Here is a 49089-nt window from a genome sequence, read left to right on the forward strand (position 1 = left end):
CTCCATCGGGATACCTCATCCCATCGATCTACCCCAGCCCAAGGCCATCACACAGACCACATCGGACGAACCTGGCCATTCAAGATCTGTAGCGGTGTTGTGCTGGTGCCGGCAGACCGAGGTCACCGATTCGTTGGTCGAGTTGTTCATCGACCTGGTGCGGGTGATCAACACGCGGGCGGAGCGGCGGGTCGAGCGGGAGCAGATCGCCGAGTTCCGCCGGGTCGCGGACAAGGACAACGTGCTGTACCGGCTGGCCGGGGTGTCGGTGGCCCACCCGGACGGGATCGTCCGCGACGTGGTGTACCCGGCGGTCGGTGAGCAGACCCTCAAGGATCTGGTGGCCGAGGCGAAGGCGACCGAGTCGCGGCGACGCCAGCGGGTGCGTACGGTGCTGGCCAGCTCGTACTCGCACCACTACCGCACGATGCTGCCGAAGCTGCTGGACGCGTTGACGTTCCGGTGCAACAACACGGCGTACCGGCCGGTGATGGACGCCCTGGAGGTGCTGCACCGCTACAAGGACCGCGACGGCCGGCTCACCCACTACGACCGGGCCGACCGGGTGCCGCTGGACGGGGTGGTCAAGGCCGACTGGCGGCCCGCGGTCGTCGATGACCGCGGTCGGGTCGAGCGGATTCCGTACGAGCTGTGCGCGTTGCAGGCGCTGCGGGACGCGGTCCGCCGGCGGGAGATCTGGGTGGAGGGCGCCCGTGCCTGGCGTAATCCGGAGACGGACCTGCCGGTCGATTTCGACCTGCACCGCGATGTGCACTACACCGCGATCGCCCAGCCGACCGACCCGACCGAGTTCGTCACCGCGCTGCGGTCGCGGGTGGACACGTCGCTGGCCCGGTGGGCGGACGCGATGCGCGCCGGTACGGCCGGAACGTCGGTCGGCACTCGCAAGGGGCAGGTGTGGATCTCGGTGTCGAAGCAGCCGGCCCAGCCGGTCCCGGCGAACCTGGACGCGGTCAAGGCGGAGGTGACCCGCCGGTGGGGTGTGGTGAGCCTGCTCGACCTGCTCAAGGAAGCCGACTGGCTGACCGATCTGCACACCGAGTTCACGTCGATCGCCACCCGCGAGCACCTGGCCCCGGGCGAGCTGCGTAAGCGGCTGTTGTTGGTGCTGTTCGCGTTGGGCACGAACATCGGCGTGAAGCGGATCGTGCACTCCGGCGACCACGGCGTCACCGAGGCGCAGCTACGCCGCACCCGGCACCTGTTCGTCACCCGCGACGGCCTGCGGCGGGCCATCGCCGCGGTGGTCGGGGCGACGCTGCGCGAGCGTGACCCGCGCTGGTGGGGTGCCGGCACCGCGTGCGCGTCCGACTCGAAGAAGTTCGGGTCGTGGGAGTCGAACTTGATGACCGAGTGGCACGCCCGCTACGGCGGCCCCGGCGTGATGATCTACTGGCACGTCGAACGCAAGAGCGTGTGCGTGTACTCCCAGCTCAAGACCTGCTCGTCATCCGAGGTCGCGGCGATGATGGAGGGCCTGATCCGGCACGCCGCCGACGTCGACTCGCAGATCACCGCGAACTACACCGACACCCACGGCGCGTCCGTGGTCGGGTTCGCGTTCACCCACCTGCTCGGCTACCGGCTGCTGCCCCGGCTCAAGAACATCGGTTCGGCGAGGCTCTACCGGCCACACGACGGCGCCAGCTACCCCGGGTTGGAGCCGGTGCTGACTCGGGCGATCAACTGGGACCTGATCACCCGCGAATACGACCAGATGATCAAGTACGCGCGAGCGTTGCAGCTCGGCACCGCCGAGGCCGAGCAGATCCTGCGCCGGTTCAACACCCGCGGCCCGAAACACCCCACCCTCGCCGCGATCGAGGAACTCGGCCGCGCTGTCCGTACAGCATTCATCGCCGACTACCTCGCCGACCCCGCGCTGCGCCGCGAAATCCACGAAGGGCTCCAGGTCGTCGAACAGTGGAACTCGGCGAACGTGGCCATCCACTACGGCCGCGAGGCCGAGCTGCCCGGCGCCGACCGCGAGGCCCAGGAGATCTCCATGCTCGCCCTGCACCTGCTCCAGTCCGCGCTCGTGCTGGTCAACACCCGCATGGTCGACCGCGTCCTGGCCGAACCGGACTGGGCGGCCCGGCTCACCGAGCACGATCTGCGCGGCCTGACCCCGCTGTTCTGGTCCAACGTGGCCCTGCACGGCACGTTCCAGCTCGACCTCGACCAACGCATCGACTACGAGCGAGGCACCGACGGAGGAACAGCGATGACGCCCACCCCAATCGGTCAGTGAATACGCTCAACTCTCGGTCGTTTGGCCGGGGTCGTCCCGAAGGCGTTGCGCGGCTTGCAGGATCGGCCACCAGGTAGCCTCGTACGCCGCGTCGGCCGCCGCGCGCCAGAGTTCTTGCGTCAGGCCGGCTGGGATGCCGGTCCGTAGCGGGACGTCGTGCGCGATCGCTGCGGCGAGTCCTTCGGCATCGACCTGCGCGGCGGCCCACCGCAGGGTACGCAGGTCCGGCACCCAGTTGTCCTGTTGCTCAGGCGCCGGGTCCATGGGACCACGTTACCAATTGACGTACGCTGGCGGACTCCAGACGCGGATCGAGCCCGTGACGCCCGTGCGGTAGTACCGGGTGCATGCGATGTACCAGCCCTTGTACGGAGAGCCGGACTCGCCGACATCGGGGGTGTACCTGGTCACGGTCTGATTGGAACCGACGGCGAAGCTGGAGTAGTTGGAGCTGCGCACCGGCTGGCAGCCCTGGCTGTTGGTCCAGCCGGATTCCAGACTGCCGGTTGGCTGGGTGCCGCCGCAGTAGTACAGGTAACTCAGGGCGCCGGTGACGGTCATGGTGAAGCCGAGGTCGCAGGAGTATCGAGTCTTGACGATGACACCCCCGGCGCCGCCCGAGTAGTGCGGGTTGTCGAGCCAGGCGCCGCATCCTCCGTCCATGACGGTGAGGCCGCCCGGGTCGGGCCTTGCGCTTGCCGGTGCGGAGGCGGCAAGCAGCCCCGCGGTCGCCAGCAGCACCACGAAGATTCGTCGAAGCGGCGGAAGTTTCATCATCTGGGCCTCTCTCGTTGCCGCTACCTACTTCACGTTGAGTCGACGCGCCACCAGCGCGCCGATCTCCTGACCGAGTCGGGCACCGCTTGTGATGCCGATCGGGAAATGCAAGCCGCCGAACAGGCGGGAAGCCGAAGCGTTCTCGGCAGCCTGGGGCGCCGAGGCGAACCGGGTTCCGGGAATGCCAAGATGGGTCAACGTCTCGTCGGTGAACGGTCGGTTGCCGATCGCGGCGCCCAGCAGCTGTGCGGCACTGTGCGAGACGACTGAGTGGCCTGACGGGTACTCGGGGAAGCTCGGCGTCATGAGCATCGGCCGCCAGTCGGGGTCGATGTGCTGGTTGATGTACGTCTCGGGGCGGATCAGGTTGTGCCGGAACTTGAAGTGCCAGCAGGCGGTGAACGCGTCATGCATCGCGACCGCGAGGCTGGCGCGAATCCTGCAACCGCGCAGCGGGTCGATCCCGTGCTGTAGCTCGATGGAGCACGCGTTGTACAGCCAATGGCCGGCAGGTCCCGGAGTGCCGCCGGGGGCATCGAACCCGGTTTGCGTGGTCGTAGCGTCGGCCCAGAAGAACACGGTGTCCCGCTGCTCGTCGGTGAGTGTCTTGCCGGCGTCGCAGACCCGCTGCGCCTCCTGGGGTGCCCGTAGTCCTAGCGGAAAAATCAACGGATATCGCTGACCAGGGCAAACAGGTGGTCAGTAACGATCTTGCGAGGAGGGGCCAAAAAGTTGATCTGGGTGATCCGGCTTCGGTTCGCGCGAGGCGTCGCTGACTTGTGCTGCTTGGGTAGGTGTCACCAGCCCCAAAGTCGCTGGACGAGTGGACGGAAAGCAGCCGCGATGCTCGCAGGACTGTGGGGTGGGTGTCCGTTCTGTTCAGCCGGCCTCGGTGGGCAGCTTGGACAGGTGCCGGTAGATGGTGGGGCGGGTGACGCCGAACTCAGCGGCGATCTCCTCCACGGTGTGCAGTCGGCGTCCGTCGGGTCCGGTCTCCTCGTACATCTCCCGCGCGATCTTCGCCTGGCGCGGGGTGAGCTTGGGTTTCTGGCCGCCGGTGCGGCCGCGAGCGCGGGCGGCGGCCAGGCCGTCGAGGGTGCGTTCGGACATGAGGGCGTGTTCGAACTCGGCGATGGAGCCGAGGATCTGGAAGAACATCCGGCCCATTGCGGTTGACGTGTCGATCTTCTGGTCGAGCACGACCAGGTCGACGCCGCGCTGCTGCAGCTGGGCGGAAAGTTCGATGAGGTGTTCCAGGGAGCGGCCGAGCCGGTCGAGTTTGGTGACCACGAGCTGATCCCCGGGCCGGTGCGCGACCAGGAGCGCCTTGTCGAGTTCGGGGCGGCGGGCGAGTTTGCCGGACGCCTTGTCGACAAAGATCTGCTCGCAGCCGGCCGCGGTGAGTGCGTCGTGCTGGGCGTTGGGGTTCTGGTCGCGGGTGGAGACCCGTCCGTAGCCGATCCGCATGCCTGTGACTGTATCGCGAACCCCCGAGCGCGTTACGAAGGCGCGGACACGGGTTCCGTTACAGATGCGACCTGGGCGAACATCACCGGAGCCCGGGTGTAAAGCGAACGAACGTTACTGCGACACGGTCGAGACATGTCGCGGTGGGCACAAGGCGATCTTCTTCCAATAGGCGATCATCGCGCGAGCCATATGCGATGACCTGGCTGCCAGTGTGGGCGGCGGTCCGGGATCGAGTTCCCCTGATCGGTCGTGCCACCAGCGCTGTACCTTGCGTCTACTCGTCGGCCGTCGGGGGTGGTCGCAGGAACGCCGCCCCGACGATCAGGGAGGCGGCTGCACCGAGGAGGCCCGGCAGAAACCACAGGCTTCCGTATGACGCTTCCGTGCGCTGGCCCCCGCCAGATGCCGTGAATATGGCCAGCGGGATGGCCAGCGCCGCCGTCGTCAAGGGGACGGCTGTCCACCGAGCGACGATCCCCCACCTTCGGCCGGGTACCGCGCCAATGTCGACGAGCGTGCGCCTGGTCAACGTGTGCGCGACGACCAACGCGACGCCGCCCAGCAGCAGGATCAACGCTGCTGTGGTCGCGCCGAGGAAGCTGGCGGTGTTGGCGACGGAGCGCAGCCGGTCGTAGGCCGTCGGGTCGGTTCCGCTGGCCAACTGCGCGCTCGGGGCGAGACGAATGGCCGCCGCTCGGACGAGGAACTGGTCGCGTGGCGACAATCGGGCGAAGTCCGGAAGAAGCACCTCGCTGGTCCCGTTCGCGGTGAGCCCGAACTTCTTAGCCACGGCGCTGTCCGGAGCGACCACCAGGCCGGGCAGGTTGCCGCCAAGCTGCGAGTCGGCTTCCGCCCGGGTGTCGGCGAGCGAAGTTGCCGTCCCGTCCCCGCTGGCGAACAGCAGCAGCCCGACCTTGCCGTTGTCCAGCAAGTGCGGATCGGCTCGTGGCGCCGACCCCGGTTCTCCGAGCATGACCCGGTTGAGCGGCGCCGCCGACTCCCGGGGAAAGCAGTCGGTCACCTCGGTGGGATTGAGAGTGCGCTGGCTGGACATGCACGTAAGGACCTTCGGCGCCGTCACCCGCAGCTGAGCCTTCGACTCGTCGGGGATCGCATACCGCACAACCTGCCGCCCACCGTGCGATCGGTAGAACGCCGCCAACGCCTCAATCGAGTTGTCCGGCATCTCGCTCACGACGAAGGAACCAGCCGGTTCGAGCGGGCTCGACAGGGCTTCGCCGACGTTGGCGTCGTAGGTGTTCTGCGCCGACCAGTACCCGCTGAGCACCATGACGACCGCGCCGGTGGCCGCAACCGGCCGCAAACCCGCAAGCAGGTGCCGCATGAGCGTCCTGGTAGCCGTGGGCAGTCCCCAGCAGAGGATCGGTGCGACGACTGACGGCAGTGCGAACGCGACGACAGCGGCCGCCAACGGCACGAGCGCGGCCGCGTGGCTTCCGTGCGGCCCCAGAGACAGCCGGGTCAGGAGCACCAACGCGGCAAGGCCGAGACCCACGGCCAGTGCTCCCGCCAGGGTCGCCCAGCGACCCTGCGAGGGCCGCGGGATGCGGCGTTCCGCCCAGCGTGCGGCGAGGCGGGTCAACGGCACGGCCGACAGCGCGAACAGAATGGTAAGACCCAGAAGGGCCACGGGCTCCTGCCACGGGATCGCGATCCCCACCCATTGCTGCCCCACCCACGCGGACACTGGGTCGCGCGAGAGAAGCAGGACCGTGGACGCGGCGCAGCCGCCGAGGACCTCGCCGGCCAGCACCGTCGCGCAGACGACTGACAGCATCCTGCGCCATGCCAGGGCGGGCGGCATCCCCGCTGCGATCAGCGCGTCGGCGTCGAGCCGCCACCGACGGGACAGCACCACACCCGCCGCGACGAGCAGGATGCCCATCAGCAGGCCACAGCCGGCCGGGACGAACCGCATGGCGCTGAGGAACTGGGGGCGGTTCTGCGCGGATGCCTCGAGAACGGTGTCGACGGACTGGTAGGTCGCCGTGCGCTGATCGAGGACAGGCCGCAGCGCCGCCACGGTGTAGAAGTCAGTGTCACTGAGCCAGATGGTGGGCCGGAACTGCGCCGACTCCGCCACGAGCTGCACCAAGGTGCTCGTCGTCCGGTTGGCCGGATCCACTGACAGGCCCACGACCCGGCCCGGCCGCTGGCCGTCCCCGGTTCGCACCCGAACGGTGTCGCCGATCGCGATCCCCAGGGCCTGCGCGGTCGACTCCGACAGTAGGAGCTCGCCCGCATCCCGGGGTCGGGTGCCCCGGATGACGATTCCCAGCTGCAACGACGGCTTGGTGTAGGCGCGGACCAGTACGGGTGCGGAGAGGTCACCTGCGAGCACGTCACCCGTCTGATCTTGCACTGGCATGGCGTCCGGTACGGTCGCGATGGCTTTGCTCGCAGCGGAATCACCGGTCTGGAGCGCGTAGCGGTTTCCCCCGATGTCGGCGCGAACCGAGTCCTGGATCGCCTGCTCGGCGCTGCTGCGCGCCACGGCCAGGCCGATAACGGTGCCGCCCAGCATGAAGCCCAGCAGCGTGAGCACAGCCACCTGCGCCATCCGGTGGCGCACGAAGGCCACGGTCAGCGCCGTGCCACCGACGCGAGAGCTCATGCCAACTGCACCAGCTTGCCCCGGGACAGCTCGAAGCGACGGTCCAGTCGCCGCGCCACATCCGGGTCGTGGGTCGCGACCACGACTACCAGTCGTTCCCGGTGTCCAAGATCGACGAGGATGTCCGTGATCCGCTCGGTGTTGTCCACGTCCAACGCCCCGGTCGGCTCGTCCGCGAGGATGACCGAGGTTCCCGCCATCAGGGCACGGGCGATCGCCACCCGCTGTTGCTGCCCCCCTGACAACTTTGCCGGCAGGCGCTCTCGCATCGGCATGGGCAGCGCTACGCGGCCGAGCATCGAGCCGACGTCCGCCCGCGAGCGGCTGACACCCCTCAGCTCAGCTGCCAGCAACATGTTCTGCTCGACCGTCAGAAACGGCACCAACCGGTAGTCCTGGTGGATAAAGGACACTCGGGCATCGCCCGCTGAACGCCACGACGCCGTGACCACGGCGGTGCCGTCGATGCGGACCTCGCCGGATGTGGGCGCTTGTATTCCAGCGATGAGGCGCAACAGCGTGCTCTTGCCACTGCCGCTCGGACCCATAATCGCGGTTGTACCGGGTGCCAAGGTGAGGTCGAGGCCATCGAGCGGCGTGACATCCGGATATTTGACGGTCACCTGCTCAAGCACGAGCATGGCACTCCCTAGCGGACTCGTGTGATGGGCCGGAAGTGCTGGCCCACCACGCGATCCTGCCATGAATCAGACGTGCGTGATCTCATACGCCCCTTCGCATCCGGAGTAGCAGGTGTACCAGTCGGTGTACCGCCACACGTTGAGCGCCGTGAAGTAAGCACCGGTGTAGTCCGGCCCCAGGTCCCGGACGAGCTTGGGCCGAGCCCTCGAATCGGCCTGCAACGACGAGCAGAGCGCGCCGCCTCGGTTGTTCAACCCGCTCGTCTCCTTTTTCGCGGTGCAGTCGCCGCCAACCGCGAGAGCGGGCGCCGGACCCATGATCATCGTGGTCGACAGAGCGCATGTCGTCAGAACGCCCGCGATTACGCTCTTTCGGAATCCTTTACTCATCGATTCACCTCCCCAGGGTTTCGAATGTGAATTTGTGTACGGAACCCGTCCCGCACCTACTCGATACTGCTGATGCGAGTAGGCCGCTGTCAATGACCGCCGTTCATGATTCTTTGCTGGTCTGACGCCTGTCGATGGCAGCAGGGTCATGGATCTTCTCGGTGGCGCCGGCGGCGGCTCCAGCAAGTGGACGGGTCTTGTACTGAGGGAAGTCGTGGGCAGCTATTCCCAGGCGGTGCCTGTGCGGTTGACGTGCAGGATCGCGTCGACGAGTTCTCGCAGTTCGTGCCCAGGCTTACGGATGTCCAGGCCGCCCTGCGCGGGCCCGCCACTCGGTCATCATCGGCTTGATCAACACCCCATCGGCAGGCACCTGGCAGGCGGGTCAGACGCTCGGCTACTGGCCGCCGGGGCCGAACCCCCGCAGCGGGCGCACGCCGCGCTCGTCGAGTTTGGCCAACTCCGCCTCAATGTCGACGGTGATGGTGCCGAAGAAGTTGATGTTCTCGCTGTGCGCCGGCGAGATGTGCGCCAGCAGCTCGTCCGGGATGTCACGCCCGGCGGCGCGCAGCCGATCGACGGCCATGGCGTAGTACTCGGTGGTCCAGGTGATCACGGCGTTGGTCAGCACGGTCAGGCACCACGCCTGTTCGGTCTGCTGCTCCAGGTGCCGGCGGCGGATGCTGCCCTGGTTGGCGTAGTGCAGGTCGCGGCGCAGCGCGTGCAGCGACTCGCCCTTGTTGAGCTGCCGGCCGATCTTGCGCCGGTAGACCGGATCCGACAGGTACTTCGCCGAATGGATGGTGCGCCGCAGCGTCCCCCACTCCTTGAGCGCGATGGCCAGGGTGTTCTGCCGGGAAGCCGCCGACCACTTCCCGACGATCAGCGACGCGGTAGCCTGCCCGAACTTCAACGACCCCGCCATCCGCAGCAGATCCGGCCACATGTCCACGATCAAGTCCTGATCGAGGCGGTCGGTCAACAGCGGCCCGGCGTGCGGATAGCAGGCATTGACCACCGTCGGGGTGTCGTCGCGGCACAGGGTGACTTTGCCCAGGTCCCGGATCCGCGGGGTCAGCGCCTTGCCGACCAGGTCGAACAACGCGAAGTTGATCAACGTGACGCCGTGGGTGTCCGTGGCGTGCTCGGCGATCGGCAGATCGGTGGCGTTACCGAGGAAGTCGTCCAGGACGTAGTGGGCCTCGCGGGTGGTCGGCACGATCACCTTCGTGCCGTACGTGGAGTGCTGATCTGAGACGTGGGTGTAGGTCGACAGGCCCTCGTCGGCGAAGAACGTGTTCATCGCCCGCGCAGTCAGCGACTTCCCCCGGGTCGGGAACCGCTGCCCGTCCGACGACGACATCGTGCCCCCGCCGAACACCTTGGCGAACGCCAGGCCGTGGTGATGGTTGACGATCACCGTGTTCGCCTCCCGCAGGGTCTCCTCCCGCACGTACCACTCCTGCGTCCAGGCGAGAACGTCGTAGGGCACGCCGCACGCCTCGGCCATCTTCACCAGCCCGAGGTTGGTGGCGTTCGCGATCAGCACCGCGAGGATGTTGCGTTTGAGGTCACCCGACATGGCCTGCTTACGGCCGCCAGCGTGGGTGAAGCATGACAGGAATCCGGTGCGGTGGTCCAGCTCGATCAGCAGCGACGCGATCGGCGCGAACGGCAGCATCCCGGCCAGTTCCTCCTTGATCGTGGTGGCCTCGGCCGGCACGTCCTCGGCCGACAACGGAGGGATGACCAGGTTGCCCTGCTCATCCAGGCGCACCGACCCCACCTCGTCCGGGCCCGTATCCGCCAAGACCCGCTCCAGGTCACCCAGCGTGGTGTGCAGCTCCTCAAGGCCCTGCTCCAGTCCGACCCGACCGTCGGCGGGCTTGCCGACCAGCGCGCAGAACTCGTCGCGCCGCGTCGCCCACACCGGTTCGGTGAACAGGTACGAACTGGGATCGGCATATCGGCGGCTGCCGGGCACGAACACGTCACCGGAGCGCAGCCCGTCACGCACCCCGAGCAGCACACACAGCTCCCAGTAATGCCGGTAGGACACGTCATCGTTCTGCCGCTGCGCGCGGGTCAAGTAGTCGCGGAAGCGGGCCGGGACGAACCCGTCGGGCACCCCCGCCGGGACCTTGCGGGTACCGGTCCGCGACAGTTCGGCCAGCATGGCGAGGGCCTGCATCAGCTCGTCAGCACCGGGCCCGCCGCGAAAGTCGATCGCGGCAAGCACCTGCGGCACGAACTGCCGCAGGTAGTTGTAGGAGGCGTTCATCTCCGCCAGCTGGCCGTTGTCGCGCGGCAACGCTGGCCAGCCCATCGCCGCGGCCTCCCGGATCCGGCCCATCCCGATCTGCCCGCGCAGCAGCCCACCGACCTGCTCGTCGGGGATGCCCGGGTCGGCCAGCACCGGCAGGATCATGTCCAGCAGCGCCTGCCGGGACTCGCCGCTCTTACCCCGCTCCGCCAGGGCCTTCTCGGTACGGCCCTTCGCCCGCGCCTCCCGCGCGGAGACCGCCTGGTCGAACAAACCCACCACCTCGTCGAGCAGATCGACCGCGGACTGCGCGACCAGGGTCAGCAGGATCGGGTACCGGCGCTCGTCGTCACGCCGTTCCAGGGCCTGCCCGGTCGAGCGGCGGCCGATCGTGGCCAGGAACCGGCGCCGCTCGGCGGCCAGCATCGACAGGTCGATCAGGTGCCCGTCCATGGCCCGCACCCAGGTCAGCTTCTCGATCGATGTCTTGATCGAGGTGGCCGTAGCGTCCACCGCCGGTTTGGTCAGCCACGCCAGCCGGGTCATCCCCAACCCGGCGTCCACCCTTGGCAACAGGTCCAGATCGGCGGTCATCTGCCCGGTCAGCAACGGCGCGAGCAGATCATGAGTCACCGTCCTGGCCGTCGTCCTGGCCGTGGCCACCATCTCCAGCAGGCGGACCACCCCGGGCCGCACCGTCCGGTTCGCAATCAGATACTCACAGGCAAGGTTGAACAGCGTCGTCGGCGAGTCATGCTCCAACGCCCGCCCCAGCAGGAACTCCTCCAGCTCCTTCAACTCGATGCCGCCGGTCGGCGCGGACTTCCATCGCAGGTAGTCACAGACCAGGCGTAGATGATCCGTGCGCGTCTGCGGACGCTCGCCGTAACGCTCCAGGGCCTGCGGGTCGACGCCGAGCCGGCCCGCGAGCCGGGCCACCACCGCCGGCGGCGCGTACCGCACCTCATCCGGCACGAACCCGAGCCACGGCAACGTGCACAGCTGCACTGCGAGGCCGAGCCGGTCGGTCGGACCGCGTCCACGGCCCGGGCTGACGAACGCCGCGTCCGCCGCGGTGAGCGTGAAGAACCGGATCAACTCGTCCGTGCCGATGTCCGGGTACGACTTCAGCCGCTCCATCTGATCATCGGGGAACAACCGCGTCGCCATCGCACACTCCCTACGCCACCGGACAAAACCGCCGTGAACGTAGTGGAAACCATCACTGCGACGATCATCGACCCGCGTTGTCACAGGTCAGCCAAATCCGTTGGTTTTTCCGCGATTACTAGAACCGCAGGTCACAGGGCTACAGACACCTGGCGAACCCCTGGTCTGGGCCCTTCAGGGATCCGCCCACCTCCTGCCACGTCCCAACACGTTTGCCCTGGTCAGCGATATCCGTTGATTTTTCCGCCAGGACTACGGGCACCCCCTCCTGGTACAACGCGCTGGTGGGATGGATCGAGAACGGTGGTGGCGGGGCGAGGCCAACCTCGTCGACGGAGGCGAGAGCGAAGGTACGGACGGTTCCCGCGTACGGGTCCGTGGGCGGGCTGAACAGCGGCGGGGTCGGCACCCAAGCGCCGAGCTCAGCCGCGGCGCTGTGCCGCCGACTGAACGCCTCCGCTCGTCCGTCGGTCCGCGCCCACCGGAGGATCGCGTCACTGACGTCCGCGGCGTAGTTGACCGAGCGAGTGATGGCGCCCTGGGCGACGCCGGCGCGGAGCCGCTCGTTGAGGTCGCGGTTCAGCAGAAGTTGGATCCGTTCCTCCGGATGCGTGCCGGGCAGCAGCCCTTTGGTCATCCGCGCGTAGGTCGCCGCCACTGCGGCGGCCAGGTCGAGACCCGCAGGCGCGGCCGGCAGCGGAGGAGCGTCGTTCAGCTTGGCGGCGATGCCGTCCGAGCCTCGTGCGGCGTCCCCACCTGCCGCGATCCGGCGCCACACTTCGTACTCGGCGAGGGTGGCATAGGCGTAGATGCGCGCGCCACCGGGCGGGCTGGATCCGGCAAGTCCGGTCAACTCACCCAGCAGCCTCGTCCAACGGTGCGCTACCAGTCGGGCCGCAGCGTCCGGCGGCAGGACTCGCGTGGCCGGGGAATGAGGAATATCGGCCGCCAGGATCGGCACCGACGCGGCGGTCGCCGCGGCGAGAAGCATCGTTCGCCTGCTGAGGCCTGCGACCATAGCGAGCCTCCCGCCAATAGATCGAGACAATTCGATTTATCTACGTTACGTTGCGTCAATAGATAACCGCGAAGAGTGCTCAGCGTGCTGTGCTGGCCTACGTCAAGGTTCGAGGAGGATCATCGTTAGCGCCGATCGCCGCACCGACCCTTCCTCAGCCCCCGGAGACGCTCACCACCCCGCGCAGAAGCACGGCTGCGGCTCCGCCACGCGGTCTCTGCCAGTAGGGCGGGCCCGCCGCCCCACCACTCTCCGCTGCCGACACGAAACGTGAAGGAGCAACGCAGAAAGCGTTGAGACGCGGCAGTGCCGGCGCGAACCAGCAATGAGGCTTGTGTCAGCCGCGGCGCGGCGGAGCGACGTCGAGCAGCTCGGTCACCTCGGCGACGGCCTCACCACCAGGGCGCACGTAGCGCATCGCGGTGCGCGGGTTGCGCCACCGCCCCTTCGCCATGATCAGTTGAAGGCCCGCGTTGGCTTCGCCGAGGTGGGTGGCTGCGGAGTGCCGCAGCTGGTGCAGGTCCCAACCGGGGCTGGTGTCGGTGCGGGTGTGCTGGTCGAGCAGGATCCGGGCGCGGTCGTAGCCGAGGCGGGCACGGCCGGTGTGCGGGCACAGGTCCTTGGCCGGTGGGCGGCGGGCCGGGCCGGGGCGACGCTCGGACAGGAACACCGGGCCGCGGTCGCGGCCTCGGATGAGCCGGGGCAGCAGGTGCGCGGTGCCGGACGTCCAGTACACGTACTCGGTGGCGCCGCCCTTGGAGGTGACCCGGGCGCGACGGGCGTCCAGCTCCAGGTCCTCGATGCTCAAGGCGAGGATCTCGCCGGCACGGGCGGCGGTCTCGTAGAGCATCCGCCACAGCGTCTTCTCCCGCAGCGGCACGTCCCGGCGCGTCAGCAGCCGCTCAATCGCGGCACGGTCAATCGCGCGGGTCTCGTCGCGCCGCTCGGGTTGGCGTTCGATGCCGGCCGGCAGCACCGGTGCCGGATACCCGTTCTTGGTGCACCAGGCGAGAAAGGAGCCGGTCGCGGCGCGGCGCTGGTTCCACGTCGACGGGGCTGCCTGACCCCACAGGGTCATGAGCGCGGCACCGACCTCGTCGTCGGTGATCTGAGCGAGCGGCCGGTCGCCGCCGACGTGGCCGGCAATCCGGTCAAGAGCGTCGCTGTAAGTGCGGCGGGTCGACGGGTTGCGGCACCTGGCCGAGGACAGGAACCGGTCCACCGACGTCCAGAGCGTGACGACCGACTTGTCGACGCTCACGACCGGCCCGCAGTGATGTACCGGATAACATGCGCGAGTCGCGCACCGCGGTCGGATGCGGCGCCGCTGGTCATGATGGCCGCGCAGGAGGTCATGTACGAGATAATAGGCTGTTATCCGAATCAGAGTGCCTCGGCGGTCACCTAACCTCAACGGCCACAGGGACGCCTCATCGGTTGATCCTGATGGTGAAGGCCCGCTCGGGAGTTATTGGACCACGGTCTGCTACCGCGCCGGGTTCCGCCGCCTCGCGTTCGGCTGCGACGATGCGCTGCTTCGCACCTTCGATCCACGCCGTGAGCTCCCGAGCACGCTGCTGGTCGGCTCGCCACTGCGCGACTCGGTCCGCCTGGGTCTCGGCGGCCCGTCGCGCGTAGCGCGGAGCAGTCCACACCCGGCGCAGCACATCGTCGTAGTAGATGACTTGTTCGAACAGAACCCAGCCGACGAACGGTGCCAGGTCCACCTCGGCGGGCAACCACGCGCCATCGAATCGGAACAGCCCGTGTGTCACCCTCCACGCCTGGCCGCGCTCGGCGGGTGGCCGCACGACGACGGACGGCACCTCCTCCGCCCACCGACGGGGCTTCACCCCCACCCAGCAGACCGGCACCCCAGCGCCGTCGAGCCGGCCGCTGCGCTCGGCGATCTCCTCAGCGGTAATCGAGCTGAGTTGGACCTCCCACGCCATCGTGCGACAGCCGTCGGGCGAGACCGCCAGCACGTCGGCGCGCCACTGCGCGCCCGGCCGGGTCGCCTCCAACTCGGCACGCCATCCGGTCGACCGCACCGCGGTGGCCAACTCCAGCTTCAGCAGATGGTGCTCCATCGTCTCGCGCGCCGCCGGGCAGTCCGGGCGGCGCTCCGGGTCGTGCGCGAAGAACCGCAGGCCGCCCGAAGACACCTTGGCGTGCACGGGGTGGTCGCACTGTTGGCAGCACAGACGCACACGCGGCCGCCGTCGGTGGATCTCCGACCACACCCATCCGCACCCGAGGTCATCGAGCGTGGCGTCCACCCGGCCGCGGTCGGCGTGCAGCGCGACGAACGTCACCGGCCCACCTCCACCGTCGCCCCCATAAGCCAAGACCATGGTCCATGTTGGCGGGCGGGACCAGTCATCCAAGCGCCCGACCAAATGAAACCGCATCAAGATCAAGTATTTGTGGTCCTGGGTCAGCTACCCAAGCGTGGGGCCATGAGGCGCATCCTCTGGCGTCGCCGGCCGCGATGCTGCTGAATGCCTTCCTCGACCGCGTCGGTGGCGACCCGCTGTCCGTGCTGGACCAGGCCGTCACGATGCGGCGCGCCGACCCGGCGCTCAACCAGAGGGAGGTGGAGCGGCTCGACGCCGCTGCCGGCCTCATCACCCGCCACCGATAGAGCCGGCCCCGCCTGGCGGCAGAGGCACGCGCATGCCACGACCCGACCTGCCTGCGGTGGCGAGCGGGGGCACGGCACCGTCCCGAGCAGCCGTTGACGCTGGTACTGGCCGAGGTCAGGGGCGCGCTTCTGCCGCAGACAACGCGCTGCTTCCAACCGCCGAACCCGGCCTGGTGAGCGGAGAGGGCGGGGTGTGCCGGGGGTCAGCCGTGGCGGCTGGGCGAGTCGAAGCGGCCGGCGCGGATCTCGCGCAGCGCCTTGCGGCGGGCGTCTCCGCGCAGGGTGTCGACGTAGAGGCGCCCGGCGAGGTGGTCGGTCTCGTGTTGCAGGGCGCGGGCGAGGAAGCCGCTGCCCGAGATGCTCAGCGGCTCGCCGTGCTGGTCGAAGCCGTGGGCGGTGGCGTGCAGGGCGCGCGGGGTCGGGAAGTAGAGCCCGGGGATCGACAGGCAGCCCTCGTCGTCGTCCTGCAGTTCCTGCGACAGCTCCAGCGTCGGGTTGACCAGGTGGCCGCGCTCGCCGTCGGCGTCGTAGACGAACACCTGGGCGTTGACGCCGATCTGGGGGGCAGCGACGCCGGCGCGTCCGGGCGCGCCGAGCAGGGTGTCCATCAGGTCGGTGACCAGGGCGCGCAGTTCGGCGTCGAAGCTGGTGACGGGCTCGCTGGGGGTGCGCAGCACGGGGTCACCGATGATCCTGATGGGGCGCATCGTCATGCCGGCAAGGTTATCGCCCGTCGGTGGTGGTGGCGGGGTCCGGGCGGGTCGCGACGAGGGCCTCGATGCCGTCGAGGATGCGGGCCAGGCCGAACTCGAAGGCACCGTGGGGGTCGGCGGCGGCCTGGTACTCCTGGCCGGCGGCGGTGCCGACGCGCGCGGCGAGGGGGTAGCGGCGCGGGTCGAGGGCCTTCTCCAGATAGGGGGCGTGGGCCTGCCACCACTGCTGTTCGGTCATGCCGGTGTGCGCGGCGGCCTGGGCGGTCTCGACGGCGCTGCGTACGGCGCCGTGGACGTAGCCGGAGACGAGGGTGACGACGGCGTCCATCTCCAGGTCGCTCAGGCCGATGCCGTCGACGGCGCGCAGTTCGTACTCGTAGCGGGCGATGACGTTGGGACCCAGCGGGGGGCGGGTGGTGGCGACCTGCAGCAGCCAGGGGTGGCGCAGGTAGAGCGCCCAGGTCTCGCGGGCGATGTGGGTGAGCCGGCCGCGCCAGCCGCCCGGTACGTCGTCGGGGCGGGCCGTCTCGCCGTAGACGGTGTCGAGCATGACGTCGAGTAGTTCGCCCTTGCCGGGGACGTAGGTGTAGAGGGACATGGTGCCCACGCCGAGCCGCTCGGCGACGCGGCGCATGGACAGGGCGGCGAGGCCCTCGGCGTCGGCCACGTCAATGGCGGCGCGCACGATGTGGTCCACCGACAGGTCGGGCCGGCCCTTGCGGCTGGTGCGCTCGCGGGTGCGCCAGAGCAGGGCGAGGCTGCGCGCCGGGTCGCCGGTGCCGCTGTACTCGGTCATGCCGGCACTTTACCGTGCGTCGTACCGTATGCTGTACGGTACTGCGTACGAGAGCGGAGGGCGCGGATGCGCGACGACGGACCGGCCATCGAGGCCGAGGGGCTGCGCAAGCGCTACGGCGACACCCATGCCCTCGCCGGCCTGGACCTCACGGTGCCCGCCGGCACCGTCTGCGGCCTGCTCGGGCCGAACGGGGCGGGCAAGACCACGGCGGTACGGGTGCTGAGCACCCTGCTGCGGCCCGACGCCGGCACGGCACGGGTGGCCGGCGCGGACGTGCTGCGCCACCCCGAGCGGGTCCGCGCCCGCATCGGCCTGGTCGGTCAGCACGCCGCGCTCGACGAGGTGCTCAGCGCCCGACAGAACCTGGTGCTCTTCGGCCGCCTGCACCACCTCGGCGGCGCGCGCGCCCGCGCCCGGGCCGCCGAGCTGCTCACCCGCTTCGGCCTGAGCGACGCCGCCGACCGGCCCGTCGCCACGTACTCCGGCGGGATGCGCCGACGCCTCGACCTCGCCGCGAGCCTGATCCTCGACCCGCCGGTGCTCTTCCTCGACGAGCCCACCACCGGCCTCGATCCGCGTGCCCGGGCCCAGGTGTGGGACGCGGTGCGCCGGCTCGTCACCGACGGCACCACGGTGCTGTTGACCACGCAGTACCTGCAGGAGGCCGACGAGCTCGCCCACACCGTGCGGGTCGTCGACGCCGGCCGGGTGATCGCCGACGGCACCCCGGAACAGCTGAAGACCGCGCTCGGCGGCGACCGCGTCGAGGTCGTGCTGACGCGCGCCGCCGACCTGGACCGGGCCGTACGCGTCGTCGGCGCCGCGGTGCGCGCCACCCCGCTCGTCGACGCGGCGGGCCTGCGCCTCAGCGTCGGTGTCACCGCCCGGGTGGCCGCGTTGGCCGCCGTGCTGCGGGCGCTCGACGACGCCGGGCTCGCCGCCGCCGACGTCGCGGTACGCCGCCCCACCCTCGACGAGGTGTTCCTGCGGCTCACCGGCGGCGACTCCCCCACCGCCCGCTGCGACGACGAGAAGGTGCGCCCATGAGCGTGACGAGCGCACACCCCGGGCCGCGCCACCTGTGCCGGGCCGTCACCGACAGCGTCACCCTCACCGGCCGGGCGCTGGCGCACTGGCGGCGCCAGCCCGGGCAGTTCGTCGCCGGGCTGCTCTTCCCGGTGCTGATCGTGCTGATGTTCGCCTACCTGTTCGGCGGCGCGTTGAGCGTGCCCGGCGGCGGCGACTACCGGGAGTTCCTGCTGCCCGGCATGCTCGCCATGACGGTCGTCTTCGGCATCGAGTCGACGTACGTGGCCGTGGCCACCGACACCGCGCGCGGCGTCACCGACCGGTTCCGGTCCCTGCCGATGGCGTCCTCGGCGGTGCTCACCGGCCGCGCCGTCGCGGACCTGCTGCACGGCGGGGCCGCCCTGGCCGTCGTGCTCGCCTGTGGTGCCGCCATCGGCTGGCAGTGGCGGTCCGGGGCCCCCGCCGCGCTGGCCGCCGTGGGGCTGCTCCTGCTGCTGCGCTTCGCCCTGATCTGCGTCGGCATCCACCTGGCGCTGGTGCTGGGCAGACCCGAGTCGGTGGTGATGCTGCAGACACTGGTCTGGCCGCTCGGATTCGCCTCCAACGCGTTCGTCTCCCCCGACACCATGCCCGGCTGGCTCGCCGCGATCGCCGCGTGGAACCCGCTGTCGGCGACCGTCGCGGCCTGCCGGGAGCTGTTCGGTAACCCCGGCGGGGGCGGCGGGTCGTTTCCGGCCGAGCACGCCATCGCGCTCGCCGTGGCGTGGCCGCTGCTGCTGATCGCCGTGTTCGGGCCCCTGGCCGTACGCCGCTACCGCGGCCTCGGCCGGTGACGGACGCCCCGAGCCGGTGCGCGGGGCGTCACAGCTGCTGGCCGGTCCTGGGGTCGTAGCTCACCTCCACCGCCACCACCTGGTCGGTGGGCAGCACCTCGATCCACTGGTCGAAGATCTCGTACGGGGCCGCCGGGCGGAAGCCGCCGTCGAGCGGGTCGAACCCGGTCTCGAAGACCTTCTCGGCCACGAGGGTGTTGGCGATCTGCGTGTTTTCCTTCTGCAACTTGAGCGCGAGGATGTTCAGGACCTGCCCGACCGTCTTGTTCCGGTACTCCTCGGGATCGCCCTCCTGGAACGGGTAGGCGAGTCCCAGCGCGGCCTGCCCCTCCACGTCGGCCTGCTTGAGCCACTCGAGCGCCGCCTGTTCGCGCCCGGGTCGTACCGGCAGGACCGCCTTGGCCCACGCGGCGTTGAGGAACTCGTTGCGGCGCGCGTCGCCGTCGGCCTGGATCAACCAGCCCAGTGAGCTGCCCGAGGGAGCGGGCTGGGTCTGCTCGGTGATGAGGTAGTTGACCCGCCACTCGTCGGAGACCGTGCCGTCCGGATTCATCGCTTTCGTCCAGTCGGTGTGGGAATACCAGGTGACCACGGTCCGGTCCGCGAGGACGCTCGGGTCCCGCACCGGGTACTTGCCGAGGCTGGTCTGAGTGGGCGGGGAAGGCACCGGCGGAGTGGTGGGCGGCGGGGTGACCTCGCGGGGCCGCCAGTAGTCCGGTGCCACGAAGTACAGCATCTCGTCGACGTCGAAGATCTGCCGGAGCAGTTCCGAGCCCAGATACAGGTCCGCGAACAAATCGAACGGCTTCAGCTTCTGTATCAGGCTCCCGTAGATCGCCTGGCGTTCCTCGGTGCGCAGGTCCTGCGAGGGCCGTGGACGCATGGCGCTGACCAGACCGAGCCGGTCCCGCACGGCCGAGGCGTACGCCGTGCGTTGCAGCTCCGTCACCTGCGCCTGGTAGGCCTTCGACTCCTCGTTGTACCGCTCGTGGGCGTCGCTGGTCAGCGGTGGGTCCCACGTGACGTCGAAGGTCAGGCTGATCGGGCTGAGGTCGCCCGAATGGAAGAACTTCGCGAAGACCGCGAAGCCGGTCTGCTCCTGGTTGGTGCGGATCAGGTCGGGCACGAACGCGCGACCCGGGGCGACAGCGACGAGTCGCGCGTCCTTCAGCTTGTAGCCCCGCTCGGGCGGCGACGGAGTGAAGTCGATGCGGGCCACCGCGTGGATGGCGTTGTCGTGGTCGGTGATCCCCTCGGCGTCCGGGGCGGTGTGGTGCACGAATTCCATGTCCGCTTCCGGCGGGTCCTGGGTGGCCCGCACCTTCCGGATGGGAAACGTCCCGGTGAACGGGGTCGTCCTGGCCACGAGCGGCGGTGGCGGCTCCGGCTTCCTGAGGGCGGTGAGGTCCGGCGCCGCGACGATGTGCACCAGATCCCCCAGGCCCAGGTTGCGGCCCGGCGCGGGGAGGTACACCTGCCAGCACAGCCGCCCGCCGATGTGCTGCACCTGCACACCGACCTTGCGCATCTTGCGCCGCAGCTCGTAGTTCACCAGCTTGCCCGTGGTGTTCTGCACGAGGTAGCGGCGGCTGGACAGGTCGGTGCTCTCGGTCACCGTCTTGAACGTCGTCTTGTAGTTCCTCTTGATCTCGCTGGTGACCTTCGCGCTCTGCGTACGGGAGTGCTTGTGGGTCTCCTCCGAGGACCGCTTCACGGTGGCGTTCAGGCTGAAGCTGGCGCTGGCGTCGGCGTGGTAGACACCGACGTTGGCGCCGCCGGAGGCGCTGACGCCGAGCTTGGTGTCGTTGGCGTTGTCCTCCTTGACCGCGTTGGCGATGTCCTCCTGCTCCGTCAGGCTCTCCTCGACCTTGCGGGTGGTCTCCTCGAACTGCTCGGCGGTCTTCTCGACCAGGGTGCGTCGCGTGCTGGTCTCGACGAGTTCCACGGTGCCGCCGGGGCTGAGCCACAGGTGCCCGGCGGGCGGACCGAGGAACGTGTCGAACTCGAAGAAGTACTGCCGGAAGAGATTCACCAGCCCGACCGGCGAGAGCACCCCACGGATCGGGGCGTCGAAGTGCTCCGCCAGGGCGGTGAGCGCCGCGTCGTCGAGCGTGCTCGCGGCCTCGGCCCTGGCGAACGACTCGTGGTTGAGGTCCACCAGGGCGCGGTCGGTGGCGCCGTGGGCGACGCGCAGCGCGTTCTGCATGCCGAACCAGCCCGCCAGGGGCTGGTAGATGCCGAACAGTTCGCTGGCGTACGGCAGGGTGCCGGCGAACGCGGTCAGGGGGCGGCCGGTGTGCACCGGCGGGCCGTTGACGGGCGCGGTCAGCACCTGCGCCGGCGCCGACGTGCCGCCGGGGACGGTGGCGAAGGGCAGCGGAGCCGGCGACTGGCCGGTCACCAGCTTGACCAGCAGCGTCTCGGCGGTGGCCTCGACGGCCGGAGCGACGAACGAGATGGTCTGCGTGCCCGCCGAGCTGGTGACCCGGCCGGCGTACTGACGCGACGAGCCGGCCTCGCGGACCAGGAACATGTGGGCCAGCGCGGGGGTGTTCGGGAACTCGCCGGGGTCCCGGACGTCCATGTCGCGTGGCAGACCGAGGGCGATCCGCTGGTTGGCCGGGATCTCCCCGGGCGGGTTGGGCTCGATCGTGTAGGACCAGATCCGGTAGCCGGGGTCGGCCCCGGCGACGGGGGTCTTGCCGCTGAACGTGACAGTGATCGCCATGATGCCCCTTCGACCGATGCGCGGGGGTGACGCCAGGATCGTACGATCTGTGACGGGCTCACATCCTTCCGTAATCGGATGTCCGTCTGTCCTGTTCGCCACGCGGGTCCGCCGCAGGCGGCCTAGGGACGTGTCGCCGTCGCCCGGCCGAGTGTGGTCATCGACAGGGCGTGCGAGAACCCGATCCGGGGGATGGTGTGGTGCGGGTCGAGGAACACCGGCAGTTGCGGTCCCGAACCGCCGTGCACGTACGGGTTCGACACCCGCAGGTCCGTCCAGCGCGCGTTCTGCAGCAGTCGCGCCCAGAACGTGCCCTGTGCCGGTGGCGTCGGACGGTCGAGGTCGAGGCCGCCGCCGCGCAGGTCCTTCCACACCGGATGGGGGTCCGTCAGCGGGTCGGGCGGGCCGGTGTCCCCCGAGTGGTAGCTGCGTACGACCCGGCCCGGGTCGTGGTTGAACCACACCCGCAGCAGGTCGAGGTAGGCGCGCCAACCACCGGTGCCGCTGTGGTGGCCGTCGAGGTCCCACACCTCGCGAAACGCGCGGGCCCACTCCCGCCGGCCGTCGGTGCCGCCACCCATCGGCACGCCCCAGAGAGTGGAGTTGAGCCCCACGGGAAAGGTGAGGTCGGACATGAGGTCCTTCACCGCACCCATGCCCTGGCTGAAGCCGGCGACCGCCACCTGCCCGATGCCGGGCACCGCGCCGAAGTCCCCGGAGTAGAGCGGCGGGAAGATCGTCCGCAGGTTGGGCCCGGCCAACTCGTGCGCGGTGGCGTCGGGCTTGCGCAGCCCGAGGCGGCTGGTGCGGCACTGCCGGTGCAGGAACACCGCGACCTCACGCAGCATCCGCAGCAGCCCCTCGCCGGTCGCGAACGGGCCCCACCGCCCCTGCGGGAACAGCGGCATCACCAGCACCGAGCGGTTGCCCCAGCCCAGCGACTGGAAGGCGAAGAAGGCCTCGTCGAGAAGGTACTTCCTGGCCAGGTTCAGGTACTCCTGCAGTGGCGCCGCCGCGTTGACCAGCCCGTACGGGTACCGGGCGGTGTAGTCGCCGGTGCTGGGGCTGCAGTAGACGACGAAGTCCAGACTCGGCACGGGCTCCGGGTCCGGCAGGTTCGGCGACACCACGGCGACGACGAACTTCGGATCGGACTGCGTCGCCGCGTACTCCAGGAAGTGGAACCGGCTCAACGCCGCGATGTTGACCGTGACCTCACGTTTCTCGCCGAACCGGTCCCAGCCCGCGTCGCTCTCGACGGCGGCCGCGGGCTTCAACAGCTCCCGGTTGGCCTGACGGAACGTCAGCGTGTTGTTGTAGTGCCCCGCGTAGGTGTGGATCTTCGAGTTGTTGGGCCAGCCCACGACCCGTGCGGCCCTCGGGTCGCGCCCCCGGCTGGCCATGATCCGCGTGACGTCGGCGTCGGACAGCGTGACGACCGGCGACGGATCCATCCGCCCGAGCGTCACGGTCATCGTCACGTCGTCGCCGGAGACCGCGCGGCGGGCGAGGGAGTTGTCCCACGTGGCGGAGCGCATGTCTCCGGTGAAGGTCACCCGCTCGGCGACGTACGCGGGATGGCTGACCCGGATCTGCGGCACCGTCGGCTGGTGGGACACGACGGTGCTCCAGCGCCCGGCCCCGTCCGTGGTCCCCTGTCCCCCGTCGAGCACGACGAGCGCGCCGGGCACCGCGCCGAGGTTGGCGTCGACCACGCGGACGGTGAGGGTGATGGCCACCGGCACAGTCTGCGACCGTTGGCCGGCGCACGTCAGGACAAATTGCCGACATCGGGTGCGGAGCCGGCGCGCGGGGCCTGCGGGCGGGTCGGCCGCCGTCGGTGTGGTGCGGCCGGCGGCGGGTCCGGGGAGGGCGGCAGGCCCGCGTCGGCGATGCGTTGGCGCATCGGCCGCCGGCGCAGCGCGGCGAGCACCTCGTGCAGCACGTCGGCCAGTGGCACCGGTAGTTCCGTGTCCAGTTCGCGGATCGCGGCGGTCGTCGCCGCCCACTCCGCCTCGATGAGCGGAAGCAGCTCGCGGGCCCGGGCGCTCAGATGCACGATGCGCTGCCGGGCGTCCGCCCCGGGGGCCAGGTCGACCAGGCCGGCGCGGGCCATCTGCGCGACGGTCTGGCTGGCCGCCGAGTGGGTGACCCCGACGCGGCGGGCCAGGTCGCGGATGGGCAGTGGACCGTCGGTGACCAGCACCCGCAGCGGTGGCGAGAACCGGGGCCGGTAGTCGGCCAGGCCCCGTTCGGCGTAGACCGCGGCGACGTCGCCGTCGAGCACGTCGAGGACGTGGCGCAGCAGCGTCCCCAGGGCCTCGCGTTCCGGTGCGTCATTCACCCCGCTAACGTAACAGCACTGTTGCATTCGACGTGAGAGGGAGGAACGGATCATGGCCGAGCGATATCCCCTGGTCGAGCCGTACGCGCACGGGATGCTCGACGTGGGTGACGGCCAGCTCGTCTACTGGGAGACCTGCGGCAACCCCGACGGCAAGCCCGCCGTCGTGCTGCACGGCGGGCCCGGCTCCGGCTGCACGCCCGGCTGGCGTACCTTCTTCGACCCGGCCCGCTACCGGGTGGTCCTGTTCGACCAGCGGGGCTGCGGTCGCAGCACCCCGCACGCCGCCGACCCGGACGTGGACCTGTCCACCAACACCACCGACCACCTGATCGCCGACATCGCACTGCTGCGCGAACACCTCGGCGTGAAGCGCTGGCTGGTGCTCGGCTCCTCCTGGGGCGCCTCCCTCGCCCTGGCGTACGCGCAGCGGCACCCGCGACAGGTCAGCGAGCTGGTGCTGTTCAGCGTGACCGCCGGCACCCGGCGGGAGATCGGGTGGCTCACCCGCGACATGGGGCGGGTCTTCCCGGCCGAGTGGGCGCGTTTCCGTGACGGGGTGCCGCCGGCCGAGCGCGACGGCGACCTGGCCGACGCGTACGCCCGGCTGCTGGCCGACCCGGACCCGGCGGTGCGCGAGCGGGCGGCGCGGCAGTGGTGCGACTGGGAGGACACCCACGTCGCCACCGCCCCCGGTCACCGGCCCGACCCCCGCTACGACGACCCGGTGTTCCGGATGCTGCAGGCCCGGCTCGTCACCCACTACTGGCGCAACGGGTGCTTCCTGCCGGAGGGGCAACTGCTGCGCGAGGCGGGGCGGCTGGCCGGCATCCCCGGCGTGCTGCTGCACGGCAGGCTCGACATCAGCAGCCCGGCGGAGGTGGCATGGCAGCTGGCCCAGGCCTGGCCCGACGCCCGGCTGGAACTGCTGGAGACCGCCGGACACGGATCCGCCAACGGCATGGCGCAGCGGGTCGTGGCGGCGCTGGACGACTTCGCCGGGCGCCGCTGATTCGCCGGGCGCCGCTGACGAGACCCGCTCCGCCCACCCGCCACGGCACGGCACGGCTCAGCGGACGTGGCGGGTGCGGCGCCCCTCGCACCGGGTGCGGCGCCGGCGGCGCGCATCCGGCCTGCGGCACGTGGTCGGGGCGTCGCCCGACGGCGGCCGTCACGGGCGCGTCGGCGGCGTCCGGGGACCGGCGAGGGCGGCGCGCAGCGGGGCGGCCTTCGCGGCGGCCTCGGCGACCTCGGCGTCGGGATCGCTGCCCCAGGTGATGCCCCCGCCCGCCCACACGTGCACCCGGTCGCCGTCCACGGCGGCCGTGCGGATCGTCAGGCCCAGGTCGATGCGCCCCGGGGCGACCCAGCCGAGCGCGCCCATGCTGGCGCCCCGGCCCACGGGCTCCAGCGCGGCGATGCGGTCCAGGGCGGCGAGCTTCGGGGCGCCGGTGACGGAGCCGCCGGGGCAGACCGCGCGCAGCAGGTCCGCCAGGCCGAGCCCGTCGGCGACGGCCGCGGAGACCGTCGACTCGGCCTGCCACAGGTCGCACCAGCGGCGTACGGCGAACAGCTCGTCGACGCGCACGCTGCCGGTGCGGGCGACGCGGGCCAGGTCGTTGCGTTCCAGGTCGACGATCATCACGTGCTCGGCGCGTTCCTTCACCGAGGCGAGCAGCGCCGCGCGGCCGGCGGCGGTGGCCGGTCGGGTGCCCTTGATCGGCCTGGTGATCAGCCGCCCGTCGGCCAACTCCACCAGGGTCTCCGGGCTGGCGCAGCCGATCGCCCAGCCCGCACCGGTGAGGGTGCCGCCGTAGCGGGCGCCGGGCAGCGCGGCCAACCGACGCAGGGCCGGCAGCGGGTCGCCGCTGTAGCGGGCGGCGGCGTGGCCGACGACGTTGACCTGGTAGACGTCGCCGCGGCCGATCGCCGCGCGGACCGCCGTCACGGCGTCGGCGTGCTGGCGCGGCGTCCAGCTCTCGGCCCAGTCGCCGCGCCACCAGTGCGCGCCGGGTGCCGTGGCGCCCGCCGCGGTCGGGCGGCTCGACGCCACCGCGGCCGGGTCGTGGCCGTAGACGACCACGGCCATCTCCGGCAGGGCGGGCGCGGGGTTGGCGGCGCCCGGGGGCGCGCCGATCAGGGCGGCGCCGGCGGCGGCGGAGACGTAGAGGGCGGCGCCGCACACCCCGGTCGGGTCGTGGCGGGAGGCGGGGCGGGCCAGGTCGTGCAGCGGCAGGCCGTGCGCGGCGAGGAACTCCTCGGCCCGCGCCGCCGGGTCTCCGCCGTTGGCGGGCCGCCACTGCCACCGGGCCCGCTCGACGAGCGTGCGGCGGCAGTCGGCCGGCGCACCCGGCACGTCGACCCCTAGCCCTGGGAGCGTTTCCACGCCGTCCGGCCCATCGACCCTCATCCGTTCAGTGGATTTCGGAAAAACCACGCGCATACCTGCTCGATGCGGGCCGCTTTCGCTTGGTACTGTGCGTCACTGGTCATGTGAACCATGACACAGTGCCCCCACAGTCCGGAGATCCCGATGTGCCAGCACCAACCCACCTGCCCCTCCGCCGAAGCGACCGACCGGGAAGCCGCCCGCGTCCTCGCCTGCTTCCCTGAGCAGGGCTGGAGCCTGCTCTGCAACGGTGTCATCGTCTTCGAGGACACCGGCGAACTCCTCCCCGACGGCAGCAGCATCGCCCCCCACCGCGGCCCGGCCCGACACGCCCTCGTCGCCTGACCCTGTCACGCTGCGTCACGCACCTCGCACGCGCCGATCCAGGCTAGTCCCCCGGTCGGGACAACCCCCGCCCAGGTCGGCACGCCCGCCGGGGCGGCACCACCGCCCCGGCGTCACGCGACGTCAGCCCTCGAACGCCTCCGGCGCCGGGCAGGAACACACCAGGTTCCGGTCGCCGTACGCGCCGTCGATGCGCCGCACCGGCGGCCAGTACTTCCCGGCCCGCTGCACCCTACCCGGATACGCGCCCACCGACCGCGGGTACGGGTGCGCCCACTCGTCACCCGACACCATCGCCGCGGTGTGCGGGGCGTTGGCGAGGGGACTGTCGCCGGCCGGCCACTGCCCCGACCCCACCGCGTCGATCTCCGCCCGGATGGCGATCATCGCGTCGCAGAACCGGTCCAGCTCGGCCAGGTCCTCGCTCTCGGTCGGCTCCACCATCAGCGTGCCCGCCACCGGGAACGACATCGTCGGCGCGTGGAACCCGTAGTCGATCAACCGCTTCGCCACGTCGTCCACGCTCACCCCGGTCGCCTTCGTCAACGGCCGCAGGTCCAGGATGCACTCGTGCGCCACCAGGCCCTTGTTGCCGGCGTACAGCACCGGGAAGTGCCCGCGCAGCCGCGCCGCCACGTAGTTCGCCGCCAGCACCGCCACGCCGGTGGCGCGGGTCAGCCCCGCCGCGCCCATCATCCGCAGGTACGCCCACGGGATCGGCAGGATCCCCGCCGACCCGTAGCGGGCCGCCGAGATCGCCGGCCGGCCGTCCACGTGCGCGCCCAGCGGGTCGCCCGGCAGGAACGGCGCCAGGTGCGCGCGCACCGCCACCGGACCCACCCCCGGGCCGCCGCCGCCGTGTGGGATGCAGAACGTCTTGTGCAGGTTCAGGTGCGACACGTCCGCCCCGAACTTCCCCGGCCTGGCGAACCCGACCAGCGCGTTGAGGTTGGCCCCGTCGACGTACACCTGCCCACCGGCGTCGTGGACCTTCGCGCACAGCGACGCGATGCCCGTCTCGTACACCCCGTGCGTCGACGGATACGTCACCATGATCGCCGCGAGGGCGTCCCGATGCTTGTCGATCTTCGCGTCGAGGTCCACCAGGTCGATGTTGCCGCCGTCGTCGCAGCCCACCACGACGACCCGCATACCGGCCATCACCGCGCTGGCCGCGTTGGTGCCGTGCGCCGACGACGGGATCAGACACACGTCCCGGTGCGCCTCGCCCCGCTGCCGGTGGTAGGCGCGGATCGCCAACAGGCCCGCCAGCTCGCCCTGCGAACCGGCGTTGGGCTGCACGCTGACCGCGTCGTAGCCGGTCACCTCCGCCAGCCACCCCTCCAGCTGGGAGATCATCTCCCGGTAGCCGGACGTCTGCGCGTCCGGCGCCAACGGGTGGATGTGGGCGAACTCCGGCCAGCTCACCGGCTCCATCTCGGTCGTGGCGTTCAGCTTCATCGTGCACGACCCCAGCGGAATCATGCCCCGGTCCAGGGCGTAGTCGAAGTCCGACAGCCGCCGCAGGTAGCGCAGCATCGCCGTCTCCGAGTGGTGGCTGCGGAACACCGCGTGGGTGAGGAACTCCGACGTACGCGCCAGCGCCGCCGGCAACGCCTCCCCGACCGGCGCGTCCACCACACCCACGGCCCGCCCGGCCACCGTGACCCCGAACGCCTCGCACACCGTACGCAGGTGCGCCACGGTGGTCGTCTCGTCGCAGGACACCCCCACGTGGTCGGCGTCGACCAGCCGCAGGTTCACCCCCCGCGCCGCCGCGTCCGCCACGACCGCCGCCGCGTTACCGGGCACCCGCACCACGACGGTGTCGAAGAACGCCTCGTGCACCACCTCGACGCCGTCCACACCCCGCAGCGTCGCCGCCAACCGCAGCGCCATGCCGTGGGTACGCCGGGCGATCTCCCGCAGCCCGTCCGGGCCGTGGTAGACCGCGTACATCCCGGCCATCACCGCCAGCAGCACCTGCGCGGTGCAGATGTTGCTGGTCGCCTTCTCCCGCCGGATGTGCTGCTCGCGGGTCTGCAACGCCAGCCGGTACGCCGGGTTGCCGTCCGCGTCGCGCGACACCCCCACCAGCCGGCCGGGCAGCATCCGCTCCAGCCCCGAACGCACCGCCAGGTAGCCGGCGTGCGGCCCACCGAAGCCCATCGGCACACCGAAACGCTGGGTGGTGCCGGCGGCGATGTCCACGCCGATCTCCCCCGGCGCACGCAGCAGCGTCAACGCCAGCAGGTCCGCCGCCACGGTCACCAACGCCCCCACGGCGTGCGCCGCCTCGACCAGGCCCGCCTGGTCGCGCACCGCCCCCGACGCCCCCGGGTACTGCAGGTGCAGGCCGAAGAACTCCGCCGGCAACTCGTCGCGCCCGGTGTCGACGATCCGCACCTCGATGCCGAGCGGCTCGGCCCGACTGGAGATCACCGCGATGGTCTGCGGCAGGGTGTCGGCGTCGACCACGTACACCGCGCTCCTGCTCTTCGACGCCCGGCGGGCGAGGGTCATCGCCTCCGCCGCCGCGGTGCCCTCGTCGAGCATCGACGCGTTCGCGGTGGCCAGCCCCGTCAGGTCGGTGACCATCGTCTGGAAGTTCAGCAACGCCTCCAGCCGCCCCTGGCTGATCTCCGGCTGGTACGGCGTGTACGCCGTGTACCAGGCCGGGTCCTCCAGCACGTTGCGGCGGATCACCGCCGGGGTGTGCGTGCCGTGGTAGCCCAGACCGATCATCGACACCGCCACGGTGTTACGGGCCGCCAGGGCCCGCAACTCGGCCAGGGCGTCGTGCTCGCTGGCCGGCTCCGGCAGGTCCAGGGTGCCGTGCCACCGGATCACCTCGGGGATCGCCGCGTCCATCAGCTCGTCGATCGAGCCGTAGCCGACGGTCTCCAGCATCCGACGCTCGTCGTCGGGATCAGGGCCGATGTGGCGGGCGGCGAACTGCTCTGCGGTCATGGGCGGCGCTCCCCGGGGGCAAGGTCGACAGGTCGGCCTCCCCCTCTGTCGCGCCCGCGAGGCGCTCCACAGTGCCTGCCCACGAGGTCCTTTTGCCTGAGAGGTTCCGGGGAGGATTTGCCCCTTCGGCGCCGCCCCGAACGCTGCTGGGCGGTCTCTCCCACGTGGGTGCTACCGGCATGGTCAACGCTACCAGCGCCCGATGGTCCGCTGGGGGGTCCCACCCCCGCGCCGGGCGGGCCGCTACCCGCCGACGCCCGTCAGACCCGCCGGCGCCACACCGCCGGTCGCCCGGTCGGCCAACGCCGGCAGCAGCCGGCCCAACGGGGCGTCGACGGTCACCGTCGCATACCCGTCACCCCGCGTCGGCCCCTGGTTGACGATCACCACCGCAACGCCCAGCTTCGCCGCGCGCAGCACGAACCGGCGACCCGACATCACCGTCAACGACGACCCCAGCACCAGCAGCAACCGCGCCCGCGCCACCAGGTCGAAACAGCGGGCCACCCGCGCCGCCGGCACCGTCTCACCGAAGAACACCACGTCCGGCTTCAACATGCCGCCCCGACAGAACGTGCAGTCGACCGTGCGGAACCCGGCCACCTCGTCGTCGGCGAGATCCACGTCACCGTCCGGGTTGACGGCCGCCACCCGCGCGTCGAAACCCGGATTGGCCTCCCGCAACCGCCGGTCCAACTCCTCCCGCGACGTCTGGTTGCCGCAGCCCAGGCACACCACCTCGTCGAGGCGGCCGTGCAGCTCCACCACCCCCGTGCTGCCCGCCGCCGAGTGCAGCCCGTCCACGTTCTGCGTGATGATCCCGTCGACCAGCCCGGCGCTTTGCAGCCGCGCCACCGCCCGGTGCCCCTCGTTCGGCACCGCCCGCGCGATCACCCGCCACCCCAGATGACTACGCGCCCAGTACCGCCGCCGCGCCTGCGCGTCGCGCGTGAACACCTGGTACGTCATCGGGGTGTGCCGCCGCGCCGCGCCACTGGGCCCCCGGTAGTCCGGGATACCCGACTCCGTGGACAGGCCCGCCCCGCTCAACACCACGACACCACCGCCGGCCACCAGGGCGGCCAGCGCGTCGACCGTCTCCGTCACCCGTCCATGCTGCCTCAGGCATCCGCCCACGGCGAACCGCCCGCGCCCGCGTCCCCGCGACGGTCCCCGCGGACCGGCCGCGCCGCACCCGCACGGCGGCTAGGTTGGCAGGTATGCGCGTCGTCATCGCCGGAGGACACGGCAAGATCGCCCAACTGGCCCACCGCGAACTCGCCGGCCGCGGCGACACCGCCCTGGGTCTGATCCGCAACCCCGGGCACGCCGCCGCGCTGCGCGCCGCCGGCGCCCACCCCGTCGTCGCCGACCTCGAACACGTCGGCGTCGACGAACTCGCCGGGCACCTGCGCGGCGCCGACGCCGTCGTCTTCGCCGCCGGGGCCGGCCCCGGCAGCGGCGCCGACCGCAAGGACACCGTCGACCGGGCCGCCGCCGTCCTGCTCGCCGACGCCGCGCAACGCGCCGACGTCCGCCGCTACCTGCTGGTGTCGTCCATGGGCGTCGAGAACGAACCACCCGCCGGCACCGACGAGGTGTTCGCCGCGTACCTGCGGGCGAAGAAGGCCGCCGAGGACGACCTCACCGGCCGCGACCTCGACTGGACGATCCTGCGTCCCGGCCGCCTCACCGACGACCCACCCACCGGGCGGATCACCCTCGGCCGGCACGCACCGGCCGGCCCCGTGACCCGCACCGACGTCGCCCGGGTGCTGGTCGCCCTGCTCTACCACCCCGACAGCGCCGGCACGATCCTGGAAGTCATCGGCGGCGACACCCCCATCGCCGACGCCGTCGCCGCCGTCGACCGCCACTGACCCCACCGCCCCGCCGACCGCGCCCGGCCTCGACCCGCGAAGCCCCGGTGACCGACCGACGCCGCGGACGCACCCGGGCACCGCACGGCACGCGCTGCGCCCCTACGGCACGGAGCTACTCGCCCAGCACACCACGCAGTTGCGCGCCGAGCGCCCCCGCCGCCGCCGCGTCGGTGCGCAACTGCTCCGACTGCTCCGCCAGGTACGCCTGCCACCGGCCCAGGTGCTGCTGCGTCGCCGCCACCGCCGCCACCAACGCCGCGTGCCGCTCCTCCAACCCCCGCACCTGCTCACCCGACGCCCCCGGCACGCCGGCAACGCCCCCGGCCACCTCCTGCGCCTGCGCGATGATCTCGTGGGCCTGCCGCCGCGCGTCGGCGATGATCTCCGCGCCCTCCGCGCTGGCCTCACCGATCGTCCGGTTCGCCTCGTCCTGCGCCCGCATCGCCAACTCGATCACCATCGGGTCCGGGCCCTGCACGGCGGTGCTGGGCAACGCGCCGTGGCGCAGCATCTCCACCTGCAGCACCAGGGCCTCGTTCTCCCGCCGCAGCCGCTGCACCTCACCACCCAGCAACGCCACCCGCTCGTCGGCCGAACGGGCCAGGGCGGCCACCTCGTCGGCGGACAACCACCGGCTGCCCCGGAACCGGCGCGCCTCCAGCCCACCCACCGCCCGGGTCAGCTCACCCTGCGGATCGGCGACCACCCGGCCGCCCTGATCGATGCTCATCGCGCACCCGTCCCACCGAAGTCGTCCCCTACGGCGGCAGCCGCGCCCGCCAACGGGGGATAGAGCGAATGGTCGTAACCCTCCACCAGGATCCGCTGCGGCGGCACCCCCGACGCCGTCAACGCCGCCACCGTGGCCCGGACCATCTCCGGGCTGCCACACACCAGCACCTCGGTGTCCGGCCACGGCCCCCACCGCACCGCCGTCTCGGCGGCCGTACCCACCGCCCCCTGCCACTGCCAGCCCGACTCCACCGTCGGCACGTACCGCAGCCACGGCTGCGCCGACGCGGCCGAGGCCAACTCCCGCAGCGCCGCGTCGTCATACAGGTCGTCCGGGGTCCTCGCCCCCACCACCAGCGTCGTCGACCGCTGCGAGCCCTGCCGCAACGACTCCACCACCGCCCGCAGCGGCGCCACCCCCGTGCCCCCCGCCACCAGCAGCAACGACAAACCCGGCGACCGGTCGTACGACGACAACGCCGTCCCCACCGGCGCACCCAGCAGCACCCGGTCACCCTCACGCAGCCTGCGCACCAGGTGCGTGGAGAAACGCCCCGTCGCCCGCACGTGGAACTCGATCGTCCCGTCCGCACGCGGCGCGTTCGCCGGCGACAGATAGCGCCACGCGCGCAGCTGCGGCACCTGCACCGGCAACGACTGCCCCGGCAGGTACTCGCACAGATAGTTCGGTCGCACCGTGAACACACACACGTCCGCCCGCCGCCGCTGCGCCGTGAGGACCTGCGCCTCCCAGTACGGCGGCGACGTCCGCTCCGCCTCCGCCGCCCCGGCGAGCATCAACCGCGCCACCAACTCGTACGCCGCGGCCCACTCCGCACGCAGCTGGGGCGTCCACCGTGGACCGAGGAACCGCTCCAACGTCGCCAGCAACGCCTGCCCGACCCGGATGTAGTGCCCCTCCGACAACGGCACCGGCCGACCCTGACGGTCCTCGCCCTCGAACCGCCGATGATCGGCACCCAGCCGCTGGGCGAACGCCGTCACCTCCCGCTCGTCGTCGACGTGCGTGACGATGTGCCCCAACGCCGCCAGCAACTTGTCCTGCTGGTATTGCATGTTCGTCGGGAACATCGCCCGCGTCTCCGGGGCGATCAGGAACAACGTCGCGTAGAAGTACCTCGCCGCCTCCGGCCCCGCCACACGGAGCTGGGCCCAACTCTGACGCAACGCCACGACATCCACGCCTCAGCCCCCTCCCCCTCGACGGGCCACGTCGTGCCACCCCCGTGGCGGTGACGCCACGGGAGTAGCACGATTGGTCTGCCACAGCTCCGACACCCGCGCCCGCACCGGCGCGACGGACGCGTGCGCCACGGGGCAGCCCCGACAGGCACGACGACGCAGACAGGATTGCCATGATCGGCAAGAGTGTCAACAAGGCGACAGTCTGCGGTGTGGCATACACCACACACCGCCGCTGAGCCCGGCGCTCGACAGGCGACCGGAGCCCACCCGGACCCGCCCCACGAGGACGACCCGACGGATCAACCAGCCCGGCGACGCGCCCGACGTGCCGCCAACTCGTCACCCACCGGATCCGCCGCCACCGGCGGCTCCACCGACGTCGCCGGCTCCGACGGCAGATGCGACAGGGACCCCTGGATCTCCTTGAACGCGCCACCGATCGCGATGCCGAACACGCCCTGGCCACCCTGCAACAGATCGACCACCTCCTCCGGCGACCGGCACTCGTACACGGTCGTGCCATCGGAGATCAACGTGATGCCCGCCAGATCCTCCACCCCGCGGGAGCGCAGCGCCTCGATCGCCTTACGGATGTTCTGCAACGACACCCCGGCGTCCAGCAGCCGCTTCACCACCTTCAGGACCACCAGGTCCCGGAACGAATACAACCGCTGCGTGCCCGAACCCGACGCGTCGCGCACACTCGGCACCACCAACCCCGTACGGGCCCAGTAGTCCAACTGGCGATAGCTGATCCCCACCGCGTGGCAGGCCGTCACGCCCCGGTACCCCACGGCACCGTCACCCTCGGTCGCCCAACCCGGCGGCGCCACACCCGGCTCGTCCAGCTTCGTACCCGGATCGGGATCTCGCGGCTCGTGCATCCGGACAACCTCCCCCGCCAGTGCGGTGACACGTCGCTCCCGGGACATGTGCACCCCTCGACACGGCAACCCTATAGCCGCCTTGAAGAATTGCCCCGCAGGAGATGCCGCGACACGCCGCGACACGACAACGAAGATCATCCATCACCGCAGAGCGTCACCCGACGTGACGCCCACCGAAGGCCGAAGTCAGCCGGCGAAGTCCTCCGGACGCACCTGGTCCAGGAACTCGCGGAACTTCTCCACCTCGTCCTCCTGCTCGTCCGGGATCACGATCCCCGCCTCGCTGAGGACCTCCTCCGCACAACGAATCGGCGCACCCACCCGCAACGCCAACGCGATGGAATCACTCGGCCGGGCCGACACCCGCACCCCGTCACCGAGCAACAGATCGGCGTAGAAGACGTTCTCCTTCAACTCGGTGATCTCCACCGCCCGCAACGGCGCCTTCAACGCCGTCAACACGTCCCGCAGAAGATCATGGGTCAGCGGCCGGGCCGGCTTGACCCCCTGCTGCTCATAGGCGATCGCCGTCGCCTCGACCGCACCGATCCAGATCGGCAGGTAACGGTCCCCCTCGACCTCCCTGAGCAGGACGATCGGCTGGTTGCCCGGCAGCTCCACCCGAACTCCGACCACGCTCAGCTCGCGCACCGCCGCCTCCGTGTCGTTGTCACCTACGCCGCACCGCGCCCTTCCCTGCACGGTACACGGACCGCGACACGGCCGTCCCACGCGCTACCTGCACCACGCCCGCGCCAGAAAGGGGTTACCCCGGCAAGCCTACGACACGCTTCCCGGGGAAGATCTTTCCGCACGGCACCCGCCGGATCACCGGCCCAACGCCGACCGCAACCCCACCCGCACCAACGCCGCGTGCAACTGCTGCGACAGCGCCACCAACTCCCGCGCCGTCTCCGCCGCCCGCGCCCGCGCCGCCGGATCACTCTGCCGCGCCAACGGCGCCACCAACTGCGCGAACAGACCGGACTCCCGATCCGCTGCCGTCCGGAACGCCCGCAGATGCCGCGGCTCCAACCCGTACGCCGCCAGACCCGCCACCGCCCGCGCGATGATCAACGCGTCGTCGTCGTACCAGCCCGGCGGATCCGACACCACCACACCGAGACGCTCCAACTCGCCCAGCGTCGACTCGTCGATCCCGCTGTGTGCCACCAGATCCGACCGGCCGAGCCGCACCTGCGGCGACCCGGCCGGCTCCTGCGGCACCCGCCCCGGAACCTCACCGTCCGGACCCACCGCCACCAACGTCGGCCGCTGCCAGCCCGGCGACTCCCCGGACGCGTCCCACTGCGCCAACTGATCCCGGATGACCCGCAAAGGCAGATAATGGTCCCGCTGCGCCGTCAACACGAACCGCAGGCGCGCCACATCGTCCCAGCTGTACTTCCGGTAACCCGCCGCCGTCCGCTGCGGCTCCACCAGGCCCTCGGCCTCGAGGAACCGCAGCTTCGAGATGGTCACGTCCGGAAAATCGACCCGCAACTGACCCAGCACCTCGCCGATGCTCATCAGCGGGCGGGCACGGGCCGCCTCGGGCGGCGTGGAGGCCGCAGGCTCGTTCACCCCCGGCCGGCCCCCTCCTCGGGACGCGGACCGGCGATGAACACCACCCGGAACTTACCGATCTGCACCTCGTCACCATTGCTCAACGTGGCCGCCTCGACCCGCTCCCGGTTCACGTACGTGCCGTTCAGGCTCCCCACGTCCCGCACCGTGAACGTCCCACCGTCCCGGTGGAACTCGGCGTGCCGGCGCGACACCGTCACGTCGTCGAGGAAGATGTCACTGTCCGGGTGACGACCGCTGGTCGTCACATCGTGATCCAACAGGAACCGGGCACCCGCGTTCGGACCCCGGCGAACCACCAGCAGCGCCATACCCGGCGGCAACGAACCGGACATCCGGCTCGGCACCACATCGGTGTCCGGCCCTTCCAGCACTTCGTCGAGCGAACCGAGATTGAGCGTCGAAGTGACGTCGAGTGGGGGGAACTCGTCGTCTGGGCGCGTCATGGGACCACCTCACGGATCTGTTCGGTCGGCGTCGGGTAATGGCGGGTCTGGCCGCCGGGCACTACCACACCCGGCGGCTGGCTCCCCGTGCCCGGAAAGGCAATTCCGCAACGCTGAACTATTGGTTCTCGGTCGACTGGGCGAGCCTAGCCAGCGCCGAAATGCAGGGCAACCGGACGCGCGGAACACCGCGACACCCGGAGGGGACGCACTCAGCTCTCGGTGAGCTCACGATACGCGTCCGCGGACAACAGGCCGTCGACCGCCGCCGGATCGTCCGGGGTGATCTCCAACAACCAACCCGCACCGTACGGATCAGTGTTGATCACCTCAGGGGTGTCGCCGAGCGCCTCGTTGCGCGCCGCGACCGTACCGCTGAGCGGGGCGTAGATCTCCGACACGCTCTTCGTCGACTCGATCTCACCCAACGACTCACCAGCCGCCACCACCGCACCGGCCTCGGGCAGCTGGACATACACGATGTCGCCCAGGGCGTCCTGCGCGAAGTGCGTGATGCCCACCCGGACAGTGCCGCCGTCGACACCCGCCACCCACTCGTGCTCGGCGGTAAACCGCAGATCCTCAGGAATCACCAGACGCGTCCTTCATCCATCGGCGCACCGGAGACCCGGTGCGGCCCGCACCGGTCAGGAGACCGGACGAGCGTGTTCCAGCTTGATCGGCGCGTGCAGCGCCGAAACCTCGGCAGCCTCACGATCCTCGACGATCAACTTACCGCCGTCACCCGTCACCGACGCCACCACCCCGCCGGGAATGTTCAGGGCCGTACGCATCGTCGCCGGATCACCGATCACCGTGATCGTGAACGGACCCGTCAACCGACGCCCGTCCACCACCAACGACCCGCCCTCCCCGTCCAGGAAGAACGTCGACGCGATGATCCGCACCGTCGCCCGGTCACCACCGGAGATCTGCATCGCCTCCGCCCCCGCGCCCCGCAGCTCCTGCACCGCGTCCAACACCCGCGACGCCGAGATCGACTTCTCACCCGCCTCGAACCGCACCGCCAGACCCGGCCCCGTCGCCGGCAACGTCCCCGCCAGGATGCCCAGCTCGTCGGCCCGCCGCGTCGCCTCCTCCAACGCCGCCTGCCGCCCCTGCTGACCCGACCGCAACTGCCGCTGGCTCTCCTCCAACGTCGCGATGTCCTGCCGCAGCCGGACCTCCCGCGAATTCAGGTCGTACAGGATCCGCACCAGATCCTCCTGGCGCGTCGCCGCCACCGTCGGATCCGTCGACGTCGTCTTGAGCTGCACCACCAACGTGAACCCCAACAACGCCAGCAGTGCCGCGATCATCACCCCGGCCGACGTCACCCGCCGCCGCGGCGCCGGCCCGGCAGCCACCGGCCGCTCGCCAGCCCCACCGGCGGCCGCTTCCCCACCGGCGGCGGCCTGGCTCAGATCCACCGTCGCGCCGTCGTCGGGCTCCTGCACGGAAGGCTCCCGCACCGGCGGCCCCACCGGCGGCGCGGACCGCTGCGGCGCCAACGGGCTCAGCTCGTCCGGATCCGGCGCCTCCGGCCGCGGATCAGGCTCCCCCGCCGGCCCCGACGGCCGCCCCGGGCCCGCCGGCTGCGGCCAACCCGTCCCCGTCTCCGTGTGCTCGTCGCTGCTCATCGCCACCCAACCTACGCCCGGAACAGGTGCCGACGGATCGCCGCCACGTTTCCGAAGATCCGCACCCCCAGCACCACCACCACGCCGGTGGAGAGCTGACCGCCCACCCCCAACTGGTCACCCAGATACACGATCAGAGCAGCGACCAGCACGTTCGAGATGAACGACACCACGAACTGCTTGTCGTCGAAGATCCGGTCGAGCTTCGCCCGCACCCCGCCGAACACCGCGTCCAGCGCGGCCACCACCGCGATCGGCAGGTACGGCTGCAACGCCGTGGGCACCGTGGGGTCGAGCCACACCCCGAGGACCACACCGGCGAGCAACGCCAGCACCGCGATCATCGACCACCTCCGGAGGGGCTGGGAGACGTCCTCGAGCCGGTCGGCCCGGGACTGACGGAACGGTCAGCCCCCGACGGCGACGGCGACGGGCTCACCGAGGGCTGCGCGTAGCGTAGCCGCGGGTCCGGAGCCGCCGGCAGGGTGAGGTCGTCAGCCTCCCGCACCCCGAACGACAACCCGGTGTCCTCGGCCACCTTGCGCATCGTCAGCGCGCTACGACTGTCCTCGAAGCGCTCCCGCATCGACCCCGGACCGATCGCCGACACCTCGTACGGCCCGGTCACCGGCCGGAAGTCCACCAGGATCGCCTGCCCCGCCGATCGGATCGTCGACATGGCCGTCAACCGTTGGCCGTTGATGGCGATCGCCTCCGCCCCCGCCGCCCACAGGTCGTTCGCGACACCCTGCAGGTCGCTGTAGATGACCCGCGACGGCCCCACGTCCGCGCCGGTCACCGCGTCCGGGTTCTGCGGAGCGTCCGCCAGGCGCACCACGACACCGTCCCCGCGCACCCGCCCCAGGCCGGTGCCCGCCTCCAGGTTGTGCAGCCGCGCCGCCTCCGAGCCGCCCAGCGCCGCCGCCCGCTGCCGCGTCACCTCCGCCCGCAGCTCGTCGGCGCGCACCGACAGCCGGTCGGTCTCGGTCTCCCGCTGCTTGATCTGCTCGACCAGGCCGGACCGGGCCTGACTACGCCCCGGCTCCGCCTCCAACGTCTGCCGGTACGCCACCGCGAACAGGAAACCCAGCAGCAGCACCACCACGAGGCTCACCGAGCGCGCCGACCAGCGCCGCCACCCCGGCGGCGGCGACTGCCGCTCCCGACGTCGGGCCGCCGCGTCGGCGTACCCCGGGTCCAGGGGATTGCGGAACAGTTCGGTGAGGAAGTCCGGGGCGTACACCCGGTCGGGGCGTCCCCGGCCGTCGCCCGGCGTACCCGTCATGCCGGCACTCCCCCGGCCCGTACGGCCCTGACCAGCCGGCCGGCCTGCACGACGTAGAGCGCGCCGGCGACCCAGTAGAGCACCAGCCCCCACCACGCCAGGCCCCAGCCGACCGCCCCCGCCACGGTCGCCGCGTCCGGCACCGCCGAGGCGATCAGCAGGACCGGGAACGCCGCCAGCAACAGGAAGGTCGCGGTCTTGCCCACGTAGTGCACCGGCGGCGGACCGTACCCGTGCCGACGCAGCACGGCCAGCGAACCGAGCAGCAGCAGTTCCCGGGCCAGCAGCGCCGCCGTGAACTGCCAGGGCACCACGTCCCGCGCCGTGAACGCCAGCAGGGTGGCGAGGATGTAGAGCCGGTCGGCGAGCGGGTCGAGCAGCTCCCCCAGCCGGCTCACCTGACGCATCCGGCGGGCCACCCAGCCGTCGACCCAGTCCGTGGTGCCGCCGATGGCCAGCACCACGACGGCGGCCACGTCGGCGTGCGCGACGAGCAGCAGGTAGAGGAAGAGCGGCACGCCGAGCAACCGGACGAAACTGATGACGTTCGGCAGCGTGAGGACCCGGTCGCCCACGGGCGACCCGCTCGTGCCGGCGGTGGTCCCCGGGCGCTCTTCCCCGGCCGGCGGACGCGACACCGAACCTCCTCCGCGACACGCTCCGCCGCCCGGCCGAGGACGGGCGGCGCGGAGAACGTGTGCGCTGTCGGGCCGGCTTGCCGCCGGCGTCCCCTGCGGTCCCGGACGGGACCTCCGCCTGACACGGCCCGCGATCGTGACGATCACGGGCCGGCTGATTGCGCTGCCACTATATCGGGCGCTCGGTGCCCCCTCCGGGGTCAGCGGCCGTGCCGCTGCGGCGTCCGTGCGCTTCTGTGCGACGTGTCACTACCGCTAAGGCGTCCTAGGATACTAGTGGACGGTGGCGGGCGGTCGGGACGGGGGCCCCGTCCGTCAGGCCGTGCGGACCACGGCCTCCTCGGCCGGGACGGTGGTGGCGGCGCGCTCGAAGGCCAGCAGCGCCAGCAGCAGCTCGTGCTGCGTCCGGCCGGGCATCCGGTCCAGCACCGCCTGCACGGCACGGTGCCGGCGCTCCTGCAGCTCGCGCAGCAACGTCTCGGCCGCGGCGGTCGGCACCAGCCGCACCTCCCGCCGGTCGCGGGGGTCGGGCACGCGGCGCAGCAGCCCCGTGGCCTCCAGCCGGTCACAGAGCCGGCTCGCCGAGGACGGCACGACGTCCAGCAGCTCGGCCAGGCCGTTGACGTTGGTCTCGGGCCGGCCGCTGATCAACGACAGCACACGCAGCTGTGTCGGGGAGACGGCCATCTGGTGCCGCGACGCCGCCGAGTCGAGCACACCGACGAGCGCCTGCGCGGCGGCGTCGATGGCCGCGGCGAGATTCGGAGGTCGCTCCACCAGGTGTCCCCTGCGATCGTCCCGCTCGTGCTCCGCCGTCGCGACGACGGCTCTCACCCGTCCGCCCGCCCGACGGGCCCACGCCAGTCCAGGCAGACGACCACTGCGTCGTCACGCAGGTCGGCGTCCGCGTGCCAGGCGTGCAGTTCGCGCATCACCGTACCAACAGCCTCCGCCGGTGGTTGCAACCGAGTGGACCGCATCGCCCGCGCCATCGCCCGCTCCCCGTACGCCCCGCGGCCGCCGGGGTCGGCGGCCCACACCCCGTCGCTGACGACGAAGAGCCGGTCCCCCGGTTCCAGATCGAACTCCTGGATGTCGTAGCGGGCGTCGGCGAACATGCCCAGCGGCAGTTGCTGCTCGAGGCGGATGGGCGTCACCGTGCCCCCGCGCAGCCGCAGCAGGTGCGGGGAGCCGGCGTCCACCGCCCGCACCCGGCCGGTGACGGTGTCGAGTTCGAGCAGCAGCGTGGCCACGTACCGGCGACCACGGTGCTGGTAGTAGACCGTGTCGGAGGCCAGCTCGGCCTGCTCGGCGAGGCTGCCCTCGGAGCGCCGCGCGTTGCGCAGGGCGTTCACGGTGACGGCGGTCAGCAGCGCCGCCGCCAGCCCGATGCCGGCGCCGTTGAGGACGGTCACGGCGAGCCGGTCGTCGTCCACGGACCAGTCGAAGTGGTCTCCCCCGACCGTGTACGCCGGCTCCAGCTGGCCGGCGAGCTCGAACGCCGCGTGGCTCACCCCGCGTCCCGGCAGCAACTCCCACTGCATCTCCGCGGCCATGCTCAGCCGCTCACGCCGGCGGAGCCGGCGGTAGCGGTCGGTCTCGCGGTCCGCCGCACGCAGCACGACGGCAAGCTCGCCGGCGATGTCCGCGGCCCGTTCGACGACGCCCGCGTCGAGCGGGCCGGGCAGCTCGACCAGGAGCACGCCCAGCCGCTCCCCCCACACCGACAGCGGCAGGTAGAGCCGGCACCGACCCTCGTCGTCGGCGTCGACGACCGGCTGCTGGCTGCTGAAACAGCGCTGTGCCACGGTGTGGCAGGCCAGCAGGCCACCGTCGGTGAGGTTCGTGTCCAGCACCGGCCAGAGCCCGGTGATCCGGTAGTCGGCGAGGAACACGTCCGTGCGCGAGGCGCCGAGAGCGGACCGGATCGCCCCGTCCGCCGCCTCCACCACCCGGTCGGGCGGGGCCGCGCGAAGCGCACGCGAGACCCGCCCCGGTGCCTCCAACATGATCTTCCTTCCGGAAACTTGCCGTAGGGCAAGCATCATACGGAGGCCCCTCCCCCGTCCTCCGGGCGGGCGGGCATGACAGCCGGGGCGAGCCATCCGGCACACCGGGCGTACGCACGGCGCGGCGCAGCGCCGTCGCCTCGGGCGGCGCCGGCGCTGCTGTGCTGCGACGGGCGGCCGGGTCAGCCCGGCGAGCGGACTGCGATCCCGCCGTGGAAGGCGTCCGGCACCTGCGCCGGCGGGCCGTCCGGTCGCCACCGGGCGATCGGCACGATGCCGTCCTCGGTGGGCGTCCAGCGGCCGAGCAGCGGCCCGAACGCGGCCGGCGGACGCATCCGGAACGCCGGACCCATCATCGCGAGTGCCTCCGGGTGGGCGGCCAGCTCCTCGGTGTCGAAGTCGACGGCGAGCAGGCTGTCCGGTGCCGTCGCCTCGTAGAGCTCGTCGAGGGTGCGGGCCAGCGTCTCGTCGTCCAGGAAGGCGGCCAGGCCGAGGAAGACCACGCCGACCGGCCTCCTTCCCCAGCCCGGCACGAACCGGTGCAGCTGGGCGCGGTCGACCGTGCCGACGTCGGTGGCGTCGCCGTAGCCGTAGCCGGCCCGGTCGCTGTCGGCCAGCAGGCGCTGGCCGAGGCGGATGGTCACCGGGTCGACGTCGGTGTAGAGCACGGTGGCCTCCGGGGCGACCTCGTGCACGTTGCCCATCGTGGGCACGCCGGCGCCGAAGACGAGGAAGCTGTCCACCCCCCGCGCGACCATCGCCCGCACCGACCGCCCGAGGAAGGCGCGCAGCTCGCGGAAGACCGGCGCGCAGGGCCCGTACGCCTGCTCGAAGGCGCGCGCGGTCGCCACGTCGACCGGGTAGTGGTGCTCCCCGCCGAGCCAGAAATCGATCATTCGTGCGGTGCTCGGCTGGTCCGGCTCAACCATCGACGACGCTCCCTCCCCGGTGGGCGTGCACAGCGTACCCACCGGTCGGCCTGCGCGGTATCGGCACGCCGACAGGCGCCGGGCCGCGATACTGGCCGGGAAGCAGCGGGAGGTGGGCGGTGAACTCGGCGAACGGCGCGGCGGTGGTCGTCGGCGTGGACGGCTCGGAGTCGGCCCTGCGCGCCGTGCGGCTCGCCGCCGTCGAGGCGGCCCGCCGACTCCGGCCGCTGCGGATCGTGCACGGCTTCATCTGGCCCCTGCTGCGCGTCCCGGTCGACGCCCCCGCCGCCGGCCCACCCGGCGCCGGTCTGCGACACCAGGCCGAACAGATCGTCGCCGCCGCGGCGGACGAGGCCGAGGCGACGGTGCCCGGACTGCCGGTCTCCGGCGAGATCATCGACGGCGAGGCCGCCGCGGTGCTGCTCGGCGAGTCGCCGACCGCCGCGATGATCGTGCTCGGCGACCGGGGGCTCGGCGGCTTCTCCGCCCTGGTGGTCGGGTCCGTGGCGGTGCAGGTCGCCGCGTACGCCGACTGTCCGGTGCTGGTGGCCCGCGGCACCGACCGTCCCGAGGGGCCCGTCGTCGTCGGCGTGGACGGCTCCGAGACGTCCCGGCTCGCCGCGGAGTTCGCCATCGAGACGGCGTCGGTACGCGGCGCCGCGCTGGTCGCGTTGCACGCCTACCGTCACCCGACCTCCACCGGCCCGGGCGACATGCGACCGCTGGTGTACGACGACACCGAACTGCGCTCCGAGGAGGAGCGGGTCGTGGCCGAGACGATGGCCGGGCTGACGCAGCGGTGGCCGGACGTGCCGGTCAGCCGGGAGACCACCCGGGGCCGCCCCACCACCGTGCTGGCCGAGGCGGCCCGCCGCGCCCAACTGCTGGTGGTCGGCCGGCAGGGGCGCGGGGAGCTGACCGGCCTGCTGCTGGGCTCGGTGAGCCAGTCGCTGCTGCACCACGCCGACTGCCCGGTCGCGGTGATCCGCGCGCCACGCTGAACGGGCGCCAACCTGGCACTAGCGCCGACAGGTTTGCTGTGGAAACCTATTGGCATGATTGCTGAGTCGCTATCCGCCGGCGGCGATCCCCGCCGGCTACTGTCCGAGGTTCGCTCCCTGGCGCACCGGGTGCGTCTCGACCAGCGGATGACCTGGGTCGCGCTGCTCGTGCTGGCCGGAGTGACGTTCGTCGGGATCCCGTTCGACTGGCTCGGCATGACGGTGCGCTGTCACCCCGACACCAGCTGCGAATTCGCCCGGCGGGGCGTGCTGTACTACTGGCCGCCGGCGCTCCTGCTCGCCTACGCGGCGATCGCCGTCTCCTATGTGCGGGCTGCCCGGGCACGCGGGCTGGGTGCCCGGGTGTTGCCGTACGTGATCGCCGGCGCCGCGACGACCGTCGTGTTCACCGCCGCGTGGGTAGCCGCGTCCCTGTACTTTCCGAGCCACCCGGAGTCGATGCAGCAACTCTCGTACTGGTGGCTGGTGCTGGACCGGCTGGTCTCCCCCTGGAGCATGATCGGTGTCGCGCTGGTGGTGCTGGCCCGGATCGAGCGCAACATCGGGCTGCTGCTGTTCACCGTCGCCTACCTGGCCCTGGTGCTGCTGGTGCTGCCGATGAACGAGGGCTGGGGACTGGCAGGCTGGGGGCTCCAGGCCCGATTCGCGGTGCCGCAAGCCATCAGCGGCGCGGTGCTGCTGCTCGGCGCGGTCGGGTTCTTCACGGCGGCCCGCAGGCGGCAGCGGTGACAGCCGCGCCCGGCACCCCGGAACCGGCCGCCGGGCATCCGGTCACCGGGCTGGACGAGGTGGTGCACCAGCGGGCACGGCTGGGCATCCTTACCATCGCGCACGAGGCCCACCGGGTCGAGTTCGGCTACCTTCGCACCCACCTCGAACTGACCGCCGGCAACCTCTCCAAGCACCTCAGCGTGCTGGAATCGGCCGGCCTGATCGAGGTCGAGAAGGGCTACGAGGGCCGGCGCGGCCGCACCTGGATCACCCTCACCGCCGCCGGCACCACCGCGCTCGCCAACGAGATCGCGCGACTCAAGCAGCTCATCGCCCGCGTCGAGACGACCGACGGACAGTAGCGGCAACCGTCGGCCGACCAGCCGGCCCCGCCACCCCGGCGCACGGCGACCGTGCGGCGAACCGGTCGCGGGGTTGGTCCCCGCGCAGGCGGGTAGACGAGCGCGGTACGCCAACGGCGACGACGACCGGAGGAGGCAGTGATGCCAGGACCACGGCCGGGCAGCAACGCGTACGACAAGCAGCGGGCGCGCATCCGGAACGCGATCGACGATTCGGGACGGCGGGTGCCGGACGACAAGGCCAACGACGTGGCCAACCGGATCCTGCAGTCCGACCGGGGGCAGCGGGGGGTCGTGCGCGGCGATCGGGTCTACGGCCCCAAGGGCGAGCGCGAACCGGGCGACCCGAAGTGAGGGCGACGAACCTGGCCGACGGGGCGATCGCCGGCGCGGTCGGCAGCACCGCCCTGAACGTGGTCAGCTACCTCGACATGGTGCTGCGGGCGCGGCCGGCGAGCAGCACCCCCGAGGAGAGCGCCGGGCGGGTGGCCGAGGTGGCGCACGTGGACCTGGGGCCCGAGGACCGGGCGGCGAACCGCCGCTCGGGCCTCGGGCCCCTGCTCGGCTACGGGATCGGCGTGGCGGCGGGCGTCGGGTACGCCCTGCTCACCCGGGGCCGCCGGATGCCGCTGCCGCTGGCCGCCGGGGTGCTCGGCGGCGCCGTGATGACGATGTCCGACGGGTCGATGACCGTGCTGGGGGTGACCGATCCGCGCACCTGGCGCCGGTCGGACTGGCTGGCCGACCTGGTGCCCCACCTCGCGTACGGCGTGGCGGCCGCAGCCACCTGGAACCGGCTGCGGCCGCCCGTCTCGGGCCGAGGCTGCTAGCCCCGGGCGCTCTCGTCGTCGGCGACCGGCTCGGTGGCCGGGCCGTACGGCGACACCTGCCCACGGGGCACCGGGCGTCCCTCGTCGCCGCGCGACGAACCACGGTTACGCGGGTGCCCGGCGGGGTTGGGGCCCTTGCTGTCCTGGCTGGTGGCACCCTTGTTGTTGCGGCGGAACTCCTCCTGCTGCGGATTCACCACGGGTCTCTCCTTCCGGGGTTCGACCGTGTCCCACGTCGGTTACCCGTCCGCCCCAGCGGCATACCCGCCGGGGCGGACGGTCGCAGGGGTGGCCGCGCGCTGGACGGGTACACCCGGAGGATGGGCGACGACCGGAAGGTGGCGCGGGTCCTGCTGGAGCGGCGGGGCCGCACGTACGCCGAGGAGGCGGGCATCACGCTCGCCGACCGGCCCGCCCCGCTCTACCAGCTGCTGGTGCTCGCCACGCTGCTGAGCACCCGGATCCGGGCCCGGGTCGCCGTGGCGGCCGCCCGGGAGCTGTTCGCGGCCGGCTGCCGGACCCCGCAGGCGATGGAGGCGGCGAGCTGGCAGGCGCGGGTCGACGCGCTGGGCCGGGGCCACTACCGCCGCTACGACGAGCGGACCTCGACGATGCTCGGCACGGGGGCCCGCCTGTGCCTGGACCGCTGGCGCGGCGACCTGCGCCGGCTGCACCGCGACGGCGGCGGCGAGCCGGCCGGGCTGCGCCGGCTGCTGACGCAGTTCCCCGGCATCGGCCCCACCGGCGCGGACATCTTCCTGCGCGAGGCGCAGGTGGTGTGGCCGGACCTGCGCCCGTACGCCGACCGGCGGGCCCTGGCCGGCGCGGAACGCCTCGGCCTGCCCGGCTCGGTGGACAGGCTGGCCGGGCTGGTCGACCCGGCCGACTTCGGCCGGCTCGCCTCCGCGCTGGTGCGGGTGGCCCTCGGCGAGGAGTCCGCGGGCGAGGTCACCCGGGCCGCCGCCGCGTGAGAACCTACTTCACCGTCTTGTCGCCCGGCTTCGTCAGGTGCCACACCAGCAACGCCGCCAGCAGCGCGAGCACGACGAGCCCACCGGAGACCCCGCGGCCGTCCTCCTCGCTGCGGCCGGTGGTGCCGAAGTAGATCACCGCGAGCCCGGCCAGCACGGTGACGAACGTCCGCATCCCTCGGTCCTTCACGTACCGGAAGCTATGACCCGGCACGCCTGGTGCGCAGCCGTTTCGTCCGTTTCCATCCGGCGGGGTGTCTGTCGGTTCAGGGGCCGGTGGAGAAGCCGCGCAGCCGGACGCGTCGGATCACCCGGCCGGCGACCTCCACCACCTCGACGGTCAGCCCCGGCAGGTGCACGGTCTCCCCGGGAGCCGTCGGCAGGCGCCCCAGCCCGGCCAGCACCAGCCCGGCCACCGTCGTGTACTCCCGCGACGGCCGGAAGTGCAGGCGCACCCCGACGTCGGCCAGGTCGTGCAGCGGGAAGTCCCCGGGCACCAGCAGCGAGCCGTCCGGTTCCCGGGTCACCCCGGTCACGTCCCGGTCGGTCTCGTCGTACAGCTCCCCGACGACCTCCTCCAGCAGGTCCTCCATGGTCACGATGCCGTCGACGCCGCCGTGCTCGTCGACGACGAGGGCGAGCTGCTGGTGACACAGCCGCAGCTCACGCAGCGCGTCGGAGACGGGCAGGGTGCCCGGCAGCAGCAGCGGCGGGCGGGCCCGGTCGGCGACCGTCGCCGCGTCCGCCCCGACGAGTTCGCGGATGTGCACCACGCCGCACACCTCGTCGAGCCCACCCGGGCCGACGACCGGGGCTCGGGAGCGCCCCGAGGCGGCGAGCCGGCGCAGCCCGTCGGCGGCGGGCAGTGTCGTGGGGAGCACCGTCACGTCCAGCCGGGGCACCAGGATCTCCCGCAGCGTCCTCCCGGCGATGTCGAACGCGCCGGTGAGGATCTCCCGCTGCTGCGCGGACAGTCCCCGCTGGCTGACCAGCATCTCCCGCAGCTCGTCCTCGGTCATCTCCGTGCGACTGGCCCGGGGATCCCCGCCGGCGAGCCGGACGACCCCGTCGGTGGCCCTGCTGAGCAGCCAGACCGCCGGCCGGGACAGCCGGGCCAGCAGGTCCAGCGGGCCGGCGCTGACCAGCCCCCAGCGCTCCGCGCGCTGCATCGCCAGCCGCTTGGGGGCCAACTCGCCGACGACCAGCGTGACGAAGGTCAGCAGGACGGTGACCAGGACGATCGCGGCGCCGCGCGCGGCCCCGCCGAGGAAGCTCAGCGGTCCGACCAGCGGCTCGGCCAGGGAGACCGCGGCGGCGGCGGAGGCGAGGAAGCCGGCGAGGGTGATGCCGAGCTGGATGGTCGCCAGGTACCGGTTGGGGTCGCGCACCAGCCGGGCCAGCCGCTCCCCCGAGCCGCTGCGCCGGCCCAACTGCCGCACCTGCCCCTCGCGCAGCGTCACCAGCGCCATCTCGCTGCCCGACAGGGCGGCGTTGACCAGCACCAGCACCGCCACCAGCGCGAGCTGACCGAGCTGCGCCCCCATGTCAGTCGACCTCCAGGTCGTCGAGGGAGATCTTGTGCGTCATCAGCCACCGGGCCAGCGCCGACATCCCGAACAGCCACAGCGGCGCGGACTCGGTGGTGCCGTTGGTCGCGAAGACCGCGAAGCGCAGGTCCGGCGCCCGGTACGCCTCGATCCGCCACTTGTGCTGCCTGTCCCGCCAGACCGCGGAAGGGTCCATGGCGTCACGCTAGGCGACCGTCCGCCCCGCCGGGGCGGCTTCAGGACCCGGCCGTGACCACGACCCGCGCGTCGTTGGGCAGCCGCCGGGTCACGCCGCGGCGGTCCAGCAGCTCCAGCAGCGGCACCGCGACCCGGCGGGTGGTGTCCAGCGCCCGCCGGGCGGCGCTGAGGGTGAACGGCTGGGGCAGCCCGGCCAGCACCCGCACGGCGTCGTCGGCCGCGCCGGGCAGCAGCACCACGTTCTCGGCCAGCCGCAGCAGCGCCCCCGCGCGTACGGCCGCGCCGATCTCCCGGGGACCCAGTCCCAGGTCGGCGAGGCGCTCGGCCTCGGGGGCCCGGAACGGGCGGTCGGCGTACTCGGCGCGGACCCGGGCCACGGCCCGGGCCACCGGTTCCGGCAGCGCGTCGGCCGCCGACGCGGTGATCCGGCCGGCGCGCAGCCGCAGCGGCGGCCGGACCAGCGCCTCGACCAGCGCCCGCTCGGGCAGGTCGAGGCGCTGGCGCAGCAGCTCGACGGGGGCGCCCGGCTCCAGCGGGTGCTCCCGGGCGTGCCGGGCGACCTCCTCGACCAGCCGGGCGCCGAGGGCCCGCCAGTGCTCCGGGTCGGCCAGCCAGTCGCCGGCGACCGGCCGGGCGGTGACCTCGACGCCGGTGCGGATCAGGTCGGCGGCCCGCGCCAGCCGCCGCCGGCGCAGCTCGCCGGCCAGGTCGCCGCGGCCGTCCACCGTCGCCAGCACGGCCGCGCGGGCGGCCGCCGCGCCCCGACGAAGGCGGAT

The 49089-nt window shown here is 71.8% G+C and carries 51 protein-coding genes and 1 riboswitch; of the genes, 13 read left to right on the plus strand and 38 right to left on the minus strand.

Annotation, left to right across the window (positions count from 1 at the left end; all coding sequences use genetic code 11):
• Positions 1-94: 94 nt before the first annotated feature.
• The gene (locus tag V6U77_RS20960) at positions 95-2272 is read left to right on the plus strand and encodes a Tn3 family transposase (RefSeq protein ID WP_334608124.1); all 2178 of its coding nucleotides are present in this window, start codon (positions 95-97) and stop codon (positions 2270-2272) included.
• 6 nt (positions 2273-2278) lie between these two features.
• On the opposite strand, the gene V6U77_RS20965 is transcribed toward V6U77_RS20960, so the two are convergent.
• The 11 genes from V6U77_RS20965 to V6U77_RS21015 form a co-directional block, all read right to left on the minus strand.
• Positions 2279-2536 (minus strand): hypothetical protein, encoded by a 258-nt coding sequence (locus tag V6U77_RS20965; protein WP_334608126.1) that lies wholly within the window; start codon positions 2534-2536, stop codon positions 2279-2281.
• A gap of 9 nt (positions 2537-2545) precedes the next feature.
• Positions 2546-3049, minus strand: coding sequence for a hypothetical protein (locus V6U77_RS20970; RefSeq protein ID WP_334608128.1), 504 nt, complete (start codon positions 3047-3049; stop codon positions 2546-2548).
• 24 nt (positions 3050-3073) lie between these two features.
• On the minus strand, positions 3074-3718 hold the full coding sequence (locus tag V6U77_RS20975; protein ID WP_334608130.1) for a vanadium-dependent haloperoxidase: 645 nt from the start codon (positions 3716-3718) through the stop codon (positions 3074-3076).
• A gap of 210 nt (positions 3719-3928) precedes the next feature.
• Positions 3929-4516: a recombinase family protein gene (locus V6U77_RS20980; protein WP_089000344.1), complete on the minus strand. Its 588-nt coding sequence runs from the start codon at positions 4514-4516 to the stop codon at positions 3929-3931.
• A 277-nt stretch (positions 4517-4793) separates the two neighbouring features.
• A complete protein-coding gene (locus tag V6U77_RS20985) occupies positions 4794-7154 on the minus strand; it encodes a hypothetical protein (RefSeq protein WP_089000343.1) in 2361 nt (786 codons plus the stop codon).
• Positions 7151-7795 carry an ABC transporter ATP-binding protein gene (locus tag V6U77_RS20990; protein WP_157747146.1) on the minus strand — a complete coding sequence of 215 codons (645 nt, stop codon included), beginning with the start codon at positions 7793-7795 and terminating at the stop codon, positions 7151-7153. Before V6U77_RS20990 ends, V6U77_RS20985 begins: the two co-directional genes overlap by 4 nt.
• Positions 7796-7861: 66 nt before the next feature.
• On the minus strand, positions 7862-8185 hold the full coding sequence (locus V6U77_RS20995) for a hypothetical protein (RefSeq protein ID WP_157747145.1): 324 nt from the start codon (positions 8183-8185) through the stop codon (positions 7862-7864).
• Between the two features lie 397 nt (positions 8186-8582).
• Positions 8583-11618, minus strand: a complete 3036-nt coding sequence (locus V6U77_RS21000) for a Tn3 family transposase (RefSeq protein ID WP_334608137.1) — start codon at positions 11616-11618, stop codon at positions 8583-8585.
• A gap of 139 nt (positions 11619-11757) precedes the next feature.
• Positions 11758-12609, minus strand: a complete 852-nt coding sequence (locus tag V6U77_RS21005) for a hypothetical protein (protein WP_334608138.1) — start codon at positions 12607-12609, stop codon at positions 11758-11760.
• 364 nt (positions 12610-12973) lie between these two features.
• The gene (locus tag V6U77_RS21010; RefSeq protein ID WP_334608139.1) at positions 12974-13897 is read right to left on the minus strand and encodes a tyrosine-type recombinase/integrase; all 924 of its coding nucleotides are present in this window, start codon (positions 13895-13897) and stop codon (positions 12974-12976) included.
• Positions 13898-14066: 169 nt separating this feature from the next.
• Positions 14067-14951, minus strand: a complete 885-nt coding sequence (locus V6U77_RS21015) for a competence protein CoiA (RefSeq protein ID WP_334608140.1) — start codon at positions 14949-14951, stop codon at positions 14067-14069.
• A 176-nt stretch (positions 14952-15127) separates the two neighbouring features.
• Between V6U77_RS21015 and V6U77_RS21020 the strand changes: the two genes are divergently transcribed.
• Positions 15128-15280: a hypothetical protein gene (locus V6U77_RS21020; protein ID WP_334608141.1), complete on the plus strand. Its 153-nt coding sequence runs from the start codon at positions 15128-15130 to the stop codon at positions 15278-15280.
• Between the two features lie 203 nt (positions 15281-15483).
• Here V6U77_RS21020 and def read toward each other — a convergent pair whose 3' ends face one another.
• Both def and V6U77_RS21030 read right to left on the minus strand, forming a co-directional pair.
• Positions 15484-15993: a peptide deformylase gene (gene def / locus V6U77_RS21025; protein WP_334608142.1), complete on the minus strand. Its 510-nt coding sequence runs from the start codon at positions 15991-15993 to the stop codon at positions 15484-15486.
• A gap of 10 nt (positions 15994-16003) precedes the next feature.
• Positions 16004-16789, minus strand: coding sequence for a TetR/AcrR family transcriptional regulator (locus V6U77_RS21030; protein ID WP_334608143.1), 786 nt, complete (start codon positions 16787-16789; stop codon positions 16004-16006).
• A gap of 66 nt (positions 16790-16855) precedes the next feature.
• Between V6U77_RS21030 and V6U77_RS21035 the strand changes: the two genes are divergently transcribed.
• Entirely contained in the window at positions 16856-17839 is a 984-nt protein-coding gene (locus V6U77_RS21035; RefSeq protein WP_334608144.1) for an ATP-binding cassette domain-containing protein, read from the plus strand.
• Positions 17836-18654 (plus strand): ABC transporter permease, encoded by an 819-nt coding sequence (locus V6U77_RS21040; RefSeq protein ID WP_334608145.1) that lies wholly within the window; start codon positions 17836-17838, stop codon positions 18652-18654. Before V6U77_RS21035 ends, V6U77_RS21040 begins: the two co-directional genes overlap by 4 nt.
• A gap of 28 nt (positions 18655-18682) precedes the next feature.
• Here V6U77_RS21040 and V6U77_RS21045 read toward each other — a convergent pair whose 3' ends face one another.
• The 3 genes from V6U77_RS21045 to V6U77_RS21055 all read right to left on the minus strand — a co-directional run bounded on the left by V6U77_RS21045 (position 18683) and on the right by V6U77_RS21055 (position 23726).
• Positions 18683-21382 carry a hypothetical protein gene (locus V6U77_RS21045; RefSeq protein ID WP_334608146.1) on the minus strand — a complete coding sequence of 900 codons (2700 nt, stop codon included), beginning with the start codon at positions 21380-21382 and terminating at the stop codon, positions 18683-18685.
• Between the two features lie 122 nt (positions 21383-21504).
• On the minus strand, positions 21505-23121 hold the full coding sequence (locus V6U77_RS21050) for a hypothetical protein (RefSeq protein ID WP_334608147.1): 1617 nt from the start codon (positions 23119-23121) through the stop codon (positions 21505-21507).
• A 32-nt stretch (positions 23122-23153) separates the two neighbouring features.
• The gene (locus V6U77_RS21055) at positions 23154-23726 is read right to left on the minus strand and encodes a MarR family winged helix-turn-helix transcriptional regulator (protein WP_334608148.1); all 573 of its coding nucleotides are present in this window, start codon (positions 23724-23726) and stop codon (positions 23154-23156) included.
• A gap of 52 nt (positions 23727-23778) precedes the next feature.
• Between V6U77_RS21055 and pip the strand changes: the two genes are divergently transcribed.
• Positions 23779-24738: a prolyl aminopeptidase gene (pip, locus tag V6U77_RS21060; RefSeq protein WP_334608149.1), complete on the plus strand. Its 960-nt coding sequence runs from the start codon at positions 23779-23781 to the stop codon at positions 24736-24738.
• 159 nt (positions 24739-24897) lie between these two features.
• On the opposite strand, the gene V6U77_RS21065 is transcribed toward pip, so the two are convergent.
• Complete coding sequence (locus tag V6U77_RS21065) at positions 24898-26136, minus strand: chorismate-binding protein (protein ID WP_334608151.1); 1239 nt, start codon at positions 26134-26136, stop codon at positions 24898-24900.
• A gap of 123 nt (positions 26137-26259) precedes the next feature.
• On the opposite strand from V6U77_RS21065, the gene V6U77_RS21070 reads away from it, so the two are divergent.
• Entirely contained in the window at positions 26260-26460 is a 201-nt protein-coding gene (locus V6U77_RS21070) for a DUF5999 family protein (protein ID WP_089000314.1), read from the plus strand.
• Positions 26461-26583: 123 nt separating this feature from the next.
• Here the strand turns inward: V6U77_RS21070 and gcvP are convergent, their stop codons facing one another.
• Positions 26584-29430 carry an aminomethyl-transferring glycine dehydrogenase gene (gcvP, locus tag V6U77_RS21075; protein ID WP_334608152.1) on the minus strand — a complete coding sequence of 949 codons (2847 nt, stop codon included), beginning with the start codon at positions 29428-29430 and terminating at the stop codon, positions 26584-26586.
• Between the two features lie 74 nt (positions 29431-29504).
• Positions 29505-29603: riboswitch (glycine riboswitch) on the minus strand.
• Between the two features lie 70 nt (positions 29604-29673).
• Positions 29674-30537, minus strand: a complete 864-nt coding sequence (locus V6U77_RS21080) for an NAD-dependent protein deacetylase (protein ID WP_334608153.1) — start codon at positions 30535-30537, stop codon at positions 29674-29676.
• 113 nt (positions 30538-30650) lie between these two features.
• Between V6U77_RS21080 and V6U77_RS21085 the strand changes: the two genes are divergently transcribed.
• Entirely contained in the window at positions 30651-31310 is a 660-nt protein-coding gene (locus tag V6U77_RS21085; RefSeq protein WP_334608155.1) for an NAD(P)H-binding protein, read from the plus strand.
• A gap of 115 nt (positions 31311-31425) precedes the next feature.
• Here the strand turns inward: V6U77_RS21085 and V6U77_RS21090 are convergent, their stop codons facing one another.
• From V6U77_RS21090 to V6U77_RS21155, 14 genes are all read right to left on the minus strand, one after another.
• Positions 31426-32043 (minus strand): hypothetical protein, encoded by a 618-nt coding sequence (locus V6U77_RS21090; protein WP_334608157.1) that lies wholly within the window; start codon positions 32041-32043, stop codon positions 31426-31428.
• Positions 32040-33248 carry a globin domain-containing protein gene (locus V6U77_RS21095; protein ID WP_334608158.1) on the minus strand — a complete coding sequence of 403 codons (1209 nt, stop codon included), beginning with the start codon at positions 33246-33248 and terminating at the stop codon, positions 32040-32042. The genes V6U77_RS21090 and V6U77_RS21095 overlap by 4 nt, the downstream gene beginning before the upstream one ends.
• Positions 33249-33550: 302 nt before the next feature.
• Positions 33551-34135, minus strand: a complete 585-nt coding sequence (locus tag V6U77_RS21100; RefSeq protein ID WP_334608160.1) for a MerR family transcriptional regulator — start codon at positions 34133-34135, stop codon at positions 33551-33553.
• A gap of 189 nt (positions 34136-34324) precedes the next feature.
• Complete coding sequence (locus V6U77_RS21105) at positions 34325-34789, minus strand: bifunctional nuclease family protein (RefSeq protein ID WP_334608161.1); 465 nt, start codon at positions 34787-34789, stop codon at positions 34325-34327.
• 177 nt (positions 34790-34966) lie between these two features.
• Complete coding sequence (ftsR, locus tag V6U77_RS21110) at positions 34967-35668, minus strand: transcriptional regulator FtsR (protein ID WP_334608183.1); 702 nt, start codon at positions 35666-35668, stop codon at positions 34967-34969.
• A gap of 50 nt (positions 35669-35718) precedes the next feature.
• On the minus strand, positions 35719-36171 hold the full coding sequence (odhI, locus tag V6U77_RS21115; protein WP_089000305.1) for an oxoglutarate dehydrogenase inhibitor Odhl: 453 nt from the start codon (positions 36169-36171) through the stop codon (positions 35719-35721).
• Between the two features lie 212 nt (positions 36172-36383).
• Complete coding sequence (gene gcvH / locus V6U77_RS21120) at positions 36384-36764, minus strand: glycine cleavage system protein GcvH (RefSeq protein ID WP_334608164.1); 381 nt, start codon at positions 36762-36764, stop codon at positions 36384-36386.
• A 54-nt stretch (positions 36765-36818) separates the two neighbouring features.
• Positions 36819-37811 (minus strand): DUF881 domain-containing protein, encoded by a 993-nt coding sequence (locus V6U77_RS21125; RefSeq protein ID WP_334608165.1) that lies wholly within the window; start codon positions 37809-37811, stop codon positions 36819-36821.
• 11 nt (positions 37812-37822) lie between these two features.
• Positions 37823-38155 carry a small basic family protein gene (locus tag V6U77_RS21130; protein WP_334608167.1) on the minus strand — a complete coding sequence of 111 codons (333 nt, stop codon included), beginning with the start codon at positions 38153-38155 and terminating at the stop codon, positions 37823-37825.
• The gene (locus V6U77_RS21135; protein WP_334608169.1) at positions 38152-39096 is read right to left on the minus strand and encodes a DUF881 domain-containing protein; all 945 of its coding nucleotides are present in this window, start codon (positions 39094-39096) and stop codon (positions 38152-38154) included. The genes V6U77_RS21130 and V6U77_RS21135 overlap by 4 nt, the downstream gene beginning before the upstream one ends.
• Positions 39093-39671, minus strand: a complete 579-nt coding sequence (locus V6U77_RS21140) for a CDP-alcohol phosphatidyltransferase family protein (protein ID WP_334608184.1) — start codon at positions 39669-39671, stop codon at positions 39093-39095. Before V6U77_RS21140 ends, V6U77_RS21135 begins: the two co-directional genes overlap by 4 nt.
• Before the next feature lie 378 nt (positions 39672-40049).
• The gene (locus tag V6U77_RS21145) at positions 40050-40511 is read right to left on the minus strand and encodes a MarR family transcriptional regulator (RefSeq protein WP_334608170.1); all 462 of its coding nucleotides are present in this window, start codon (positions 40509-40511) and stop codon (positions 40050-40052) included.
• A 53-nt stretch (positions 40512-40564) separates the two neighbouring features.
• The gene (locus V6U77_RS21150) at positions 40565-41743 is read right to left on the minus strand and encodes a PP2C family protein-serine/threonine phosphatase (RefSeq protein WP_334608171.1); all 1179 of its coding nucleotides are present in this window, start codon (positions 41741-41743) and stop codon (positions 40565-40567) included.
• A gap of 182 nt (positions 41744-41925) precedes the next feature.
• Entirely contained in the window at positions 41926-42672 is a 747-nt protein-coding gene (locus V6U77_RS21155; protein WP_334608172.1) for an SAM-dependent methyltransferase, read from the minus strand.
• A gap of 119 nt (positions 42673-42791) precedes the next feature.
• On the opposite strand from V6U77_RS21155, the gene V6U77_RS21160 reads away from it, so the two are divergent.
• The 5 genes from V6U77_RS21160 (at position 42792) to V6U77_RS21180 (ending at position 45597) form a co-directional block, all read left to right on the plus strand.
• Positions 42792-43673, plus strand: a complete 882-nt coding sequence (locus tag V6U77_RS21160; RefSeq protein ID WP_334608173.1) for a universal stress protein — start codon at positions 42792-42794, stop codon at positions 43671-43673.
• Positions 43674-43727: 54 nt separating this feature from the next.
• Positions 43728-44423, plus strand: a complete 696-nt coding sequence (locus V6U77_RS21165; RefSeq protein WP_334608174.1) for a hypothetical protein — start codon at positions 43728-43730, stop codon at positions 44421-44423.
• Positions 44420-44767 carry a transcriptional regulator gene (locus V6U77_RS21170; RefSeq protein WP_334608175.1) on the plus strand — a complete coding sequence of 116 codons (348 nt, stop codon included), beginning with the start codon at positions 44420-44422 and terminating at the stop codon, positions 44765-44767. The genes V6U77_RS21165 and V6U77_RS21170 overlap by 4 nt, the downstream gene beginning before the upstream one ends.
• A gap of 141 nt (positions 44768-44908) precedes the next feature.
• Positions 44909-45121 carry a phosphatidylethanolamine-binding protein gene (locus V6U77_RS21175; protein ID WP_334608176.1) on the plus strand — a complete coding sequence of 71 codons (213 nt, stop codon included), beginning with the start codon at positions 44909-44911 and terminating at the stop codon, positions 45119-45121.
• Positions 45118-45597, plus strand: coding sequence for a hypothetical protein (locus V6U77_RS21180; RefSeq protein ID WP_334608177.1), 480 nt, complete (start codon positions 45118-45120; stop codon positions 45595-45597). The genes V6U77_RS21175 and V6U77_RS21180 overlap by 4 nt, the downstream gene beginning before the upstream one ends.
• On the opposite strand, the gene V6U77_RS21185 is transcribed toward V6U77_RS21180, so the two are convergent.
• On the minus strand, positions 45594-45797 hold the full coding sequence (locus V6U77_RS21185; protein ID WP_334608178.1) for a hypothetical protein: 204 nt from the start codon (positions 45795-45797) through the stop codon (positions 45594-45596). The genes V6U77_RS21180 and V6U77_RS21185 overlap by 4 nt on opposite strands.
• Positions 45798-45917: 120 nt before the next feature.
• Between V6U77_RS21185 and V6U77_RS21190 the strand changes: the two genes are divergently transcribed.
• Complete coding sequence (locus V6U77_RS21190) at positions 45918-46568, plus strand: hypothetical protein (RefSeq protein WP_334608179.1); 651 nt, start codon at positions 45918-45920, stop codon at positions 46566-46568.
• Between the two features lie 4 nt (positions 46569-46572).
• Here the strand turns inward: V6U77_RS21190 and V6U77_RS21195 are convergent, their stop codons facing one another.
• The 4 genes from V6U77_RS21195 to V6U77_RS21210 all read right to left on the minus strand — a co-directional run.
• A complete protein-coding gene (locus V6U77_RS21195) occupies positions 46573-46743 on the minus strand; it encodes a hypothetical protein (RefSeq protein WP_199184494.1) in 171 nt (56 codons plus the stop codon).
• A gap of 91 nt (positions 46744-46834) precedes the next feature.
• Complete coding sequence (locus V6U77_RS21200; RefSeq protein ID WP_334608180.1) at positions 46835-48112, minus strand: hemolysin family protein; 1278 nt, start codon at positions 48110-48112, stop codon at positions 46835-46837.
• Position 48113: 1 nt separating this feature from the next.
• Entirely contained in the window at positions 48114-48311 is a 198-nt protein-coding gene (locus tag V6U77_RS21205) for a hypothetical protein (RefSeq protein ID WP_334608181.1), read from the minus strand.
• A 40-nt stretch (positions 48312-48351) separates the two neighbouring features.
• Positions 48352-49089: SelB domain-containing protein (locus V6U77_RS21210; protein ID WP_334608182.1), on the minus strand; the 738-nt coding region annotated here is incomplete at its 5' end.

This window comes from Micromonospora sp. CPCC 205546, from assembly GCF_036902715.1.
Classification (GTDB): Bacteria; Actinomycetota; Actinomycetes; order Mycobacteriales; family Micromonosporaceae; genus Micromonospora.

Coding starts and splice junctions, on each gene's coding strand:
- V6U77_RS20965 (WP_334608126.1), bottom strand. CDS start 2,536: ATGGACCCGGCGCCTGAGCAACAGGACAACTGGGTGCCGGACCTGCGT.
- V6U77_RS20970 (WP_334608128.1), bottom strand. CDS start 3,049: ATGATGAAACTTCCGCCGCTTCGACGAATCTTCGTGGTGCTGCTGGCG.
- V6U77_RS20980 (WP_089000344.1), bottom strand. CDS start 4,516: ATGCGGATCGGCTACGGACGGGTCTCCACCCGCGACCAGAACCCCAAC.
- V6U77_RS20985 (WP_089000343.1), bottom strand. CDS start 7,154: ATGAGCTCTCGCGTCGGTGGCACGGCGCTGACCGTGGCCTTCGTGCGC.
- V6U77_RS20990 (WP_157747146.1), bottom strand. CDS start 7,795: ATGCTCGTGCTTGAGCAGGTGACCGTCAAATATCCGGATGTCACGCCG.
- V6U77_RS20995 (WP_157747145.1), bottom strand. CDS start 8,185: ATGAGTAAAGGATTCCGAAAGAGCGTAATCGCGGGCGTTCTGACGACA.
- V6U77_RS21000 (WP_334608137.1), bottom strand. CDS start 11,618: ATGGCGACGCGGTTGTTCCCCGATGATCAGATGGAGCGGCTGAAGTCG.
- V6U77_RS21005 (WP_334608138.1), bottom strand. CDS start 12,609: ATGCTTCTCGCCGCGGCGACCGCCGCGTCGGTGCCGATCCTGGCGGCC.
- V6U77_RS21020 (WP_334608141.1), top strand. CDS start 15,128: ATGCTGCTGAATGCCTTCCTCGACCGCGTCGGTGGCGACCCGCTGTCC.
- def (WP_334608142.1), bottom strand. CDS start 15,993: ATGACGATGCGCCCCATCAGGATCATCGGTGACCCCGTGCTGCGCACC.
- V6U77_RS21030 (WP_334608143.1), bottom strand. CDS start 16,789: ATGACCGAGTACAGCGGCACCGGCGACCCGGCGCGCAGCCTCGCCCTG.
- V6U77_RS21035 (WP_334608144.1), top strand. CDS start 16,856: ATGCGCGACGACGGACCGGCCATCGAGGCCGAGGGGCTGCGCAAGCGC.
- V6U77_RS21040 (WP_334608145.1), top strand. CDS start 17,836: ATGAGCGTGACGAGCGCACACCCCGGGCCGCGCCACCTGTGCCGGGCC.
- V6U77_RS21045 (WP_334608146.1), bottom strand. CDS start 21,382: ATGGCGATCACTGTCACGTTCAGCGGCAAGACCCCCGTCGCCGGGGCC.
- pip (WP_334608149.1), top strand. CDS start 23,779: ATGGCCGAGCGATATCCCCTGGTCGAGCCGTACGCGCACGGGATGCTC.
- V6U77_RS21065 (WP_334608151.1), bottom strand. CDS start 26,136: ATGAGGGTCGATGGGCCGGACGGCGTGGAAACGCTCCCAGGGCTAGGG.
- V6U77_RS21070 (WP_089000314.1), top strand. CDS start 26,260: ATGTGCCAGCACCAACCCACCTGCCCCTCCGCCGAAGCGACCGACCGG.
- gcvP (WP_334608152.1), bottom strand. CDS start 29,430: ATGACCGCAGAGCAGTTCGCCGCCCGCCACATCGGCCCTGATCCCGAC.
- V6U77_RS21085 (WP_334608155.1), top strand. CDS start 30,651: ATGCGCGTCGTCATCGCCGGAGGACACGGCAAGATCGCCCAACTGGCC.
- V6U77_RS21090 (WP_334608157.1), bottom strand. CDS start 32,043: ATGAGCATCGATCAGGGCGGCCGGGTGGTCGCCGATCCGCAGGGTGAG.
- V6U77_RS21100 (WP_334608160.1), bottom strand. CDS start 34,135: ATGCACGAGCCGCGAGATCCCGATCCGGGTACGAAGCTGGACGAGCCG.
- ftsR (WP_334608183.1), bottom strand. CDS start 35,668: ATGAGCATCGGCGAGGTGCTGGGTCAGTTGCGGGTCGATTTTCCGGAC.
- odhI (WP_089000305.1), bottom strand. CDS start 36,171: ATGACGCGCCCAGACGACGAGTTCCCCCCACTCGACGTCACTTCGACG.
- V6U77_RS21125 (WP_334608165.1), bottom strand. CDS start 37,811: ATGAGCAGCGACGAGCACACGGAGACGGGGACGGGTTGGCCGCAGCCG.
- V6U77_RS21130 (WP_334608167.1), bottom strand. CDS start 38,155: ATGATCGCGGTGCTGGCGTTGCTCGCCGGTGTGGTCCTCGGGGTGTGG.
- V6U77_RS21135 (WP_334608169.1), bottom strand. CDS start 39,096: ATGACGGGTACGCCGGGCGACGGCCGGGGACGCCCCGACCGGGTGTAC.
- V6U77_RS21150 (WP_334608171.1), bottom strand. CDS start 41,743: ATGTTGGAGGCACCGGGGCGGGTCTCGCGTGCGCTTCGCGCGGCCCCG.
- V6U77_RS21155 (WP_334608172.1), bottom strand. CDS start 42,672: ATGGTTGAGCCGGACCAGCCGAGCACCGCACGAATGATCGATTTCTGG.
- V6U77_RS21165 (WP_334608174.1), top strand. CDS start 43,728: ATGATTGCTGAGTCGCTATCCGCCGGCGGCGATCCCCGCCGGCTACTG.
- V6U77_RS21175 (WP_334608176.1), top strand. CDS start 44,909: ATGCCAGGACCACGGCCGGGCAGCAACGCGTACGACAAGCAGCGGGCG.
- V6U77_RS21190 (WP_334608179.1), top strand. CDS start 45,918: ATGGGCGACGACCGGAAGGTGGCGCGGGTCCTGCTGGAGCGGCGGGGC.
- V6U77_RS21195 (WP_199184494.1), bottom strand. CDS start 46,743: ATGCGGACGTTCGTCACCGTGCTGGCCGGGCTCGCGGTGATCTACTTC.
- V6U77_RS21200 (WP_334608180.1), bottom strand. CDS start 48,112: ATGGGGGCGCAGCTCGGTCAGCTCGCGCTGGTGGCGGTGCTGGTGCTG.
- V6U77_RS21205 (WP_334608181.1), bottom strand. CDS start 48,311: ATGGACCCTTCCGCGGTCTGGCGGGACAGGCAGCACAAGTGGCGGATC.